51 protein-coding genes and 1 tRNA gene are annotated in these 57,498 nt (G+C 58.6%); 35 read left to right on the top strand and 17 right to left on the bottom strand.

Going from position 1 to position 57,498, the window contains the following annotated elements; genetic code table 11:
- The coding region (locus tag ACR0M2_RS20405) for a COG4223 family protein (RefSeq protein ID WP_480706856.1) at window positions 1–1,108 on the top strand (1,108 nt) is incomplete at its 5' end.
- A gap of 10 nt (window positions 1,109–1,118) precedes the next feature.
- Entirely contained in the window at window positions 1,119–2,663 is a 1,545-nt protein-coding gene (locus tag ACR0M2_RS20400; protein ID WP_480706854.1) for a heme biosynthesis HemY N-terminal domain-containing protein, read from the top strand.
- On the opposite strand, the gene ACR0M2_RS20395 is transcribed toward ACR0M2_RS20400, so the two are convergent.
- The 3 genes from ACR0M2_RS20395 to ACR0M2_RS20385 are packed head-to-tail and all read right to left on the bottom strand — an operon-like array spanning window position 2,660 to window position 5,752.
- Window positions 2,660–3,694, bottom strand: coding sequence for an ABC transporter substrate-binding protein (locus tag ACR0M2_RS20395; RefSeq protein ID WP_480706853.1), 1,035 nt, complete (start codon window positions 3,692–3,694; stop codon window positions 2,660–2,662). The genes ACR0M2_RS20400 and ACR0M2_RS20395 overlap by 4 nt on opposite strands.
- Window positions 3,691–5,088 (bottom strand): sensor histidine kinase N-terminal domain-containing protein, encoded by a 1,398-nt coding sequence (locus ACR0M2_RS20390; RefSeq protein WP_480706852.1) that lies wholly within the window; start codon window positions 5,086–5,088, stop codon window positions 3,691–3,693. The genes ACR0M2_RS20395 and ACR0M2_RS20390 overlap by 4 nt, the downstream gene beginning before the upstream one ends.
- A complete protein-coding gene (locus tag ACR0M2_RS20385) occupies window positions 5,081–5,752 on the bottom strand; it encodes a response regulator transcription factor (RefSeq protein ID WP_480706850.1) in 672 nt (223 codons plus the stop codon). Before ACR0M2_RS20385 ends, ACR0M2_RS20390 begins: the two co-directional genes overlap by 8 nt.
- 152 nt (window positions 5,753–5,904) lie before the next feature.
- On the opposite strand from ACR0M2_RS20385, the gene ACR0M2_RS20380 reads away from it, so the two are divergent.
- From ACR0M2_RS20380 to ACR0M2_RS20370, 3 genes are all read left to right on the top strand, one after another.
- Window positions 5,905–6,873: a Bug family tripartite tricarboxylate transporter substrate binding protein gene (locus tag ACR0M2_RS20380; RefSeq protein WP_170349510.1), complete on the top strand. Its 969-nt coding sequence runs from the start codon at window positions 5,905–5,907 to the stop codon at window positions 6,871–6,873.
- Window positions 6,874–6,945: 72 nt separating this feature from the next.
- Window positions 6,946–7,377 (top strand): tripartite tricarboxylate transporter TctB family protein, encoded by a 432-nt coding sequence (locus ACR0M2_RS20375; RefSeq protein WP_170550403.1) that lies wholly within the window; start codon window positions 6,946–6,948, stop codon window positions 7,375–7,377.
- A gap of 10 nt (window positions 7,378–7,387) precedes the next feature.
- Complete coding sequence (locus ACR0M2_RS20370; protein WP_170349508.1) at window positions 7,388–8,926, top strand: tripartite tricarboxylate transporter permease; 1,539 nt, start codon at window positions 7,388–7,390, stop codon at window positions 8,924–8,926.
- Between the two features lie 141 nt (window positions 8,927–9,067).
- Here ACR0M2_RS20370 and ACR0M2_RS20365 read toward each other — a convergent pair whose 3' ends face one another.
- Both ACR0M2_RS20365 and ACR0M2_RS20360 read right to left on the bottom strand, forming a co-directional pair.
- Window positions 9,068–9,931, bottom strand: coding sequence for an amidohydrolase family protein (locus ACR0M2_RS20365; protein WP_480706848.1), 864 nt, complete (start codon window positions 9,929–9,931; stop codon window positions 9,068–9,070).
- Complete coding sequence (locus tag ACR0M2_RS20360) at window positions 9,928–10,926, bottom strand: ester cyclase (RefSeq protein ID WP_425081202.1); 999 nt, start codon at window positions 10,924–10,926, stop codon at window positions 9,928–9,930. Before ACR0M2_RS20360 ends, ACR0M2_RS20365 begins: the two co-directional genes overlap by 4 nt.
- Before the next feature lie 164 nt (window positions 10,927–11,090).
- Between ACR0M2_RS20360 and ACR0M2_RS20355 the strand changes: the two genes are divergently transcribed.
- From ACR0M2_RS20355 to ACR0M2_RS20285, 15 genes are all read left to right on the top strand, one after another.
- Entirely contained in the window at window positions 11,091–12,164 is a 1,074-nt protein-coding gene (locus tag ACR0M2_RS20355) for an ABC transporter ATP-binding protein (protein WP_170349505.1), read from the top strand.
- Window positions 12,165–12,212: 48 nt separating this feature from the next.
- Window positions 12,213–13,424: an ABC transporter substrate-binding protein gene (locus ACR0M2_RS20350; protein ID WP_170349504.1), complete on the top strand. Its 1,212-nt coding sequence runs from the start codon at window positions 12,213–12,215 to the stop codon at window positions 13,422–13,424.
- A 67-nt stretch (window positions 13,425–13,491) separates the two neighbouring features.
- A complete protein-coding gene (locus ACR0M2_RS20345; RefSeq protein WP_170349503.1) occupies window positions 13,492–14,514 on the top strand; it encodes a carbohydrate ABC transporter permease in 1,023 nt (340 codons plus the stop codon).
- Between the two features lies 1 nt (window position 14,515).
- The gene (locus ACR0M2_RS20340; RefSeq protein ID WP_480706846.1) at window positions 14,516–15,670 is read left to right on the top strand and encodes a carbohydrate ABC transporter permease; all 1,155 of its coding nucleotides are present in this window, start codon (window positions 14,516–14,518) and stop codon (window positions 15,668–15,670) included.
- Between the two features lie 126 nt (window positions 15,671–15,796).
- Entirely contained in the window at window positions 15,797–16,327 is a 531-nt protein-coding gene (locus ACR0M2_RS20335) for an ester cyclase (RefSeq protein WP_170515252.1), read from the top strand.
- 11 nt (window positions 16,328–16,338) lie between these two features.
- A complete protein-coding gene (hisD, locus tag ACR0M2_RS20330) occupies window positions 16,339–17,670 on the top strand; it encodes a histidinol dehydrogenase (RefSeq protein WP_170349500.1) in 1,332 nt (443 codons plus the stop codon).
- Complete coding sequence (locus ACR0M2_RS20325) at window positions 17,667–18,719, top strand: ester cyclase (protein WP_480706844.1); 1,053 nt, start codon at window positions 17,667–17,669, stop codon at window positions 18,717–18,719. Before hisD ends, ACR0M2_RS20325 begins: the two co-directional genes overlap by 4 nt.
- Window positions 18,719–19,483, top strand: a complete 765-nt coding sequence (locus tag ACR0M2_RS20320; RefSeq protein ID WP_480706842.1) for an SDR family NAD(P)-dependent oxidoreductase — start codon at window positions 18,719–18,721, stop codon at window positions 19,481–19,483. The genes ACR0M2_RS20325 and ACR0M2_RS20320 overlap by 1 nt, the downstream gene beginning before the upstream one ends.
- Window positions 19,483–20,526 (top strand): LacI family DNA-binding transcriptional regulator, encoded by a 1,044-nt coding sequence (locus ACR0M2_RS20315; RefSeq protein WP_217355401.1) that lies wholly within the window; start codon window positions 19,483–19,485, stop codon window positions 20,524–20,526. Before ACR0M2_RS20320 ends, ACR0M2_RS20315 begins: the two co-directional genes overlap by 1 nt.
- On the top strand, window positions 20,523–21,512 hold the full coding sequence (locus ACR0M2_RS20310) for a nuclear transport factor 2 family protein (protein WP_480706840.1): 990 nt from the start codon (window positions 20,523–20,525) through the stop codon (window positions 21,510–21,512). The genes ACR0M2_RS20315 and ACR0M2_RS20310 overlap by 4 nt, the downstream gene beginning before the upstream one ends.
- Before the next feature lie 152 nt (window positions 21,513–21,664).
- Window positions 21,665–22,624 (top strand): cupin domain-containing protein, encoded by a 960-nt coding sequence (locus tag ACR0M2_RS20305; protein ID WP_170376633.1) that lies wholly within the window; start codon window positions 21,665–21,667, stop codon window positions 22,622–22,624.
- Complete coding sequence (locus tag ACR0M2_RS20300; RefSeq protein WP_170376636.1) at window positions 22,612–23,223, top strand: class I SAM-dependent DNA methyltransferase; 612 nt, start codon at window positions 22,612–22,614, stop codon at window positions 23,221–23,223. Before ACR0M2_RS20305 ends, ACR0M2_RS20300 begins: the two co-directional genes overlap by 13 nt.
- Before the next feature lie 10 nt (window positions 23,224–23,233).
- Complete coding sequence (locus tag ACR0M2_RS20295; RefSeq protein ID WP_170376640.1) at window positions 23,234–24,358, top strand: cobalamin-independent methionine synthase II family protein; 1,125 nt, start codon at window positions 23,234–23,236, stop codon at window positions 24,356–24,358.
- Window positions 24,355–25,050 carry an alpha/beta fold hydrolase gene (locus tag ACR0M2_RS20290; protein ID WP_170376642.1) on the top strand — a complete coding sequence of 232 codons (696 nt, stop codon included), beginning with the start codon at window positions 24,355–24,357 and terminating at the stop codon, window positions 25,048–25,050. The genes ACR0M2_RS20295 and ACR0M2_RS20290 overlap by 4 nt, the downstream gene beginning before the upstream one ends.
- Window positions 25,047–25,742: an RraA family protein gene (locus ACR0M2_RS20285; protein ID WP_480706838.1), complete on the top strand. Its 696-nt coding sequence runs from the start codon at window positions 25,047–25,049 to the stop codon at window positions 25,740–25,742. Before ACR0M2_RS20290 ends, ACR0M2_RS20285 begins: the two co-directional genes overlap by 4 nt.
- Before the next feature lie 55 nt (window positions 25,743–25,797).
- On the opposite strand, the gene ACR0M2_RS20280 is transcribed toward ACR0M2_RS20285, so the two are convergent.
- Together ACR0M2_RS20280 and ACR0M2_RS20275 are read right to left on the bottom strand one after the other, a co-directional pair.
- Window positions 25,798–25,983, bottom strand: a complete 186-nt coding sequence (locus ACR0M2_RS20280; RefSeq protein ID WP_480706836.1) for a hypothetical protein — start codon at window positions 25,981–25,983, stop codon at window positions 25,798–25,800.
- Between the two features lie 464 nt (window positions 25,984–26,447).
- Window positions 26,448–26,534: transfer RNA gene (locus ACR0M2_RS20275), tRNA-Leu, on the bottom strand.
- A gap of 199 nt (window positions 26,535–26,733) precedes the next feature.
- On the opposite strand from ACR0M2_RS20275, the gene ACR0M2_RS20270 reads away from it, so the two are divergent.
- Window positions 26,734–27,717, top strand: coding sequence for a complex I NDUFA9 subunit family protein (locus ACR0M2_RS20270; protein ID WP_480706834.1), 984 nt, complete (start codon window positions 26,734–26,736; stop codon window positions 27,715–27,717).
- On the opposite strand, the gene ACR0M2_RS20265 is transcribed toward ACR0M2_RS20270, so the two are convergent.
- A complete protein-coding gene (locus ACR0M2_RS20265; RefSeq protein WP_425081181.1) occupies window positions 27,718–28,521 on the bottom strand; it encodes an undecaprenyl-diphosphate phosphatase in 804 nt (267 codons plus the stop codon).
- A gap of 228 nt (window positions 28,522–28,749) precedes the next feature.
- Between ACR0M2_RS20265 and ACR0M2_RS20260 the strand changes: the two genes are divergently transcribed.
- From ACR0M2_RS20260 to ACR0M2_RS20230, 7 genes are all read left to right on the top strand, one after another.
- Complete coding sequence (locus ACR0M2_RS20260; protein ID WP_170515213.1) at window positions 28,750–30,183, top strand: NAD(P)-dependent oxidoreductase; 1,434 nt, start codon at window positions 28,750–28,752, stop codon at window positions 30,181–30,183.
- A gap of 29 nt (window positions 30,184–30,212) precedes the next feature.
- Window positions 30,213–30,647: a GFA family protein gene (locus tag ACR0M2_RS20255; RefSeq protein ID WP_170550445.1), complete on the top strand. Its 435-nt coding sequence runs from the start codon at window positions 30,213–30,215 to the stop codon at window positions 30,645–30,647.
- Window positions 30,644–35,176 (top strand): glutamate synthase large subunit, encoded by a 4,533-nt coding sequence (gltB, locus tag ACR0M2_RS20250; protein ID WP_170506479.1) that lies wholly within the window; start codon window positions 30,644–30,646, stop codon window positions 35,174–35,176. The genes ACR0M2_RS20255 and gltB overlap by 4 nt, the downstream gene beginning before the upstream one ends.
- Before the next feature lie 116 nt (window positions 35,177–35,292).
- Window positions 35,293–36,027 (top strand): monofunctional biosynthetic peptidoglycan transglycosylase, encoded by a 735-nt coding sequence (gene mtgA / locus ACR0M2_RS20245; RefSeq protein ID WP_170349483.1) that lies wholly within the window; start codon window positions 35,293–35,295, stop codon window positions 36,025–36,027.
- 58 nt (window positions 36,028–36,085) lie between these two features.
- Window positions 36,086–36,751, top strand: a complete 666-nt coding sequence (gene fzlA / locus ACR0M2_RS20240) for an FtsZ-binding protein FzlA (RefSeq protein ID WP_170349481.1) — start codon at window positions 36,086–36,088, stop codon at window positions 36,749–36,751.
- 73 nt (window positions 36,752–36,824) lie between these two features.
- Window positions 36,825–37,862, top strand: coding sequence for a tRNA epoxyqueuosine(34) reductase QueG (queG, locus tag ACR0M2_RS20235; protein ID WP_480706832.1), 1,038 nt, complete (start codon window positions 36,825–36,827; stop codon window positions 37,860–37,862).
- Window positions 37,863–37,934: 72 nt separating this feature from the next.
- The gene (locus ACR0M2_RS20230) at window positions 37,935–39,938 is read left to right on the top strand and encodes a hydantoinase/oxoprolinase family protein (RefSeq protein WP_480706830.1); all 2,004 of its coding nucleotides are present in this window, start codon (window positions 37,935–37,937) and stop codon (window positions 39,936–39,938) included.
- Window positions 39,939–39,959: 21 nt separating this feature from the next.
- On the opposite strand, the gene msrA is transcribed toward ACR0M2_RS20230, so the two are convergent.
- Together msrA and msrB are read right to left on the bottom strand one after the other, a co-directional pair.
- A complete protein-coding gene (gene msrA / locus ACR0M2_RS20225; protein WP_170349476.1) occupies window positions 39,960–40,469 on the bottom strand; it encodes a peptide-methionine (S)-S-oxide reductase MsrA in 510 nt (169 codons plus the stop codon).
- The gene (gene msrB / locus ACR0M2_RS20220; protein WP_170349474.1) at window positions 40,466–40,915 is read right to left on the bottom strand and encodes a peptide-methionine (R)-S-oxide reductase MsrB; all 450 of its coding nucleotides are present in this window, start codon (window positions 40,913–40,915) and stop codon (window positions 40,466–40,468) included. Before msrB ends, msrA begins: the two co-directional genes overlap by 4 nt.
- A gap of 118 nt (window positions 40,916–41,033) precedes the next feature.
- On the opposite strand from msrB, the gene ACR0M2_RS20215 reads away from it, so the two are divergent.
- Complete coding sequence (locus ACR0M2_RS20215) at window positions 41,034–41,579, top strand: glutathione peroxidase (RefSeq protein WP_480706858.1); 546 nt, start codon at window positions 41,034–41,036, stop codon at window positions 41,577–41,579.
- Here the strand turns inward: ACR0M2_RS20215 and ACR0M2_RS20210 are convergent.
- Window positions 41,555–42,442, bottom strand: a complete 888-nt coding sequence (locus ACR0M2_RS20210; RefSeq protein WP_170515191.1) for a DMT family transporter — start codon at window positions 42,440–42,442, stop codon at window positions 41,555–41,557. The genes ACR0M2_RS20215 and ACR0M2_RS20210 overlap by 25 nt on opposite strands.
- 182 nt (window positions 42,443–42,624) lie before the next feature.
- Between ACR0M2_RS20210 and ACR0M2_RS20205 the strand changes: the two genes are divergently transcribed.
- Window positions 42,625–43,821 (top strand): BCCT family transporter, encoded by a 1,197-nt coding sequence (locus tag ACR0M2_RS20205; RefSeq protein WP_170349838.1) that lies wholly within the window; start codon window positions 42,625–42,627, stop codon window positions 43,819–43,821.
- A 664-nt stretch (window positions 43,822–44,485) separates the two neighbouring features.
- Window positions 44,486–44,719 (top strand): hypothetical protein, encoded by a 234-nt coding sequence (locus ACR0M2_RS20200; protein ID WP_480706828.1) that lies wholly within the window; start codon window positions 44,486–44,488, stop codon window positions 44,717–44,719.
- A gap of 59 nt (window positions 44,720–44,778) precedes the next feature.
- Here the strand turns inward: ACR0M2_RS20200 and ACR0M2_RS20195 are convergent, their stop codons facing one another.
- The 4 genes from ACR0M2_RS20195 to ACR0M2_RS20180 form a co-directional block, all read right to left on the bottom strand.
- Window positions 44,779–45,066: an HU family DNA-binding protein gene (locus ACR0M2_RS20195; RefSeq protein WP_170349467.1), complete on the bottom strand. Its 288-nt coding sequence runs from the start codon at window positions 45,064–45,066 to the stop codon at window positions 44,779–44,781.
- A 130-nt stretch (window positions 45,067–45,196) separates the two neighbouring features.
- Window positions 45,197–46,660 (bottom strand): AMP nucleosidase, encoded by a 1,464-nt coding sequence (locus ACR0M2_RS20190; protein ID WP_480706826.1) that lies wholly within the window; start codon window positions 46,658–46,660, stop codon window positions 45,197–45,199.
- Complete coding sequence (ade, locus tag ACR0M2_RS20185; RefSeq protein WP_480706824.1) at window positions 46,657–48,459, bottom strand: adenine deaminase; 1,803 nt, start codon at window positions 48,457–48,459, stop codon at window positions 46,657–46,659. Before ade ends, ACR0M2_RS20190 begins: the two co-directional genes overlap by 4 nt.
- 144 nt (window positions 48,460–48,603) lie before the next feature.
- A complete protein-coding gene (locus ACR0M2_RS20180) occupies window positions 48,604–49,479 on the bottom strand; it encodes a LysR family transcriptional regulator (RefSeq protein WP_170376684.1) in 876 nt (291 codons plus the stop codon).
- A 116-nt stretch (window positions 49,480–49,595) separates the two neighbouring features.
- On the opposite strand from ACR0M2_RS20180, the gene ACR0M2_RS20175 reads away from it, so the two are divergent.
- Both ACR0M2_RS20175 and ACR0M2_RS20170 read left to right on the top strand, forming a co-directional pair.
- Window positions 49,596–50,351 carry a class II aldolase and adducin N-terminal domain-containing protein gene (locus ACR0M2_RS20175; protein WP_170376687.1) on the top strand — a complete coding sequence of 252 codons (756 nt, stop codon included), beginning with the start codon at window positions 49,596–49,598 and terminating at the stop codon, window positions 50,349–50,351.
- A gap of 11 nt (window positions 50,352–50,362) precedes the next feature.
- Window positions 50,363–51,352, top strand: coding sequence for a sterol desaturase family protein (locus tag ACR0M2_RS20170; RefSeq protein ID WP_480706822.1), 990 nt, complete (start codon window positions 50,363–50,365; stop codon window positions 51,350–51,352).
- A 4-nt stretch (window positions 51,353–51,356) separates the two neighbouring features.
- Here ACR0M2_RS20170 and ACR0M2_RS20165 read toward each other — a convergent pair whose 3' ends face one another.
- A complete protein-coding gene (locus ACR0M2_RS20165) occupies window positions 51,357–51,989 on the bottom strand; it encodes a class I SAM-dependent DNA methyltransferase (RefSeq protein ID WP_480706820.1) in 633 nt (210 codons plus the stop codon).
- 90 nt (window positions 51,990–52,079) lie between these two features.
- Between ACR0M2_RS20165 and ACR0M2_RS20160 the strand changes: the two genes are divergently transcribed.
- The gene (locus tag ACR0M2_RS20160) at window positions 52,080–52,925 is read left to right on the top strand and encodes an SDR family oxidoreductase (RefSeq protein WP_480706818.1); all 846 of its coding nucleotides are present in this window, start codon (window positions 52,080–52,082) and stop codon (window positions 52,923–52,925) included.
- 3 nt (window positions 52,926–52,928) lie between these two features.
- Here the strand turns inward: ACR0M2_RS20160 and ACR0M2_RS20155 are convergent, their stop codons facing one another.
- The gene (locus ACR0M2_RS20155) at window positions 52,929–54,545 is read right to left on the bottom strand and encodes a GMC family oxidoreductase (RefSeq protein ID WP_480706816.1); all 1,617 of its coding nucleotides are present in this window, start codon (window positions 54,543–54,545) and stop codon (window positions 52,929–52,931) included.
- A 397-nt stretch (window positions 54,546–54,942) separates the two neighbouring features.
- Here ACR0M2_RS20155 and katG point away from each other — a divergent pair, with 397 nt between their 5' ends.
- Window positions 54,943–57,144, top strand: a complete 2,202-nt coding sequence (gene katG, locus ACR0M2_RS20150) for a catalase/peroxidase HPI (protein ID WP_480706814.1) — start codon at window positions 54,943–54,945, stop codon at window positions 57,142–57,144.
- The last annotated feature ends 354 nt before the right edge of the window (window positions 57,145–57,498 follow it).

The following is a 57,498-nucleotide window of genomic DNA, read 5'->3' as shown; positions in this document are numbered from 1 at the left end:
AGCCGAAGCCGAAGCCGAAGCCGAAGCCGAAGCCGAAGCCGAAGCCGAAGCCGAAGCCGAAGCCGAAGCCGAAGCCGAAGCCGAAGCCGAAATGGCCGTGGAACCGACCCACGCTGAGCCTGCTGCGCACAAAGAAGAAAAGCGAGGCGGCTTTGTCCCGGCCCTGATCGGTGGTGCAATCGCCGCGGCGATTGGCTTTGCCGCTGGCAGCGCGGGCATGTTCAATTCGGGCCAGTCTGACGCGCTGACAGCCCTTGAATCGAAGTTGAGCGACCAGGCCAGCCAGATTGAAGCGCTGACGAAATCCCTATCCGAATCCCAGTCCGGCAGTTCGGACGTAGACAGCAAGATCGCGGCCCTGACTGATCAGGTCACGCCGCTCAGTTCGGATCTGGCGGCGTTGAAAACCAGCCTGGATGGGCTGGCTGGCAAGGTTGACCCCTTGGCCAGCCGTCTGAACGATCTGGAAAGCGGCGCCCTGACGCAAGGCGCCTCGCCCGAGGTCTCGGCCGCCTTTGAGGCCGAACTGAAGAAACTGCAGGACTCGTTGACCGCGCAGCGGGCTGAGGTCGAGAAAATGGTCTCGGATGCACAAGCGCTTGAGGCGCAGGCCGCGGTCAAGGCACAGGCCGCGACCAATGTCGCGGTTCTGTCTCAGGTGCATGGGCAGTTGGAGGCGGGCCAGCCTTATAACGACCTGGTAGACCAATTGACGGCAGGTGGCGTGAACGTGCCAGAGGCCCTGTCAACACCGTCCTCGGAAGGCGTTGCAACTCTTGCTGCCTTGCGCGAGTCCTTTGTGCCCGCAGCCCGTACTGCGCTGGCCGATGCACGTGATGCCGACAAGACAACCGGGCTGGTCGCCTTTCTGCAACGGCAGACCGGCGCGCGATCGGTGACGCCGCAAGAGGGTGACGACCCGGACGCGGTCCTGTCACGGGCACAGGCCGCTCTGTCCGAAGGGGATATCGCCACCGCGCTGAGCGAGCTTAAATCTCTGCCCAACACGGCACAGGCCGCATTGGCCGATTGGGAACAGGCGGCCCAGACACGTGTGGCTGCCGTGGACGCCGCAAATGCGCTGCAATCCAGCGTAAACTCGAACTGAAGGACCTGCCATGCTGTGGTCATTGTTAAAGATCCTTGTTTTTGTAGCGATTATCGGCCTGCTGGCCATGGGCGCCATGTTCCTGATGGAAACCAGTGGTGGCGTGCAGATCACCGTTGCGGGCACCGAATTTACATTGGGGCCATTGCAATCGGTGATCGCGCTGGGCGTGCTTGTGGTGGCCATCTGGGTGATCTTCAAGCTGCTGACCCTGCTGATCGCAACACTGCATTTCCTCAACGGCGACGAAACTGCCCTGTCGCGCTATTTCGACCGCAGCCGCGAAAAGCGCGGGTATCAGGCGCTGGCGGATGGCCTGATGGCGTTGGCCTCGGGTGAGGGGCGCGTGGCGATGAACAAGGCCGCCAAGGCCGAGAAACTGCTGAACAAGCCGGAACTGACCAATCTACTGGTGGCACAGGCTGCCGAGATGAATGGCGATACGAAAAAGGCGTCAGAGACCTACAAGAAACTAGTCACCAATAACGCCACCCGCTTTGTCGGTGTGCGCGGCATCATGAAGCAGAAACTGGCCGAGGGTGATGATGACACAGCCCGAAAGCTTGCTGAAAAGGCGTTGGCGATCAAACCGCGTCACGCTGAAACCCAAGATATTTTGCTGGGCCTGCAGACCAAATCTCAGGACTGGGCCGGTGCGCGCTCGACCCTGACCGCCAAGCTGAAGGCTGGTCACTTGCCGCGCGACGTGTTCAAGCGCCGCGATGCGGTGCTGGCTTTGTCCGAGGCCAAGGACATTCTGGATGACAGCGCCACGGTCGAACAACAGGAACACGCGATCGAGGCCAACCGCCTGTCGCCTGATCTTGTGCCGGCCGCCGCGATGGCAGCGCGCGCCTATATTGAAAAGGGCAAGCCGCGTGCTGCGACCAAAATCCTGAAAAAGGCTTGGGAGGTGCAGCCGCATCCCGATCTGGCCCATGCTTTTGCCGAGATTGCACCGGATGAAACCCCTGCGGCGCGGATTACCCGCTTTGTCGCCCTGACCCGTATCCACCCCGAGGACCTGGAGACCCGCCTGATCCTGGCTGAGTTGAACATCGTCGCCGAGGACTTCCCTGAAGCCCGCCGCGCGCTGGGCGATGTGGTGGAAAAACAGGCCGATGCGCGGGCCTATACCCTGATGGCAGCGATAGAACGGGGCGAAGGGTCCTCGGACGCTGTTGTGCAAGGCTGGCTGGCCAAGGCGCTGAACGCGCCGCGCGGGCCGCAATGGGTCTGCGACAATTGCCACGACATCCAGCCCGAATGGGGACCGGTGTGCCAGAACTGCGGCAGCTTTGACACGCTCAGTTGGCAGACCCCGCAAACGCCTGAGATCGCCACGGCCACTGGTGTGCATATGCTGCCGCTGATCGTCGGCGCGCTGGAGGACAAAGTCGAGCCGGAACCCGAGCCCGAAGCCGAGCCGGAAGAGGACGTGGTCGAAGAGGCCGAGGCCCCCGAGATCATCGAGATGGAGGCGGAACCGGTCCGGCCCGATATCGAACCGGCGGTCAATGCCGAGGGAGAGCCGGTGGTCGAGAAACAGGCCTAGCGCGCGGTTTCCACGTCAAAGGCGTCGTTCCACAGTTTGAACAGCTCTGCCCGGCGGTTCTGGTCCCGTGCGACCAGCAGCGCCGGGGACAGCGCGATAAAGCGGCGTGCGCTGGGGGTCAGGCCGGTCTCGGTCGCGTCCATAGGGGCCACAAGGCCGGAAGCCGCCAGCAGGTTCTGCGCCTCGGGTGACAGCAGGAAATCCAGAAACCCGGTTGCGGCGTCCTTGTTGCGGGCCTGCGCCGGGATCATGAGCGCGCGGGACAGGACCAGCGTGTAATCCTCGGGCAGGATCACGCCCACGCCGGGCGCATCGGCATTGGCCACATAAGATCCCAGAACGTTGTAGGCGATCAGGAACCGCCCCTCGGCCACGTCGCGGATGATCTCGGACGAACAGCAGGTGGCCACGGCGTCGATGCGGGCGAAGCCTTCGATCAGGGAACCAAAGGTCGTGGCCTCAAGACTGTCACCATAGGCGAAGAGATACCCCAGACCCGAGGCGGCAATGTCATAGGTCGCCACCCGGCCCCGCAGCAGATCGGGTTGCGTGCGCATCGCGTCCAGCAGGGCAAAGCGGTTGCGGGGGATGTGCTGATCTTCCAGCAACTCCTTGTTATAGGCGATGACGGCAGGTTCGGTGGTGATGCCCCACAGCTCATCCCGCCAGCGCCGTGCGTCCGGCAGGGCCTCGGTTCGGGACGAACGATAGCGGTGGGCACAGGCGGAATTAACCAGCCATACCATCTGCTGAATGGCCGAAGAAAACACCACATCAGCGGGGGTCTTACCGCCCTTGCAGACGGTACGGCTGTGTTGGAACAGCGCGTTCGAACCCCATTGTTCGTAGGTGATCACCAGGTCGGGGTTCTGGTCGGCAAACCGCTCAAGAACCGGGGCGATGATGGCGATATCTGTGGTCGAACGGATCAGCATAGGGTCGGCTCCGTCACCGAAGCTGGCTGTGGCCTCCTGCGCGCATGCAAGGCCGGGCAGGGCAAACAGAAGGCAGGTCATCAAAGCGCGGATCATTCCACCCCCCTTGAGGTCGTGGCAGGAAAGCTGAGTGCGGCGCGAAAGCCAATGTTGTCGCGGGTCATTTCAACCTTGCCGTCAAACGCCTCGGCTGTCGATTTCACGATGGACAGTCCCAGCCCGCTGCTGTCCTCGCCCGAGCCGGTGGTGCGATTGAACCGATCACCGATTTGTTCGGCGACAGGGGTGGCCGGGCCAGCCCCATGATCGCGCACCCACAATACGGCACGGCCACTTTCTTGCGCAGCCCCGATGCTGACCGGAGGTTGCCCGTGCCGCAGCGCGTTGCCCAACAGGTTTTTGGCAGCTTCGGCCAGAGAAAAGGCATCGGCATTTACCAGAACGGGATTTTCTCCGATCTCCAGCCGCACTTCGACCCCGGGGGCGACAAGCTCATGATCGCTTTGTTCCAGCACGTCCAATGCCACCTCGCGCAGATCAACGGGAAGGCGCGGGGCACTGTCGATGCGGTGGATCACCATGGCACGGGACAGCAGTTGGTCCAGCAAAGTGCCCAGCGATCGCGTGCGGCCCAGTAGCCGGTCTAATGCCCGTTTGCGGGCGGGGGGGTCGGGATCATCCTGCGCAATTTCCGCCTGAACCCGGATCGCCGCCACCGGCGTGCGTAGCTGATGCGCCGTGTCGGCAATCAGGTTGCGCATGGTGTCCACCTGCCGGTCCAGCCGTCCCATAAAGCGGTTCATCGCGTTCAGCATCACCTGCAGTTCGCGCGGCAGGCCGTCGCTGGCCATAGGGGTCAGATCGTGAGGATCGCGGCGGGTCAGATCCTCGGACAGGGCCTCAAGCGGGCGCAGGGCGGATCGGGTGACAATCCATGACATCGCCAGCAACAGAACGCCCGCCACCGCCATCGGCAGCAAGGCGTCGCGCATCAGGCCAACGGTCATCATCTGACGCGCGCGCAAGGTCTGCCCGACCAGTATTTCCACCTCGCCCGAAAACTCGCGTTCGGCAAACAGGCGGGCCAGGCGGACAAAGCGCGCAGGTTCTCCGTTCAGATCGGCGGCGAAATAGATCGGAGCAGCACCAGGCTGTTGCGGTATGTCGATCACCGTGTCGCGATCCAACCCGGTGATAAAAGGGCCATCTGGTACTTGAACCGCATAGAAAATCCGATCTTCAGGGGCCTGCGCCAGCAGTTGAAAGGCGGAAACCGGCAGGTCTACGACGGGTACGCCGTCCTGAATCCGCACGGACTCGGCGATGTCGCTGGCGGCGCCAAGCAAAAGCCGGTCATAAGCCTGCCGCGCCGCCAATCTGCCATTGGCCCAGATCGACAAAGCGACAAGGCAGCCGCCTAGTATCAAAATCAGCATCACCGCGCTGAGAACACGGGCAGTCAGGCTGTGGGGCAGGTGCAGCTTAGCCATCCAGACCGATCCGGTATCCGACACCACGCCGGGTGGTGATGCTGACCGTACTGCCGGTGAACTTTTTGCGCAGGCGGGCGATATACAGCTCAATCGCGTTTTCGCCGACATCGGCATCCTCGAACCCGTAAAGCGAATCGTACAGCCGGGTTTTCGACAGGAATTGCCCCTCATGCCGGATCAGTGCGTCCAGCACAGCGGCCTCGCGCGCGGTCAGGTTCAGGCGTTTGCCCTCCAGCGCGGCGCTGCGGTCCTTGGGGGCATAGATCAGCGGGCCCAGCGTGATCTGCTCGGATTTTCGGTCGGCGTCGCGACGAACCAGGGCGCGCAACCGGGCCTCAAGCTCACGCTGGTCGAAGGGCTTGCCCAGATAGTCGTCGGCCCCCTTGTCCAGCGCGGCGATCCGATCTTCGACCGAGGTCAGCGCGGTCAGCATCAGCACAGGGATACGGTCACCTGTCGCGCGGATCTTACTTAGGAAATTCAACCCGGACCCATCGGGCAGATTGATATCCAGCAACATGGCGTCATAGGTTTGGACTGCACGAAAATCACCGGCGGCTTCGACGGTTGTGGCCAGATCACATACCACACCGGACCGGGCCAGATGGGCTATCACACCTTCGGCCAGATCTTCGGCATCTTCGATCATCAATACGCGCATGACCCCTCCCCAAGGCGAACGCCTGAACCCTGACAGGTTCGTGACAGCATTATTCGGTAAACAGATTCAACCTGCAAGGACGGGCCTTGTGTCCTGCGGGGATCGGTTTCGGCTGCACGCGCAGTCCAAAAAGACCAGAGGAGGAGACACGAATGAAACTGTTTGGAACCAGTGGCGCGATTGCGGCTGCTGTCTTTGCCCTGTCCGGCGTAGCGGCTAGCGCGCAGGAATGTATCGCCCCGGCCAACCCCGGTGGCGGATGGGATTTCACCTGTCGTCAGGTGGGTAAATCGCTGCAGGATCTGGGCCTGATCGACCAGACCATGCAAGTGGTGAACCTTGCCGGTGGTGGCGGCGGCGTTGCTTTTGCCGAGGTGGTGAACAAGCGCGGCGAGGATAATGAGCTGATCGTGGCGGCCAGTGCGGCCACTGCCACCCGTCTGGCGCAGGGGGCTTACCCCGGCAATACCATGGATCAGGTGCGGTGGCTGGCGGCCATCGGCGCGGATTACGGAGTGATTGCCGTTGCGGCAGATAGCCCGGTCAACACGCTGCCTGAATTGCTGGACCAGATCAAAGCCGACCCAACCGCCGTGTCGGTTGCGGGTGGCTCGGCCGTGGGTGGTTGGGATCACCTGAAGGTTCTGATCGCAGCCAATGCATATGGCATCGACGATGTGCGCTCGGTCAAATACATCGCCTTTGACGGCGGTGGTGAGGCCGTGACCCAGCTGCTGGCCGGGTCGGTTCAGGCCTTTACCGGCGATATCTCCGAGGCCAAGGGTTTCGTAGACTCGGGCGACATCAAGGTGATCGCGGTGCTGGCACCCGAACGTCTGCCCGGCGAATTCGCCGATTTCCCGACCGCCAAGGAACAGGGCATTGACGCGATCGGCGCCAACTGGCGTGGCTTCTATGCCCCGGGTGGCATGACCGATGACGCCTATGGAGACTGGGTCGGCAAGATCGGTGATCTCTACGCTTCGGATGAATGGAAAGAGGTGATGGCCGCCAACGGTCTGGCACCGCTGGACCTGCAAGGCGCAGATTTCCAGAACTTCGTGGCTGAATCCGTGGGTCAGATCCAGACCATCTCGAAAGAGATCGGGATTATCAAATAACACCACTCACTGTGATCCGGGCACCTGGCTGTGCCCGGATCCAATCATTTACCCGAACTATAGGAGACACCGATGAGTGACCGTATCTTCGGGGTCGTCGGACTGCTACTTGCCATCGGATTTGCCTTTTCCGCACTGGCGATCGAGGAAAGCTTTCTGTCTGACGCCGTCGGGCCCAAGGCCTTCCCGCTGATCATTGCTGCCATTCTGGGCCTGTCGAGCATCGTCATCGCTCTGCGCCCTGATGTCGAACCCGAATGGCCCGCGCTGGGCCGTCTGGTTGAGATCGGCGCTGCCGTGGTCATGATGATCCTTTACGCCGAATTGCTGCCCGTTGTGGGATTTGTCATCGCCACCGCCTTTGCCGCCGCCTATCTGGCCTGGCGTCTGGGGTCCGGGCCGCTGGAAAGCGTGTTGGTTGGCGTCGGCACATCCATAGGTATCTACGTTATTTTCCATCTGGTTCTGGGCCTGTCACTGGCCCGCGGCCCGCTGGGCTTCTGAGGAGAGGGGCATGGAAACATTAGCATCCCTTGGGGACGGTTTCGCCATCGCGCTGACATGGCAGAACCTGATGCTGGCCCTGCTGGGCTGTTTTCTGGGTACAATCATGGGTGCGTTGCCTGGTCTGGGCCCGTCCAATGGTGTGGCCATTCTGATCCCGCTGGCGTTCACGCTAGGTCTGGGGGCGACACCCTCGCTGATCCTGCTGACCAGCGTCTATTACGGTGCAATGTATGGGGGACGGATTTCATCCATTCTTTTGAATATCCCCGGGGATGAGCCTGCGATGATGACCTGTCTGGACGGGCATCCGATGGCCAAAAAAGGGTTCGCAGGTGAGGCACTGTCGCTGTCCGGCATCGCGTCGTTTGTTGGGGCGTTTCTGGCCACTTGGGGCCTGATCTTTCTGGCACCGCAGCTGGTGAAGATCGCGCTGTTGTTTGGACCGGCGGAATATTTCGCCCTGTTCGCGCTGGCCTTTATGACGTTGGGCGGCGTGTCGTCGACCAATCAGGCGAAATCGGCATTTGCCGCCGCATTGGGACTTGGGCTGGCAACCATTGGTGTCGACACACAAACCGGCGTGCCCCGGTTCACCTTTGGCGAGGTGCATCTGTATGACGGGTTGGATTTTCTAGTCGCCATCGTCGGCTTGTTCGCCTTGTCCGAAGTGTTCATCTTTCTTGAACACCGCCACGGCGGATCGGATGCCGAAGGGCGCAAGCTGAATATCGGCCGGCTTTACCCGCCGATGTCGATGGTCAGGAAATGCACACCAACCATGCTGCGCACCTCTTTCCTGGGCTTTATAGCCGGGGTTTTACCGGGCGCAGGCGCTTCGTTGGGCTCGTTCATTTCCTATTCGATGGAAAAGCGGCTGGTCGACAAGGAAAACACCTTTGGCACCGGTGATCCGCGCGGTGTGGCGGCACCCGAGGCTGGGAACAACGCCGCTGCCGGGGGTGCTCTGGTACCAATGCTGGCGCTGGGCGTACCGGGTTCGGGAACCACGGCCGTGTTGTTGGCGGTCCTGCTGGCGCTGAACATCACGCCGGGGCCGCTGCTGTTCACGCAGAACCCGGATGTGGTCTGGGGTTTGATCGCGGCGCTGTTCATCGCGAACTTTATGCTGCTGGCGATGAATATCCCGATGGTGGGCCTGTTCACGCGGGTTCTGATGGTGCCGTCGCGCATCCTGATGCCCGTCGTGGCGATGGTCAGTTTTGTGGGTATCTATGGCATTTCGGGCTCCAGCTTTGATCTGCTGGTGATGATCGGGTTCGGTGTCATGGGGTGGGTTCTGCGCAAGCTGGACGTACCGCTGGTGCCGGTTATCTTGGGCACGCTTTTGGGCAACTCGATGGAAAACAACCTGCGTCGTGCGGTGACCATCGACAACGGCAACTGGTGGACCCTGATCGACAGCCCGCTGTCCATCGCGCTGTGGACCATTGCCATCATCGGCTTTGTTCTGCCCCTGATCGTGGGCGCACGGGTCAAAGCCAAGATGCACCAGCGCCGCGATGAAGAAGGCGCGATCAGCGATTGATGGATCAGGCGTCGCCGATCACGTGTAGGCGGCGCCGTCCCAGGGTCTTTCGATTTGGTGATTCGCCTGAATTGTAGTTTCGGATGCCGAGCTGAGGCGTCGTTGGAACACATATGCAGCCGGTTTTCTGACCCTGATTGCTTAGATGCGATAGAACTGGCGCGCTGTGCCTCCGAAGACAAGATCGTGGTCTTGCTCGGGAACCAGCGCGCCGTGCCTTTCAACCAAAACCGCATAGGTGGAAGACAGGCTGTCGACCGGGAAATTCGACCCGAACATGCACCGATGGGGCCCGAATTGGGTCAGGCATGTGTCCACGATGGGCCGCACGCGGTCGGCGCTCCAGTTGTGATCGAACATGCCAAGACCGGACAGTTTGCATGTCACCTGCGGCAGCGCCGAGAGGTGATGCAGCGCTTGCGCCCACCGTTGCAACCCTTGTTCCGACCGGTCATGGGGTGACCCTGCATGGCACAGCGCCACCCGCGTCGCAGGGGCCCGCGCCAGAACGGCGGCGGTCTGCTCCATCAATTCAGGAAGCAACTGCAGATCAAATGACAGTCCGAGGTCGCCCAGTTGTTTCAACCCGTCCAGAAACGTTGGATTGTCCAGCAGGTCGTTTGTGCCCGACAGTTGATCCTCGCCCGGTGCGCGGCCGATGATCTGACGCACCCCACGCACAGAGGGCAGGGATTGCAAACGATCCAGTTGCGCGGTTACGTCCTGTGCAGTCAGATCACAAAAGGCAACCTGGACCAGTGGCCAATCGGGATTTTGATCGGCAACAGACTGGACCCATTGCGCCTCGGCCCAGGGATCGGCCGCACCTACCTGGATATGGACCGAGGCGGAAAATCCTTGAGCGTCAGCTCGGAACTCGGGCAGCAGATAGTTCCGCTGAATGGGGCTGGGGTCACCGAAGAATCGCACCGCGCCCTTTTCCATCAACCACGGATAATGCACCGCGGTCAGGTCCCACAGATGGTGATGCGCATCAATCCTCATGGTGTTTCAATCCCGGTTGTGCGGGCCAATATATCGACGCCTTGTTGTTTCCAGAAATGCAATAGATCGATGAAGATCCAGTTCTCGGCCAGCTTGTCACCCGCGCGGCGATAGATGTCGATCACCCGAAACTCAGCCGCCTTTCCGGTGGCGGGCATCCCCATGAAACCGCCCGTGGGCACGGCGGTGAAATTGGGCCAGCCGAAAAAGCCGCCATAGTGCCCCTCGGCCATGCGGCAGATGTGTTGGGTCTTGGAGCGTTCGGTGAAGGCCGCGCGAAACGGGCCGGAATGCTGCTGCGCGTAACGCGCGATTGTGTAGGTGGCACCGATCCCTTCGGGCCCCCACCAGATCATGTTCTCGTGCCAGGTTTGCGCCAGCTCATCCGTCAGGGACAAGCCGCTGTCCCACTGCCCAAGGTCCGAGATCATGGCGTTGATGACCTCCAGCGTCTTGTGACCTTCGTCGGCGGGCTGATCTTCGGTCAGAATGCCGTCATGTGTCATTGGTCCGGGCTGCACCAGATGCGCTGCGGTCTGTGGCGGAAAGGGGTTCTGACCGGCCTGAACCATCAGGTGCGGAATGTCGAAATACATTGCCGTTTCGGAAATCTTGCCATCCACAACATTGTGAAATTCGCAATACCGCAGAAGGGCCATCTTGCCAGTGGGGCGGATGCCCAGCCATGGCGCGTCGAACAGACCCATGAGGTGCCCCATCGACACCACCCAGACGCCCCCTTCGGTCAAAGAATTTCGGCCCGCGAAAAAGATATCCTGTCGGCGTTGTAGATGGGTCAGACTGTGTTTCAGCGGCTGCCAGAACCTGCGCGCCACCGCGTCAGGGCCTGCGATTTCGTCGAACGGGTGAAATCCGCGCCACACCAGATTCGGTGCGCAATATTGCTTTGTGACGGTGGCCAACTCATCCCCATTAGCGCGGCTAAGCGCGTCATGGAAGGACAGGATCAGCTTTTTTTCAGTTTGAAAACTCACGGTGCTTTCCGTTCTTTATCAGTGTTTTGCGGGGTCTATTCCGCGAATTCGACTCGGTGGTTTCGCGTATTTTTGCATACGTATGCAAAAAAGTCTTGCCTGATTTGATATATGCGAATTACTGTTTTGCAAACGTATGCAAACGAATCCTTTCAGGGGGCACCATGGCGGAAATTCAATTGCGCAACGTCGGCAAGCGCTGGGGGTCATTCATTGGGGTCCACAATTTCGACCTGACCATCGCGGATCGCGAATTTCTGGTTCTGCTGGGCCCCTCGGGCTGTGGCAAGACCACCACGATGCGCATGATCGCCGGTCTTGAGGACGTCACCGAGGGCGAAATTCTGGTCGATGGCAAGGTGGTCAACGATCTGGAGCCCAAGGACCGCGATGTGGCGATGGTGTTCCAGAGCTACGCGCTCTATCCCAACATGAACGTCTACGAAAACATCCGCTTTCCTTTGAAAGTGCGCGGCATCGACCCGTCGACCCATGACGACAAGGTGCGTCGGGCGAGCGCGATGGTGGAACTGGACGATTTCTTGCACCGCAAACCCGCCGAATTGTCAGGTGGTCAGCGGCAACGTGTGGCGCTGGCCCGCGCCATCGTACGGGAACCGAACGTGTTCCTGATGGACGAGCCGTTGTCGAACCTGGATGCCAAGCTGCGTGTTTCGACCCGAGCTCAGATTAAGAACCTCAGCCACGAGCTGGCGGTGACAACCATCTACGTGACCCACGACCAGATCGAAGCGATGACGTTGGCCGACCGAGTTGTTGTGATGAAACAAGGCGTGGTGCAGCAGGTCGGCAGCCCGACCGATATTTACGACCGGCCCGCCAATACTTTTGTGGCCAGCTTTATCGGCTCACCGGCGATGAACCTGATGGATGGCGAGGTTTCGGGCGGTGTGTTCCGCGCCGAACATGTAGCGATTCCGGTCGACGCACCGGACGGTCCAATGACATTGGGCTTCCGCGCTGAAGATGCTGGCCTTGCCGAAGGGCAGGGCGAAATCACCGCACCGATCTACACGTTGGAACTGCTGGGCGATGCGACCATGATCTCGGTCCGGGTCGGCGGTGCGCTGGTATCGGTCAAAGCCGACAAGGCCTTCCGCGCCGAGATTGGAGATCCCGTCTCGTTCTCGGTGCCCAAAGAAATCTGTCACCTCTTCGAAGCTGGAAGCGGTGCGCGGATCGGGGAACAACCCCACGAACAGCCCATACGGGCTTAACACCGGTCCGGACGTCGACGACGGACCGATCCTGACAGGGAGAAACGCATGAAACTCAAGACGATCCTCATGGCAGGTGCCATGTCCATCGCGGCAAGTGGCACATGGGCTGCCTGTTCGTTTGAAAATGACGTACCGCTCAAATCGCTCTCGGCCGGTTTCGAGGCCTGGAAGGCCGTCACCGATGCGATGGCCGAATGCGGCAATTTCAATGCCTCGCTGGACCAGGAATTCCGCGAGAAACAGCCTGAGGCTTTTGCCGCCAGCCCGTCGCTCTATCAGATCGGTGGGGTGTCAAACACGACACTGATCCCGTTGCTGAATGCAGGCACGATCCGTCCGCTGGACGATCTGGTCGAGAAATACGGACAGAACCTATTGCCCAATCAGCTGATCAAGGTGGACGGCAAGACCATGGCGATTGCCATGATGGTGAACGCACAGCACATGATGTACCGCAATGACGTTCTGGCCGACCTGGGTATTGCTGAACCCGCAACCTATGATGACGTTCTGGCCGCTGCCGCCAAGATCAAAGATGCGGGTGTTATGGAATACCCGATCGGCGGCACTTTCAAGACCGGTTGGAACCTCGGTCAGGAATTCATCAACATGTATATGGGTGAAGGCGGATCTTTCTTTGGCGACGGCAACATGCCTGCGATCAATAACGAGCAGGGCGTTAAGGCGTTGGAAACCCTGAAGGCCATGACCGATTATATGGATCCGGAATATCTGGTCTCGGATTCAACTTACGTTCAGCAGCAGTTCCAGCAGGGCAAGATTGCCATGGCAAACCTGTGGGCCAGCCGCGCCGCTGCAATGAATGACGAAGCCGAAAGCCAGGTGGTGGGCAAGGTTACCATGTCGGCGGCTCCGATGGGCTCTGCTGCACCGGCCACTACAATCTGGTGGGACGGTTTCGTTCTGGCCTCGAACATGAGCGACGAAGAGGCCGACGCCGCCTTCCGCGTCATGCTTGAAGGCATGGATGAGGAAATGGTCAGTGCCAACAATGACGCTGCCGTCTGGCTGAACCCGGCCTACAAGGCAGGTGAACTGGCCGCCGGTGCGGCTGCATCCGCCCAAGCCGGGGCCAAGGCATACCCGGCTTCAGGCCCGATGGGCATCATGCACACCGCCTTGGGCAACGGTCTGGCTGATTTCATGACCGGCGCCAAGGACGCGCAAACCACACTGGCCGATATCGAGGCGGATTACATCACCGCCGCCAAAGAAGCCGGTTTGATCAACAACTGATCCTCCCGCGGGAGGGCCTCGGTCCTCCTGCACTCTTCCCTTTGAGAACCATGAGAAAGGCAGAGCCATGAATTTCCGGACATTTGCCGCCTTTGTTGGCCCCTCTGTCTTTATGATGCTTCTCTTTATCGCGTTCCCGCTGATCAGCGTGTTCAAGCAGAGTTTCTATGTCACCCAACCGATCTATGAGACGGTTGAAGTTGAAACCTGCACCCCCGGCTTTCTGACCCAGACCTGTGTGACCGAGACGGTTTCGCAACCCCAACTCGACGAAGAGGGCAAAGTCATCATGCAGACCCAGTATGTCGGGCTGGAAAGCTATCGCAACGTGCTGGAGCCTGAACGTGCATGGCGCGCGATCAGCGAGGGCAGCTGGAATGTGTTGTCCACCATCAACTTCTGGAAAGCGCTGCGGTTCACGCTGACGTTCACGCTGATCACCCTGCCGCTGGTCATCGTCTGCGGGCTGGGGATCGCCGTTTTGATCAACAATGCCGCGCAGGCGATAAAAGGGCCTGTTATCTTTATTTCGCTGTTGCCCTTCATCATTACCCCGGTGATCGGGGTGCTGTCGGTCAACTGGCTGTTTCGCGGCGACGGTATCCTGACGGCGCTGCTGGAGTGGTGGTTGAACCGCGATATCGCGCTGTTTGCGCAGGCCTGGACAATTGAGGTGCTGATGATGCTGTACCGCGTCTGGCACGTCGCCCCCTTTGCCGCCATCGTGTTTTATGCCGGTTTGCAAACGGTCAATCAGGACAGCCTGGAAAGTGCTGTGATTGACGGCGCAACCCGGTGGCAGCGGATGAAATACATCGTCATCCCGCATCTGATGCCGCTGATCATCTTTGTGTCGATGATCCACTTGATGGACAGCTATCGGGTGTTCGAAGAGATCGTCGGTTTCGCCAGCCAAGGCTATGTCATCTCGTTGCAGTGGTTGACCTATGACTTCCTGGTGCCTGATCAGGCGGGCAACCGTTCGATCAGCCGGGCCTCGGCCAGCGCCATGCTGACCATGATCGGCATTGCCATCCTTCTTATCTTCCCGCTGCGCCGGACATGGCGCGATCACAAAGGAGGTCACTGACATGTCCTCGCGCGCGCTTCGCCAACCGCTCAGCCTGCGGCTGACTTCAAACATCTTCCTGGCCTTCTGGTGCATAGTCGCCATCTTCCCGATCTTCTGGATCACGGTGATGAGTTTCAAATCCCCGGTCGATGCCTTTGACGGCAACGCGTTGAACGTGATCTTCGGACCGGCGACGCTGGCCAATGGCAAGGGGATTTCGCTGCTGGATATCATTCTGGGGATCGGGGTGATCTGGGGCACGATTGCTCTGGTGACCAAGAAGATGCCCGCGATGATCAAAGCCTATTCCAAAGAAGGTCAGGAGTGGTTTGGCTGGGTGATTGGCATTCTGGCCACCGTGGTGGCCTTTCTGATCGTATTCTTCGTGATCCTGCCTGCCATTCTGAGCATACTGAACCCGCTCTTTGGCCCTCTGGGGCGGGACATATTGGGGCTGACGACCGAACACTATAAAACCGTTTGGATCGACCGGGGTTTTTCGAACAACTTCAAGAACTCGCTGATCGTAACCACGGGGGTTGTTGTTCTTTCGCTGTCGGTCGGGACACTGGCGGGTTACGGGCTGGCGCGGTCGGGTTCGACTCTGGCGTTCTGGCTGCTGATCGTCGCGCTGATCTTCCGCGCGCTGCCGCCCTCGGCGCTGGTGGCCAGCTATCTGCCGGTCTTCATCAGCTCATCCGAATGGTTGGCGCCGATCTTGGGGGAAAACGCACCGACGCTGTACGGCAAGCCTTTCGCGGTGATTGCGGTGCTGGTGGCGATCAACCAGCCTTTTACGATCTGGATGCTGCGGTCATTCTTCCAGAATATCCCGGCCGAACTGGATGAGGCCGCGCGCGTTGATGGCTGCAATCACTTCCAGGCGTTCCGACGCGTGATCATGCCGGTGATGTGGCCGGGCGTGATCACCACCGGGCTGTTCAGCTTCCTGCTGGCGTATAACGACATCCTCGTCACGTCGCTGCTGCTGGATGCGCAGAACCAGACCATGGTTCCCGCCATTGTCGGCATGTTCAACCGCGAGACCACGACAACCGACCAGGTGGTCGCCGTGGCTGCCGCCGTATCGATCACCGCGCCGCTGATCTTTCTTGTTCTGATCTTCCAGCGCCAGATCGTCAGCGGTCTGACCGCCGGAGCGGTGAAAGGGTAATGAGCAAGAACGCACGCCATAACGCCCTGTCGCGCCACCCGGCGCTGAACAGGATGCCCAGGGATTTTCTGAGCATTGGGGTTTCTTGACCCAATCCCTCCCTCGGCAACCTGAAAGGATAGAAAGATGAAAGGTTCCCGCCCCGAACAAGCGGTTCTAACCCGCGACACGGACCTAGACAAAACCGAAGACACGCGCCGCGTGATCGAAACCATGGTCGATGGCCTGAATGACCACCGCATTGATGACATTGGCGAGTTCTTTGCTCAGGGCTTTCGCTGGATGGGCAATCAGGGCTGTGGCACCAAGACTGGTCTGAAAGAGTTTCAGGACAACTGGCAGCGCCCGTTTCAGGCCGCGTTCTCGGACAAGACCTGCATTGATGAGGCCCGCCTGTATATGGGCGAATGGGCCGCAGCGTTTGGCCGCCAAGAGGCGACCCATTCCGGTGAGTTTCTGGGCATCGCCCCCACCGGCAAACGGGTCGAGATCCGGTACATGGATTTCTGGAAAGTGGTCGATGGCAAGATCGTCGACAACTGGGTGAACGTCGATTTCGCACATGTCGCGGCGCAGCTGGGTGTCGATCTGTTCAACGGGGAAGGCTGGGAAGCTTTTGACCGGGGTGAAAAAGTAGCGCCCCGGCCGGAAAACTGAGGATTGGAAACATGACAATCGAGTATCTCAAACGCGGTAAATCTGATGCTGACCGGGCCGAAGATGACGCCAAAACCCGCGCTGTGGTCGAAGCGACCCTGAAAGACATCGAAACCCGTGGCGATGTGGCCGTGCGCGAGCTGAGCGAAAAGTTCGACAATTATTCGCCTCCGTCGTTCCGCCTGTCTCAGCAGGACATTGACGACCTCATCGGGCAACTGACCGACCGTGAACTGGCCGATATCAAATTCGCGCAGGAACAGGTGCGCAACTTTGCGCAAGCGCAGCGCGATTCCATGGTGGATATCGAGGTCGAAACCCTGCCCGGCGTCATTCTGGGCCACAAGAACATCCCCGTACAGTCGGTGGGATGCTATGTGCCCGGTGGCAAATTCCCGATGGTCGCCTCGGCGCATATGTCGGTGGCGACGGCTTCGGTGGCGGGCGTGCCGCGCATCATCGCCTGTACACCTCCGTTCAATGGCAAGCCGAACGCAGCGGTGATTGCCGCGATGCATCTCGGCGGCGCCCATGAGATCTATGTCATGGGCGGCATTCAGGCCATCGGCGCGATGGCGTTGGGCACTGAAACGATTGACCCCGTGCATATGCTGGTCGGTCCGGGCAACGCCTTTGTGGCCGAAGCCAAGCGGCAACTGTTCGGTCGTGTCGGCATTGACCTGTTCGCTGGCCCGACCGAGACCATGGTCATCGCCGACGAGACTGCCGCCGATGCGGAACTCTGCGCGACCGACCTGCTGGGTCAGGCGGAACACGGCTATAACAGTCCTTGCGTGCTGCTGACCAACTCGCGCAAATTGGCCGAGGACACGATGGCCGAGGTCGACCGTCTGCTGGGTATTCTGCCCACGGCAGGCACCGCGAAAGTATCGTGGGACGAATATGGCGAAGTGATCGTTTGCGACACATATGATGAGATGCTGCAGGTCGCCGATGATATCGCATCCGAGCATGTGCAGGTGATGACAGATAGGGATGATTGGTTCCTTGAGAACATGACCTGCTATGGCGCGTTGTTTCTTGGTCCGCGCACCAATGTTTCGAACGGGGATAAGGTGATCGGAACAAACCACACCCTGCCAACGAAGAAAGCCGGTCGCTATACTGGCGGTCTTTGGGTGGGTAAGTATCTGAAAACGCATAGCTATCAAAAGGTTCTGACCGACGAGGCGGCGACGTTGATTGGCGAATATGGGTCGCGTCTGTGCATGCTTGAAGGTTTTGTGGGCCATGCTGAACAGTGCAACGTGCGGGTGCGCCGCTATGGCGGTATCAACGTGCCTTACGGCAAGCCCGCACCGTATCGGGATGCCGCTGAATGAGTGACAAGCACACACAGCATAAGGCCCTGATCGCTTTGCTCAGGGCCGCGATGTATGACTTTTCCGAAGCCGGCGTCCGCAAGGCGCTGGCTGAGGTCACGACATCGGATGCAGTGTTCCACCTATGCCATCCCTTTGGTGACAGTATCGGCAGCGATGCATATTACGACTGCGCCTACAAGGGCCTGCTGGACGCATGGCCCGATCTGGAGCGTCGCGACTATATCGTCATGGCCGGGCCGGACGAAAACGGCGCGGATTGGGTCGGGTGCGGGGGGTATTACACCGGTACCTTCACCGGGCCTTGGCTGGATATCCCGCCGACGGGCCATCAGGTCACCATGCGGTTCCACGAATTCTATCGTTTCGTGGACGGACAGGTCGTTGAGGTTCAGGCGCTCTGGGACATCCCTGAGGTGATGATGCAGGCCAACGCCTGGCCGATGGCCCCCAGCCTTGGCCGAGAATGGCATGTGCCCGGACCAGCCACTCAGGACGGGTTCGTGCCCGGACCTTACGATGCGGCCAAGGGCAAGGCGACGTGCCAACACATTATCGACATGCTGGAACACTTGAAAAAACACCCATCACAAGGTGGCCCCGAAGTGATGGAGATGAAGCGGTTCTGGCATCCACGCATGAACTGGTACGGGCCTTCGGGCATCGGCACCGGGCGCGGTTACGCAGGGTTTCGCAACTGGCATCAGATTCCGTTCCTGAACGGCATGCCGGATCGCGGGCAGTATGTGGACGACATCACCTATCATTTCTTTGGTGATGGCGAGTATGCGGCTGTTACCGGCTGGCCGAACATGATCCAGACGGTTACCCATGACGGATGGATGGGGATTGCGCCCTCGGGCAAGAAAATCGCCATGTGCAGTCTGGATTTCTGGCGATTGGAAAACGGGCGCATACGCGAAAACTGGGTGCTGGTCGATCTTCTGGATGCCTACCGCCAGCTTGGCGTTGACGTTTTCGCCCGTCTGCGTGAATTCAACAAGGCCCGGAATCTGGGCCGCATTGAAACGCCTGATGGAATGAGCTGATGACTGACCTGCCCCGCACCCCTTCGTTTTCGCTGAACGGCAAAACCGCCCTTGTGACCGGCGCGTCCTCGGGGATTGGACAGGGCTGTGCGGTGGCCTTGGCCGAGGCCGGGGCGCATGTGGTCTGCGCCGCGCGTGGGGCAGACCGGCTGGCTGAAACCGTCGCGGCGTTGCAGGCGCAGGGCTGGTCGACCGAAGCTGTGGTTGTGGATCAGGGCGATTTGAATGCCCTGCAGCAGCTGTTTGATGGGCGCGTCTTTGACGTCGTGGTGAATTCCGCCGGAACCGCGCGCCACAGCGCGGCGATCGACACCACGCCCGAGGATTTCGATGCGGTCACGGATGTAAATCTGCGGTCGGCTTATTTCCTGTCGGCCTATGCGGCCAAGGCATTGATTGCGACGGGCAGGCCGGGCTCGATCATCCATATCTCAAGCCAGATGGGCCATGTCGGCGGGGTCGATCGGGCGCTGTATTGTGCCACCAAGCACGGGCTTGAGGGTATGGTCAAAGCCATGGCGATCGAATGGGGCAAGCAGCGCATCCGTATCAATACTGTCTGCCCGACCTTCATCCGCACGCCGCTGACGCAAGCCACTTTCGACAACCCCGAACGCGCCGCCTGGATCATGGAAAAGATCAAGCTGGACCGTGTGGGCGAGGTCGAGGATATCATGGGCGCGGTCACCTACCTGGCCTCGGACGCCTCGGCGCTGGTGACCGGAACCTCGATGTTGATTGACGGGGGGTGGACAGCGGATTGATGGCAGAAAAAGTCACATCTCTTCAGGTTGCGCAACTGGCAGGCGTCAGTCAGTCGGCGGTCAGCCGAGTGTTCACGCCGGGTGCCTCGGTCAGCAAAAAGACTGAAGAAAAGGTGCGCAAGGCGGCGGCAGAGCTGGGGTATCGACCCAATGTTCTGGCGCGCGCAATGGTGTCGGGCAAAAGCCGTATCATCGGTCTGGTGGTCGCCTATCTGGACAACTACTTCTATCCCGAAGCGCTTGAGAAACTGTCCAACGCCCTGCAAGAACAGGGGTATCACGTGCTGATCTTCATGGCTTCGCGCACAGCGGGTAACATTGATGACGTGATGGAGGAAATCCTCGACTATCAGGTGGATGGCGTTGTTTTGGCTTCGGTTGCGATGTCGTCAGATATTGCAACGCGCTGTCAGCAGGCGGGTGTACCCGTTGTGCTGTTCAACCGAAGTCAGGACCTGGACGGGATCACGTCGGTCACGTCTGACAATTATGCCGGTGGCCGCAAGGTGGCCGAGTTCCTGGTTGCCGCTGGCCACAGTCGCATTGCTTACATCGCGGGTTGGCAGGGTGCCTCGACCCAGCGTGACCGCGAGGCCGGGTTCCGGGCGGCATTGGCTGAGGCCGGTGAGACCGTGTTTGCCCATGGTGTGGGTGAGTTTCACACGGAAAATGCCCGAACGGCTGCACGTCGCATGTTTGATGTTGCACCGGATGACAGGCCTGATGCCGTGTTCGTGGCAAATGATCATATGGCGCTGGCCGTCATGGATGTCATCCGCTTTGAGCTTGGCCTGCGTGTGCCCGAAGATGTCTCGGTGATCGGATACGATGATGTCCCGCAGGCGGGGTGGCTTGCCTATAACCTCACGACGATCCGACAGCGGGCCAATCTGATGGTTTCTGAAACCGTAGACGCGCTTTTGGATCATATCGAAAACCCGGCAGCCGCCGCGGCGCGCAAGGTGGCCATAGACGGGCCGCTGATTGTACGTACCTCGGCCCGGTTGCCAAAAGGGTGGACCCCACAAAGGACAGACATATGAAAGGCTTCGATCCGAAGTTTCGGGATTTTCCCGACTATATTATCGGTATCACCAAGGAAATTTGGGAAGACCGGGGCATCGCCACGCTGCATGACTATTACAGCAAGGATATCGTCGTGCGCTCGCCTGGATCTGTGGTTCTGGGCAATCAGAACGTCATCGGCGCCACCATGGCAACACTGGCTGAGTTTCCGGATCGGCAGCTGTTGGGCGAGGATGTGATCTGGTCCGGCACGCCGGAAGAGGGGATGTTAAGCTCGCATCGGATTATCTCCACCGCGACGCATTTGGCCGAAGGGGTGTATGGCCAGCCGACCGGCACAAAGCTGCGCTATCGGATTCTGGCCGACTGTCACGCCAAAGATAATCAGATCGACGATGAATGGTTGATCCGCGATCAGGGTGCCATCATCCGGCAGATGGGCTGGGACCCCAAGGAATACGCTGCCGACCTGATCGCGCGCGAGGGTGGGCCAGAGAACTGCGTCAAACCGCTGACGCCAGAAACCGACCAGCCCGGCCCTTATAAAGGCAAGGGCAATGACAATGAATGGGGTCAGCGCTATGCCTATATCCTGACCAAGATCATGAATGCCGATATGGGCGTGATCGAGGCCGAGTATGACCGCGCCGTGCAATCGGAATATGTCGGCGGTGTCACTGGCCATGGCTGGGATGCGGTGGATCGGTTCTGGATGGGTCTGCGGGCCAGCTTCCCCAATGCGGAATTCAAGGTTGAACACCAGATTGGTCGCGATGATCCGAACATGCCGCCCCGTGCTGCCGTGCGCTGGAGCCTGTGGGGTAAACATGATGGCTGGGGTGCATTTGGCGCCCCAACCGGCGCGCAGGTCTATGTTCTGGGCATCAGCCATGCTGAGTTTGGTGCGCTGATCGGCGGTCAGCCACAGCTGCGGCGCGAGTACACGCTGTTCGACGAAACTTCGGTCTGGAAACAGATCCTGCTGCAGGGTGGAGAGGGCTAGGTGACCGCGATGGTCTCATCCCTGAACGCCAGCCAGACTGCACGGCGCTATCATACCCATCGTGCGTCGCTGCGCGCACGACGTCTGAACAATCGGCCTCCGGGGGGCGGGAATTGATCCCATCTTTCCCCCAAATCCAAGGAGACACCGTCATGAGTACTATTCAACAACGCATCGTCCGTTATGGCGAGCTGCAACCCTGTAAAACCGCCTTTATCGACGCTCACACTCCGGGCAGCGATCAGAAAGAGAACTTTACCATCATCGGTGGCGGCGTGTCGGAATCGCCCGATCAGCACGTCCACATCACCGACAAGATCGGCTTTAACATCGGCGCGGCGGGACAGCCGCCGAAATGCCGAAACTCGCTGCACAGCCACACCACGGCCGAGGTGTTCTTTGTCGCGAAAGGCCGCTGGCGGTTCTTTTGGGGACGCTATGGCACAGCCGGAGAATTCATTGCCGAAGAGGGGGATATCTTTAACATCCCCACAGGTATCTTCCGTGGGTTCGAGAATGTCGGTCAGGACTACGGCATGATCATGTCGATCCTCGGTGGCGATGATGCCGGTGGCGGTGTCACATGGGCCCCGCAGGTGATCGAGGACGCACAGGCGCATGGTCTGATGTTGGGCGACAACGGTGTGCTTTATGACAGCAAAAAGGGTCAGGAACTGCCCCACAATGTCCGGCCGATGTCCTTGTTGAACGAAGCAGAGTTGCAAGCCTATCCCGAGGTGCCGGTCGACGCGGTGATCGGCAAATACGTCGCCCGCTATTGGGACCTGATGGCGCTGGGCGCTGAAAAACCTGCGCTGGTGATTGGTGAGACCGGTCTTATCAAGGACAAGCCGGGGTTCGAGGTTGATTTCCTGACCCGTGGTTCGGCTGTGAATGATCCGGTCAAAGCTGAAAAGCCTGTGGTTCTGATGCCGGCCAGCGGCCATTGGCGTATCACCGTAGACGGATATGAGGTCACATTGTCAAACGGCGATACCGCGCTGGTTATGCCGGGTGAGGCTTACACCGTCGCGCCGTCCATGACCGGGCAGGCAGGCCTGTACCGCATCACGGCGACCGATGACCCCGCCGGGGCCACATGGGTCGGATGACCGTCGATCCGAACGATACCCACGCCGTTTATGAACGGCAGGCCAAAGCCTATGACGAGCAACGCTCGCGGGCTTTGTTCGAAGCGCGCTGGCTGGCGCGCTTCACCGCCAGTCTGAAGCCCGGCGATCACGTCCTTGATCTGGGCTGCGGCACTGGTGAGCCCATTGCCCGATGGTTCAAGGCCGAAGGTTTCACCGTCACAGGTGTCGATTTTTCCGAGGCCATGCTTGAGATCGCCCGCAGCCGCTGGCCTGATGGAGATTGGCGACAGGCCGACATGCGGGATTTCGAGCTGGACCAGAGCTTTGATGGTATTGTCGCCTGGAACAGCTTTTTCCACCTGACTGCTGACGAGCAGAAGAGCTGTATCGCCCGAATGGCCCGCCATCTGCGCAAGGGCGGAATGTTGATGCTGACCGTTGGCCCCAGCGCGGGCGAGGAACAGGGAACTGTTGGCGGCGAACCCGTGTATCACGCCTCGCTCTCACCCGCCGGTTACGCCACCTGCCTTGAAGAAAACGGGATGATCATGACAGGGTTTTTGGCCAAGGACCCGGAAACCCAAAGCCATACTGTGCTGATGGCACGCAAGAATTAACGGAGGTTCCATGACCGTAAAGACAACACATGTCGGATCCTTGCCACGAACTCAGGATGTGGTGGATTTCATTTTTGCGCGCGAGCGGGAGGAACCCTTTGACCCCGCTGCCTTTGACGCCTGCATGACCAAGGCCGTGTCCGAGACCGTGCGCAAACAGGTCGAAGCCGGTGTGCAGATCGTCAGTGACGGCGAAACCTCGAAGATCTCTTATGCCACCTATGTCAAAGACCGTTACACCGGGTTTTCGGGCGATAGCCCGCGTAATGCGCCCGCCGATCTGAAGATGTTCCCCGGTTTTCTGCAACGGCTGGCTGATGATGGCGGTACACCCCAATACGCGCGGCCTCAATGTACCGGCGAGGTGCGGTCGAAAGGGCAGGGTGAGCTTGAGAAGGACATCGCCAACCTCAAGGCTGCGATGGTGCAGCACGAGGCCGAGCGGGGCTTTATGAATGCCGCCTCGCCAGGGGTTATCTCGCTGTTTCTGCAGAACGATTTCTACCCCACGCGTGAGGCTTATCTGGCCGCGCTGGCCGATGCGATGAAGGAGGAATACGAAACCATCGTGGCCGCCGGGTTGGATTTGCAGCTGGATTGCCCTGATCTGGCCCTGTCGCGGCACATGCTGTTCACCGACCTGACTGATGAAGAGTTCGTCAAGATCGCCGACATGCATGTCGAGGCCCTGAACCACGCGCTGCAGAATGTTCCGCAGGACCGGGTGCGGGTGCATATCTGCTGGGGCAATTACGAAGGGCCACATTGTTGTGACATCGCCATGGATAAGGTGTTCAGCACTCTGATGGCGACCAAATCCCGCTACGTGCTGTTTGAAACCTCGAACCCGCGCCACGCCCATGAATGGACCGTGTTCCGCGACCGTAATTCCGAGATTCCGGACGACAAGGTTCTGGTACCCGGTGTGGTCGACACCACCACCAATTTCGTCGAACACCCTGAATTGGTGGCACAGCGGATCAAGCGGTTTACCGATATCGTCGGCGCTGACCGGGTGATCGCAGGCAGCGATTGTGGGTTTGGCACCTTTGCAGGCTTTGGCGCGGTGGATCCCGATATTGCCTATGCCAAGCTGACGGCTTTGTCCGAGGGTGCAAAACTGGCTTCGGCATGACACCGTTGGTTCTTTTGCCGGGTATGATGTGTGATGCTCGGTTGTTTCAGCCGCAGATCGCTGCGTTGTCCGGGTCACGGCCGCTGATGACCTTCCCGCTGGTGACGCAGGACAGTGTTCAGGAGATGGCAGCCGAAATCTTGTCAAACGCACCGTCGGTCTTTGCGCTAGCCGGCCTGTCGATGGGCGGCATCATTGCGATGGAGGTGGTGCGGGAAGCCCCGGATCGCGTTGAACGGTTGGCGTTGATGGACACCAATCCTTTGGCCGAAAAGTCCGATGTCAAAGCCCGGCGTGGGCCGCAGATGAAGGCCGTTCAGGAAGGTCAGTTGCGGCAGGTGATGCGCGACGAGATGAAGCCCAATTACTTGGCCGACGGTCCGCATCAGGGGGCCATTCTGGACCTATGCATGGCGATGGCCGTTGATCTGGGTCCGGACGTATTCCTTCGCCAATCCCGCGCTTTGATGGATCGCCCGGACCAGACCGAAACACTGGCCGTCTACACGGGTCCCTCACTGGTGATGTGCGGGCGCGAGGATGGCCTGTGTCCGGTCGAGCGACACCAGTTGATGCACGACCTTCTGCCCAACAGCACGTTACAAATCATCGAAGAGGCCGGGCACCTGCCCACTCTGGAACAACCCAATGACACAACAGCGGCCCTGATCCGCTGGCTGGAGGCCCCATGACACCTTCCCTTCTGACCCTGTTGCGCAAGGTTGACACCCCCACCGTCTGCAACGCCATCGAGGTGGCGCAGGGCAAGCGCGGATTTGACGGCTTCTCGCGCGGCACCATGCTGTGTTCGGCCCCGTCGGAACCTGCGATCGTGGGCTATGCCCGTACGGCAATGATCGCCGCTGTGCAGCCTCCGTCCGAGGCGCCCGAGGTCATCAGGGAACGCCGGATGGCCTATTACAAATACATGGCCGAAGGTCCCGCACCCTCGGTTGCGGTGATCGAGGATGTCGATTTCCCCAACTGTATCGGTGCCTATTGGGGTGAGATCAACACCACCGTACACAAGGGGTTCGGCATGTCCGGTGCGCTGACCAACGGTGTCATGCGCGACCTTGGCGATCTGCCCCAGGAGTTCCCGGTGGTTGCCGGATCGGTCGGGCCAAGCCATGGATTTGTCCACGTGCGCGCGGTCGATACGCCGGTCTCGATCTTTGGTCTTTCGGTCAATCCTGGTGATCTGATCCATGCCGATCAGCACGGAGCGCTGGTGATACCAGAAGATGTTGTTGACCAACTAGAGGGCGCAATCCAGAAATTGCTGTCCACCGAACGCATCGTCCTCGACGCTGCCGAACAGCCGGGGTTTGATTTCAATGCGTTTCAATCCGCTTGGGAAAAGTTCGAAAAATCCCGGGTCTGACAGGGTAAGCTTGACCCGTTCAAACGGAGGGCTCTAAACCGTCGTTGGTATGCCATCACCGGCGTCGCGATGGCAGGTCCGCCCGCTTTTCTTCCAGCACGTTTCGAAAGAGCACCTTGAGTTCAGATTTCTTCACCAGGGGCAGCCTGCGCCGATAATCCGAAGACAGGTCATCTTCTGAAACGTCCATCCGGTGCGCTTTCATTAACTTGAAGCGACTAAGAAACGAAATTTTCTTCATTGTTGCGGTCCTTCAAATTCAAAGCCTAAAATTTGCCGCTGCGGACCCGACCCGAACCCTATGGTCGAGAGCTCGAGGATCATTAATCCGTGAGTGATGATCCGCAGCGACAGGGCGCATTTAGGCAAGTCGTTTGCCACCGTAAGGGGGAAGAATCCGGGTTTTTGCGTCATTTATTAACCGACCAGTCAAAAAATGATTGGAAAGCTTACCTTTACGTAAAGATGCTCACTCACCCGGCCCGTTTTCGTGACGTAGCGTCACGAAAGATGCGGGTCTCGCTAAGGCCTGAACGGGACCATTTAGCCAGTCTGTCTCCGCAGGAATCTGGCAAAGCATAGCCCTAAGGGAGAGACGTCCAATAGATAGAAATTGGGGGAATACGTCACCCGAACACGTATTTGATACGATCAGAGACACGTATTTGATACGATCAGAGACAAGCCAAAAATCTGTCGGGGATTTGGTGCCCAGGAGAGGACTCGAACCTCCACGTCCATACGGACACTAGCACCTGAAGCTAGCGCGTCTACCAATTCCGCCACCTGGGCAGGTGTCGTGGAGCGGCGTTTAAGCCTACTGACGGGGGGCGTCAACCAGATTCGGGAAGATTTTCACAAGTTTTTTGACCCACCTCCGAAACGCTTGGGAAATTGCCGGGGTTTTCGCGGACGCGCGGCGTTATTGCGCCTTGTTTGCCGGGGCTTTGGGCGGTAGATCGGATCAAGACCAATCAGCAGGAGCCCTCGCATGTCCAAACTGGTCACGATTTATGGCGGATCGGGATTTGTCGGTCGGTATATCGCCCGGCGTATGGCAAATGAAGGATGGCGTGTGCGGGTCGCAGTGCGGCGCCCGAATGAGGCGATGTTCGTCAAGCCTTATGGCGTGGTTGGTCAGGTTGAACCCATTTTGTGCAACATCCGCGATGATGCGTCGGTTGCTGCCGTGATGCATGGGGCTGATGCGGTGGTGAACTGCGTGGGTGTGCTGAACGAACTAGGTAAGAACGAATTTGACGCGGTACAGGCCGAAGGGGCTGAGCGGATCGCGCGCATCGCTGCCGAACAGGGTGTTGCGCGGATGGTGCATATCTCGGCCATCGGCGCGGACGCCACGTCCAAAAGCGAGTATTCCCGCACCAAAGCAAAGGGCGAGGCCGGTGTGCTGGCGCATATGCCGAACGCGGTGATCCTGCGCCCGTCGGTTATTTTCGGAACCGAGGACCAGTTCTTTAACCGCTTTGCCGGGATGACCCGGATGGGGCCGTTCCTGCCCTTGGTCGGCGCAGAGACCAAGTTCCAGCCGGTCTATGTGGATGATGTCGCCAAGGCCGCCGTGCAGGGCGTTCTGGGGCAGGCCGAGGGTGGCACTTATGAGCTGGGCGGCCCAGAGGTGAAATCCTTCCGCGCGCTGATGCAGCAGATGCTGGGGGTGATTCACCGCCGCCGGGTGATTGTTGGTGTGCCGTTCTGGGCCGCCCGGATCATGGCGGGTGTGCTGGATATAGCCAAATTTGTCAGTTTTCAGCTGTTTCCCAACCACATTCTGACGCGCGATCAGCTGACGAATCTGCGCCGGGACAATGTGGTGTCGGGCGATGCCAAAGGATTTGGCGACTTGGGGATCGAACCGGCTACTTTGGAATCCATCTTGCCGGACTACCTGTGGAAGTTCCGTCCCTCGGGCCAGTATGATGAGATCCAGAAATCGGCAGACAACCTGCGTACCTGATCAGCTATAGGCAATCACCAGCAGGATTGCCCCAAGAATCACGCGATATATTACATAAGGCGTAAAGCTGACGCTGCGCAGCAGGCGCATCATCAGGGACAGCGCCAATAAGGCCGAGATAAAGGCAAAAAAAGCGGCTATGGCACCGTCCTTAGCCAGTTGGGCATCCGCCTCGCGGATCACCTGTGTCGACAGTAATACGCCCGAGGCCAGAATCGTCGGGATCGACATCAGCATCGCGATCCGCGCGCCGTCTTCGCGGCTATACCCCAGGTGCCGCGCGCCGGTGATGGTGATGCCTGACCGCGAGGTGCCGGGGATCAACGCAAGAACCTGCCACAATCCCATGATGACCGCATCGCGCGGGCCCCAATCGTTGGTTTTCTTGGTTTGGGGGCCCTTTTGGTCCATCCAATACAGTAACAATCCGAAGCCCAGCATGGTCCAGCCAATCACCGCCATCGAGCGGAGGGACTGGCTGAGCCCGGTTGTGAACAAAATGGCACCGACAATGACCGTGGGAATCGTTGCGATGATCAGGCTCATCGCCAGCCGTGCTTGCGGGGTGTCGATCTGCCCGGTCAGGGCGCGTGGCAGGCCGGCAGCGGCCTGTTTCACATCGGACCAGAAATACAGGATAACCGCGCCCAACGTGCCGACATGCACGGCGACGTCGATGGCCAGCCCCTGATCTTCCATTCCGGTCAAGCTGGGCAGCAGGATCAGGTGACCCGAGGAAGAGATCGGCAAAAACTCAGTTATCCCCTGAATAATCGCCGCGAGAATCAACTGAAAAAGACTCATTTAACCTGCCGTGCTGCCGCCGCGTATTGTTAGGGGAATGGGTATAAGTGCGGTGCCGAAAAGGAAAGCATGTAAAAAGGTCCGAATCGGAACTAAAAATGATGACATTTTCCAATTACTTTTCCTGACGCCGTGTATTTTTTCAATTTAGGTCAGCACAATTGACTTTTAATCCGGTAAGGTATCTCTTAAACAGGCGCGACCAAGCCAATTCATGGAGTCTGACCCGTGGCCAAGCAACCGATGCTGAAATTTGTGCAGATCGACCGCGTCATGCCTGAAAAGCGTGCCGCCGATGACCGCAAAGAAGACTTTGATGAAATCTATGCTGAATACGCCGCGGCCAAGGCGGAAGAACAGGCTAGTCGCTGCAGCCAATGCGGTGTGCCGTATTGCCAGTCGCATTGCCCGCTGCACAACAACATCCCCGATTGGCTGCGCCTGACCGCCACGGGCCGTCTGGAGGAGGCGTATCAGACCAGCCAGGCCACCAATACCTTCCCGGAAATCTGCGGCCGCATTTGCCCTCAGGATCGTCTTTGCGAAGGCAATTGTGTGATCGAACAATCAGGCCACGGCACGGTTACCATCGGCACGATTGAGAAGTACATCACGGACACTGCCTGGGACAAAGGCTGGGTGACCCCCGTGGCACCTGGTGCCGAGCGCAGCGAAAGCGTCGGTATCATAGGCGGCGGACCCGGTGGATTGGCGGCTGCGGACATGCTGCGCCGAGCTGGCATTCAGGTCACTGTGTATGATCGTCACGACCGTGCCGGTGGCCTGTTGATGTACGGTATTCCAGGCTTCAAGCTGGAAAAGGACATTGTTCAGCGTCGCAACGATTTGCTGGCAGATGGCGGGGTCAAGTTCGAGCTGAACTGCGACGTGGACGCCGCCAAATTCGACGACATTCGCGCCAAGCATGATGCTGTGATCATCGCAACCGGGGTCTATAAATCCCGTGATCTGTCCATGCCAGGCAGTGGCCTGAATGGTATCGAAATTGCCATTGATTTCCTGACCGCTTCGAACCGCAAAAGCTTTGGTGACGCGGTCGAGGATTTCGACAATGGCCGACTGAATGCCAACGGTAAAAAAGTTGTTGTGATTGGTGGCGGCGATACCGCGATGGACTGCGTACGCACCTCGGTCCGTCAAGGGGCGACCTCGGTCAAATGCCTGTACCGCCGTGACCGGGCAAACATGCCGGGATCGCAGCGTGAAACGCAGAATGCCGAGGAAGAAGGCGTGATCTTTGAATGGCTGAGCGCCCCCAAAGGGTTCACCGGCGATGACAAGGTTTCTGGCGTGATGGTGCAAAAGATGCGTCTGGGTCAGCCAGATGCCACTGGCCGCCAAGCCCCCGAGGTCATCGAAGGTGCGGACTATGTCGAGGAGGCCGATCTGGTCATCAAGGCTCTGGGCTTTGAGCCCGAAGACCTGCCTACGCTGTTTGGTCAGCCCGACCTGCCCGTGACCCGTTGGGGAACCGTTAAGGCCGCGTTCCAAACCGGCGAAACCGAGATGGACGGTGTCTATGCCATTGGTGACATCGTGCGTGGCGCCTCGCTGGTGGTCTGGGCGATCCGTGACGGCCGCGACTGTGCCGATGCGATCATCGACAGGTTTAACAGCAAGGCTGCCGTCGCAGCCGAGTAACACCCAGCCCAGCGACAGGAGGGTCAGGAATGCCTGAACTGCAAGGCCAATGCATGTGCGGTGCGGTCACCGTCACCGCCACCCCGGCGAAGGATGCGCTGGGTGCCTGTCATTGCGACCAGTGCCGCCGGTGGACCAGTTCAATGCTGGTGAGTTTTCAAGCTGAAGAAGGGTATGCCGCCTTGGGACCGGTCAAGACCTTTACCTCGTCCGACTGGGCCGAGCGCGCCTTTTGCGCCGAATGCGGCTCGGCCCTGTGGTACCGGGTCACCGCGCCCGGCGACATGCACGGACACACAGAAATGGCAGCGGGCCTGTTCGAAGATACTGGTCACGGACTGCAACTGGAACTTTTTATCGACAAAAAGCCCAAAGGATATGCGTTCGCAGGTGAGCGCAAGCAAATGACCAAAGCCGAGGTCGAGGCGATGTTTGCCCCCTCGGAAGAAGGAGACAGCCAATGACCAAATATGATGCCGATTGGGTACGGGCCGAAGAAGCCAAACGTGAATGGATGGCAAAAAACGGTCTCTATTCCGAGGAAGAAGAGCATTCTTCCTGTGGCGTGGGTCTTGTTGTATCCGTTGACGGCAAAGCATCACGCAAGGTTGTCGACGCCGGTATTGATGCGCTGAAAGCGATCTGGCACCGCGGCGCCGTGGATGCTGATGGCAAGACCGGCGATGGTGCGGGCATCCACGTGCAGATCCCGGTTCGTTTTTTCTATGATCAGATCCGCCGCACAGGTCATGAGCCCAATCTGGACCAGTTGATCGCTGTCGGTCAGGTGTTTCTGCCTCGTACTGATTTCGGCGCGCAGGAACAGTGCCGGACCATCGTAGAAACCGAAGTTCTGCGCATGGGCTATTACATCTACGGCTGGCGACACGTGCCAGTCGATGTAACCTGCTTGGGTGAAAAGGCCAACGCGACCCGGCCCGAGATCGAACAGATCCTGATCTCGAACTCGAAAGGTGTAGATGAAGAGACGTTCGAGCGTGAGCTGTACGTCATCCGTCGCCGTATTGAAAAAGCTGCCGCCGCTTCCGGGATTTCGGACCTGTATCTGGCGTCGCTGAGCTGCCGCTCGATCATCTATAAAGGCATGATGCTGGCTGAGCAGGTCGCGGTTTTCTACCCCGACCTGATGGATGAGCGGTTCGAATCCGCCTTTGCGATCTATCACCAGCGTTATTCAACCAACACCTTCCCGCAATGGTGGTTGGCGCAACCGTTCCGGATGCTGGCTCATAATGGTGAAATCAACACCCTGAAGGGCAACGTCAACTGGATGAAAAGTCATGAGATCCGCATGGCCAGTGGCACCTTTGGCGACTATGCCGAAGACATCAAGCCGATCATCGCAGGTGGATCGTCAGATTCGGCCGCATTAGACTCGGTTTTCGAGGTTCTGGTGCGCGCGGGCCGCTCGGCCCCGATGGCGAAAACCATGCTGGTGCCGGAAAGTTGGTCCAAGCAGGCGGTGGAACTGCCGCAGGCCTGGCGTGACATGTATTCCTACTGCAACTCGGTGATGGAGCCGTGGGACGGTCCCGCCGCGCTGGCGATGACCGATGGCCGCTGGGTCTGTGCCGGTCTGGACCGGAACGGGTTGCGCCCGATGCGCTATGTGGTGACGGGCGATGGTCTGGTGATTGCGGGCTCTGAGGCTGGTATGGTGCCGATTGATGAGGCCACTGTGACCGAAAAAGGCGCGCTGGGTCCGGGGCAGATGCTGGCCGTGGATATGAAGAAGGGCAAGCTGTTCCGTGACAAGCAAATCAAGGACAAGCTGGCGCGCGCCCTGCCGTTCGGCGACTGGGTAGGCAAAATCAACGATCTGGACACTACGCTGGGCAGTGTAACCGAACAGCCCTTGTTTAGGGGTGAGGAACTGCGCAAGCGTCAGATCGCGGCTGGATATTCGGTCGAAGAACTTGAGCAGATCCTTGCACCCATGGCCGAGGACGGCAAAGAGGCTTTGGCCTCGATGGGGGATGACACGCCTTCGGCTGTGCTGTCAAAGCAGTACCGTCCGCTGAGCCATTTCTTCCGGCAGAATTTCAGCCAGGTGACCAACCCGCCCATCGACAGCTTGCGCGAATACCGCGTGATGTCGTTGAAGACGCGGTTCGGGAACCTCAAGAACGTGCTGGACGAGGACAGTAGCCAGACCGAGATCATCGTTCTGGAAAGCCCTTTTGTCGGCAACGCTCAGTGGGAAATTCTGGCCGAAAACTTCAACGCGCCGCTGGCTGAGATCGATTGCAGCTTTGAACCCGGTGAGGGCGCGCTGGACCGCGCTTTGATCCGTATTAGAGCCGAAGCGGAAGAGGCCGTGCGTTCTGGTGCAGGGCATCTGGTGCTGACCGATCAGTATTCCGGGCCGGACAAAGTGGCGATGCCGATGATCCTGGCCACAAGCGCGGTACACAGCCATCTGACACGTCAGGGTCTGCGGACCTTCAGCTCGCTCAACGTGCGGTCGGCGGAATGTATCGACCCGCACTATTTTGCCGTGTTGATTGGCTGTGGCGCGACAGTTGTGAACGCCTACCTGGCCGAGGATTCGCTGGCCGACCGCATTGAACGTGGCCTGTTGGATGGCACGCTGACCGAAAATGTGGCCCGCTATCGCGAGGCAATCGATCAGGGTCTTCTCAAGATCATGGCCAAGATGGGTATCTCGGTTGTCTCCTCTTACCGAGGCGGTCTAAACTTTGAGGCCGTTGGTCTGAGCCGTGCCATGGTGGCCGAGTATTTCCCGGGCATGATCAGCCGTATCTCGGGCATCGGGATTCACGGCATCCGCGTCAAAGCCGAAGAAATTCACGCCAAGGGTTGGGACAGCGGTCTGGATGTGCTGCCCATCGGTGGTTTCTACAAAGCACGCAAGTCGGGTGAGACTCACGCGTGGGAAGCAACCTCGATGCATATGATGCAGATGGCCTGTAATAGGGCCTCATATGAATTGTGGAAGCAATATTCGACCAAGATGCAGTCGAACCCGCCGATCCATCTGCGCGACCTGATGGATTTCAAACCCATGGGCAAACCGGTGCCGATCGAAGAGGTGGAATCGATCACCTCGATCCGCAAACGCTTTGTCACGCCGGGTATGTCGCTGGGCGCACTCAGCCCCGAGGCGCACAAGACGCTGAACGTAGCGATGAACCGGATCGGTGCGAAATCCGACTCGGGCGAGGGTGGTGAAGATCCGGCGCATTTCGTGCCGGAACCCAATGGCGACAATCCGTCGGCCAAGATCAAACAGGTGGCGTCGGGCCGGTTCGGTGTGACTGCGGAATACCTGAATCAATGTGAAGAGCTGGAGATCAAGGTCGCCCAAGGTGCGAAACCGGGTGAGGGTGGTCAGCTGCCGGGCATGAAGGTCACCGACCTGATCGCGCGTTTACGCCATTCGACCAAGGGTGTGACGCTGATCTCGCCGCCGCCGCACCACGATATCTACTCGATCGAGGATCTGGCGCAGCTGATCTATGATCTGAAACAGATCAACCCGCGCTGCAAGGTGACGGTGAAACTGGTGGCGTCTTCGGGCGTTGGCACGATTGCCGCGGGTGTGGCCAAGGCCAAGGCGGATGTGATCCTGATCTCGGGCCACAACGGTGGTACAGGTGCGTCGCCCGCGACGTCGATCAAATATGCCGGTTTGCCGTGGGAGATGGGCCTGACCGAGGCGCATCAAGTTCTGGCAATGAATAACCTGCGCGATCGCGTCACTCTGCGGACCGATGGTGGTCTGCGGACTGGTCGCGATATCGTCATGGCCGCGATGATGGGGGCCGAGGAATACGGCATCGGCACTGCCGCCCTGATCGCGATGGGCTGTATCATGGTGCGTCAGTGCCAGTCGAACACCTGCCCGGTTGGTGTCTGTACGCAGGACGAGGACCTGCGCGCCAAATTCACCGGCAACGCAGACAAGGTGGTGAACCTGATCACCTTCTACGCGCAGGAAGTGCGTGAGCTGCTGGCCAGCCTCGGCGCGCGCTCGATTGATGAGATCATCGGCCGGGCCGACCTGTTGGCGCAGGTCAGCCGTGGATCGGCGCATCTGGACGATCTGGACCTCAACCCGCTGCTGATCACCGTCGATGGCGCGCATGATATCGTCTACAACCGCGACAAGGACCGTAACGCGGTGCCGGATACGCTGGACGCTGAAATCGTGCGGGATGCCGCGCGGTTCCTGAAAGACGGCGAGAAAATGCAGCTGTCCTATGCGGTGCAGAACACGCACCGAACTGTGGGCACCCGCGTCTCAAGCCATATCGTGCAGAACTTTGGCATGCGGAACACGTTCCAGTCCGATCACCTACACGTCAAACTGCAAGGCTCGGCCGGTCAGTCGCTGGGGGCGTTTGCAGCACCGGGGTTGAAGCTGGAAGTGTCGGGTGACGCCAATGACTATGTCGGCAAGGGTTTGTCGGGCGGCACCATCGTCGTGCGCCCACCACAGGTCAGCCCGCTGAAGGCGGATGACAACACCATCATCGGCAACACCGTCCTGTACGGCGCCACCGATGGCCACCTGTTTGCCGCAGGTCGCGCGGGCGAGCGATTCGCGGTGCGCAACTCGGGCGCGAAGGTTGTGATCGAGGGCTGCGGTTCGAACGGGTGTGAATACATGACCGGCGGAATCGCGGTGATCCTGGGTGATATTGGTGCCAACTTTGGCGCGGGCATGACCGGCGGTATGGCCTATCTGTACGACCCTGAAGGCAAGGCGCAGGCGCTGATGAACATGGAAACGCTGGTGACCTGCCCGGTGACCGTCGACCATTGGGAAGATCAGCTGAAATCGCTGATCGAAACCCATCAGGCCGAAACCTTCAGCCGCAAGGCCGCCGACATTCTGCAGCATTGGGATGTTGAAAAGGCCAACTTCTTGCAGGTTTGCCCAAAAGAGATGCTGAACAAGCTCAGCCATCCTCTGACCACCGAAGCAACGGCTGTTCCGGCTGAATAACAGGTTGCAACAGACCAGACCCAAACCCGCGCGCCAATTGGCAGCGCGGGTTTTCTTATACCTCTATTCCGACAACACCCGTTTCAAACGCGCGCCCAACGTCGTATAGCTGTGACATGGCAAAAGCAGCAGTCCGCAAAAAAAGCGGTAAGAAAAAAAAGGCATCCAAAGCCAAAACCCCACTGATGCAACGGCTTCGCCGATGGGTCAGTCGTGGCTTGTTGGCGGCCGTTGTGTTGGTCGTTGCATTGGTCGCTTTGTATTCGGTGGTAAACCCGCCCGTGACACACACGATCTGGTCGGAATGGCGTAGGCTGGGCAAGGTCGAGCGTGACTGGGTCCCGATCGAGGAAATCTCACCCGTCATGGCGCGTGCAGTTGTTGCGGCTGAGGACGCGAATTTCTGCCAACACTGGGGCTTTGACGTTGAGGCAATTCGCGATGCGCTGGAAGATGGCGGATCACGCGGGGCGTCGACCATTACCCAGCAGGTGGTGAAAAACGTATTCTTGTGGCAGGGCCGCAGCTGGGTGCGTAAAGCGCTGGAAACTTCGATCACGCCGGTTGTCGAGATCTTCTGGAGCAAACAGCGTATTCTCGAGGTCTATCTGAACGTCGCTGAAACCGGACAGGGCGTATTTGGGGTCGAAGCGGCGGCTCAAAGCAATTTCAACGTATCCGCTGCCCGGCTGAGTCCGGTTCAGGCGGCCCGGATCGCGGCGATTTTGCCCTCACCCCGCAATCGCTCAGTCACTGATCCGTCAGTGCGGACGCGCAGACGGGCCGCGTCGATCCTGGATGGAGCGGCCACCATCCGCGCAGATGGTCGCGCGGATTGTTTCGAGGATTGAAACTCAACACCCCTCAAGGCTAAAGCTGGGGGGTATACACTGGTTCGATTGGAAGCTCATGGCGCGTTTGTTTCACGTTCCCCTGTCCCCTTATTGCCGCAAGGTTCGTCTGTCTTTGGCGGAAAAGAAGATCGAGGTTGAGCTGGTCGAGGAGAAATACTGGGAGAAAGACCCGGATTTCCTGCGCCGCAACCCTGCCGGAAAGGTGCCGGTGTTGCGACTGGACGGGCAGGTGATGGCGGAAAGCGCGGCGATTTGTGAATATATCGAGGAAACGCGTCCGGAGCCTGCGTTGATGCCGAAAACACCCGAAAGCCGGTACGAAGTGCGGCGTCTGGTGGGGTGGTTCGATGATAAGTTTCACCACGAGGTGACCTCGAAACTTCTGTATGAACGGGTGAACAAGAAAGTCACCGGTGAAGGCTATCCGGACAGCAAGAACGTCAAGGAAGGCGCGCGGGCAATCAAATATCATCTGGACTACATGGCCTGGCTTTTGGATCACCGCCGTTGGCTGGCGGGGGATCAGATGACATTGGCCGATTTTGCCGCTGCTGCGCATTTGTCAGCGCTGGATTATATCTCGGACGTGGACTGGAACAGATCGCAAGCGGTGAAAGACTGGTATGCCAAGATCAAGTCACGCCCCGCGTTTCGGTCGATTCTTGCGGATCAGGTGCCTGGATTCCGACCCCCTGCGCATTACGCCGATCTGGATTTCTGATAGGGTGGAACAAGGGCTGTCTGCCCCTTTTTGGCCCTATAGGCCAATTCACCCCTGAGGATTTTTTAGCCAGATGAAGAGCGGATCGGATCTAAAGGAAAAGTTGGTGGCGCAGGCACTGAGCGAGGGCTTTGTGTCTTGCCGGATCTGTCGACCCTGGGATGTACCGCAGGTGCCGTCACGGCTGGAGGCATTTCTTCAGGCTGAATATCATGGGCAAATGGGATGGATGGCTGAGCGTACCCATTGGCGGGGTGATCCGGCGGCCCTGTGGCCCGAGGCGCGGTCGGTGATCATGCTGGCCGAAAGCTATGCGCCCGAGCATGATCCGACTGATATACTGGATCATCCAGACAGGGCAGCGATTTCCGTTTATGCGCAGAACAAGGATTATCATGATCTGGTCAAGAAACGGTTGAAGCGACTGGCGCGCTGGCTGATTGCCGAAAGCGGCGGAGAAGTTAAGGTTTTTGTTGATACCGCGCCTGTTCCAGAGAAGGCGTTAGGCCATGCCGCAGGGCTGGGTTGGCAGGGGAAACATACCAACCTTGTCAGCCGAGATTGGGGAAATTGGGCCTTTATAGGCTCTGTTTTCACGACATTGGACTTGCCGGTCGACGTGGCCGAAACCGATCATTGTGGAAAATGCCGGGCTTGTTTGGATTCATGTCCAACGGATGCGTTTCCGGCCCCGTATCAGTTGGATGCGCGGCGCTGCATTTCGTATCTGACAATCGAACATAAAGGTCCGATTGAGGAAGACCTGCGTGGCAAGCTGGGCAATCGGATTTACGGTTGCGACGATTGTCTGGCGGCCTGTCCGTGGAACAAATTCGCCGTTGCGGCCAGCGATGTCCGGTACGCCGCACGGGACGATCTGAAAGCGCCACCCCTGGCGGAGCTAGCGGTATTGGACGATGCCGCGTTTCGGGCGAAGTTTTCCGGTTCGCCCATCAAACGGATCGGGCGCGATCGGTTCGTGCGTAATGTTCTGTATGCTATCGGCAATTCGGGAATGGCATCGTTGCGACCGGTGGCGCAAGTATTGGTGGAAGACCCAGACCCAACGGTGGCGGATGCCGCGCGCTGGGCGGTCGAACAACTGGCGTAAGTGCCGCAAACAGGCTGGACGTGTCGGTCCAAACCGCTACACCCATCTGCAGCGAACAAAAAGGAGAACCCGATGGCGCTGGCTTTGGGGGTGGATACGGGTGGAACTTACACCGACGCGGTGCTGATCCGGGATGAGCGTGAGGTGATCGCCTCGGCCAAGTCCCTGACCACGCGAGCTGATCTGGCGATCGGTGTGGGTAAGGCTATTCAGGCGGTTCTGGATGCGGCGCAGGTGGCGCCGGGGCAGATTTCCATGGCGTCCTTGTCGACCACACTGGCCACGAATGCGCTGGTTGAAGGGCAGGGTGGACGGGTTGCGTTAATCTATATCGGGTTCAAGGATGGCGATCTGGATAAGCACGGATTGCGGGATGCGCTGAAGGGCGATCCGGCGCTGGTAATTTCCGGGGGTCACAGCCATGCCGGGGGAGAGACCACGCCGTTGGATGTGACCGCGTTGGTAGCATTTTTAGACTCTCATAAAGGCATATCTGGCTTTGCGGTGGCCTCGCAATTCGCCACCCGCAACCCCGCACATGAGCTGGAGGCCGCACGGATCATCATCGACAGGACCGGCGCACCGGTGACATGCTCACATCATCTGTCAGCCAAGTTGAACGGCCCGAAACGGGCGGTGACGGCGGTATTGAACGCCCGTTTGATCGGGATGATCGACCGATTAATCGGGCGCGCACAGGATCGGTTGCTGGAATTGGGCATCACCGCGCCGATGATGGTTGTGCGTGGAGATGGTGCGTTGATGAGTGCCGAACAGGCAAGAGAACGCCCGATTGAGACCATCCTCAGCGGACCTGCTGCGTCTATCGTCGGAGCCAGTTGGCTGACCGGGGCAGAGAATGCGCTGGTGTCGGATATCGGTGGAACGACCACGGATGTGGCCCTGATCCGCGATGGCAAACCTGCAATTGATCCAGCGGGCGCGCAGGTCGGCGGTTTCCGCACCATGGTTGAAGCCGTGGCGATGCGTACCCATGGTCTGGGTGGTGACAGTCAGATGCATGTGGTGACCGAAGGTTTGGGTGGCGGTGTGTTTTTGGGGCCGCGACGGGTTTTGCCGGTTTCCCTGATTGCATCTGAGGCACCAGATGTTGTCCACGCGGTTTTGGATATGCAATTGCGGTCCACAACGGTGGGCGAACATGATACCCGGTTTGCCCGCCAGGTCCCAGGCATCCACGCCGAAGGCCTGGGCGCGCGGGAAGAGGCGTTGATGGAGCGGTTGGGCAATAATGTCATGCCGCTCAGCGATCTATTGCGCACCCGGATGGAAAACGGTGCCCTGACGCGCCTGGTGGATCGCGGGATCGTTCAGGTCTCTGGCGTGACGCCTTCGGATGCCAGCCATATGTTGGGCCGGCTGGATGCGTGGGATGCGGATGCGGCGCGTAAAGCGTTGGAGATTGTCGCGCGCAAGCGTGTGGGAACCGGCGACATGTTGGCCGCATCACCGGAAAAGCTGGCGCAGATGATCGTGGACCAGTTGACCGAACAGACCGCATTGACCTTGTTAGAGAGTGCTTTTGCTGAAGAGGCCGATGACTTTGGCGTGCCCTCTGCCGATCTTGCCCGTCACGTTCTGACGCAAAAAGGGCTGGCGCGCCATCGTGGACTTTTGGCGCTGGATACAGCGTTGAATGTGGGTGTGGTGGGTCTTGGGGCCTCGGCCCCCAGCTATTACCCAGCGGTTGGGGAACGACTGCACGCCCGCATGATCCTGCCTGAACACGCGGGCGTGGCCAACGCCATCGGTGCTGTGGTCGGACGGCTGACCCTGCGCCGGTCCGGCACGGTGACATCCCCGTCCGAGGGGCGGTTCAGGGTACATCTTGAGGACGGTCCACAGGATTTCACCGAATCTGACAAAGCATTGGACTTGCTTGAGTCGGTGTTACGGGATGAGGCAGAAGGTGCCGTGCGCCAAGCCGGGGCTGCGGATATACGGGTCGTGGTTGACCGGGACATCCGCACTGCCCGTATCGAAGCGCAGGAGGTATTCGTCGAGGCTATGGTCACCGTTGAGGCCAGTGGCAGGCCCCGCGTTGCGTCGGAATAGCCCCGCAGGGGGCTACCCGTATTATTCAGCCGCGTCGCGTTTGGGCAGAACCCACCCCGCGCGCGGGAAGTGGCAAGTGTAACCGTTTGGGATACGTTCCAGGTAATCCTGATGTTCGGGCTCGGCGTCCCAGAAATCACTGACCGGCTCGACCTCGGTCACCACTTTGCCGGGCCACAGACCGCTGGCATTCACATCGGCGATCGTATCCAGCGCCACTTGTTTTTGCTCGTCATCGACAAAATAGATGGCCGAGCGATAGCTCATCCCGCGATCATTGCCCTGACGGTTCGGCGTGGTCGGGTCGTGGATCTGAAAGAAAAACTCCAGCAATTCGCGATAGGTTATCTTGGCTGGATCGAAAAAGATCTCAATTCCTTCGGCATGGGTGCCGTGATTGCGATAGGTGGCATTGGGCACGTCACCGCCAGTATAGCCAACGCGCGTGCGCGACACGCCCGGCAATTTGCGGATCAGGTCTTGCATGCCCCAGAAACAGCCCCCGGCAAGAACGGCGCGTTGTTCGGTCATTTGATGTCCTCCACATGGATCAGGTACTCGCCATAACCTTCGGCCTCCATCTCATCGCGATGAATGAATCGCAAGGCGGCAGAGTTGATACAGTAGCGCAGCCCGCCATGTTCACGCGGGCCGTCCGGGAACACATGCCCCAGATGGCTGTCGCCATGTTTCGAGCGGACTTCCGTGCGGATCATACCATGGGTGGCGTCGTGAAACTCCTCTACATGCTCATGGATGATGGGTTTTGTAAAACTGGGCCATCCGCAACCGGATTCGTATTTGTGGGTCGAGGCGAACAACGGCTCGCCCGAGACGATGTCCACGTAAATACCCGGTTCCTTGTTGCTCAGGTATTTGCCGGTTCCCGGGCGCTCAGTTCCGCTGCGCTGCGTGACGTGAAACTCTTCGGGCGACAATGCCGCGATGGCTTCGGGGGATTTAGTGAATTGGGTCATGGGTCCTCCGGTCATTAAACTTGTGGCATAATCTGGGGGCAGGGGTGCAGAATTCAAAGCCCTATTTCAGTGTCCTCGCGCAGTCGTGCAGGTGATCTGCAATCGGTTTTCGTACGTAATGAGAGCAAAGGGAGGCCATGTAATGATCAGAATGCTTATACTAACGGCTTTGATAATGCTTGGTCGCGCCGTTCAGGCCGCGCCGTTGGGCGGAGAATTCGCGTCAATCGATGGTGGCACCATGTCGATCGCAGATTGGAGGGGACAACCGGTTCTTGTCGTTAACACTGCGTCACACTGCGGATTTACCGGACAATATGAAGCTCTGCAAAAGGTGCATGAGGTTTATTCTAACCGCGGACTTGTGGTTTTGGCCGTGCCGTCAGACTCGTTCAATCAGGAGTTGGGGTCTGCTGAAGAAGTCCGGCAATTCTGCGAGTTGAATTATGGACTAACATTGCCAATGACGGATATCACGCCGGTCAGGGGTTCCGATGCCCATCCATTTTACAAGGAGGTAAAGGTGCAAACCGGGTTTGAGCCTGGTTGGAATTTTAACAAAATATTGCTCGATCCCAACGGGGAAGTCGTCGTTACATATGGTGCAAATGTGAAACCGGACTCACCCAAGCTGCTGCGTCAGGTCGAGGCTTTATTGCCCTGAGCAGGTTGGCGGGAAAGCTGCACTGCTAAAATGCCCAGTGTCGTGATCCCAACCCCGACAGCATCCAGCGGGCCTAACTTTTCGCCCAATAAAATAGCGGCGATGGTAACGCCGAAGACCGGGTTGAGGAAATGGAAGGTCGCCGCGCGGGTGGCTCCGATCCGGTCCAGCAGCAGAACCCAGATTAGCGTGGCCAACAGGCCCGGGAACAAAGTGGTATAGGTGAAAGCCAGCGCCAGGGGCACGGTTGGGTGGATAAAGATCGTCTCGAATATGGGGGCGGCAACAAACAGAACGGCTGAGCCCACAAGCATCTGCAATCCGACTACCATCATGAAATTGCCGCCCGATGTGGCGCCGCGAATGGTCAGTGTGGCAAAAGTCAGCGCCAGCGCCCCGATACAACACAAAGCCACACCAAACAGGTCGAGGCCACCGCCGATACGGGTGCTCATGATCAGGGCGACGCCAGCAAATCCGGCGATCAGACCCAGCACCGCAACCGGGCGCAGCTTTTCACCCAAAAACAACCATCCGGCCAAAGCGACCAGCAACGGCATGGTGGACGCGATTATAGCCGCCACCGAGGCTTCGACTGTCTGCATCGCATAGAAATTCAGACCCAAATAAAGGGCATTCTGGCAAATTCCGAACAGAATTGTAGCGCGCCACTGGGATCGGGTCAGGTGCCAGCTTTGCCCCATGGCTCGTGCGATTGCCACGCCTATCAATCCCGATATCAAGAACCGCAGTGCCAGCGAGAACAGAGGCGACGCATCGGCAACGATGATCCGGGCTGAGGTGAAAGCCGAGGACCAGATAAAAGCAAAAACCAGCCCCATGGCGATGGCGCGCAGATCCATTGAGCATCCCCCAGTCAGAACGCGGCGACTGTTTCCGAATTTCCATCAGGCCGCAAGCGCCCCTTGCCAAAAAACCACACCTTTGGGGCAAGCGTGAAAACTGCGACGTTTTTATTGATTGACCCGCCAATTAAAGATAAATGCGAAAAATCTGGCTGATTATGGGAGGTTTGTCAGTGCTTCTGGAATACATTCTGTCTTTTGGCGTCCTATTGGCTTTGGGCCTGGTCGCTTTCTTCGTAGTGAAATGGTGGAATCTGCGCTGCGTCGGTGTGACGCCTGTTCATCTGTTCACCTTCATCGCGATCCTGTTCACATCCGGTCTGGATGTCGGCCTGATCATGTTCCCGCTGACCGAGTTCGGCGGCTATGCCGAAGATCCAGCCTATGCCTTTGCCAATCCGCTGGCGATCGAGTTCGGCTTCTGGGGTTTTCTGATCTGGGCCTTCTATTTCCTGACCGCGTTCTACTTCTGCGTGATCGAACCGCGGGTCAAGTTCTTTGAGATCCCGCTGGTCAAGCTGATCAACAACGTGGTGATCATCGGCACCTGCGCCTTTACCGCCAGCCTGTTCCTGATCTACCTGCCCGGCTACCTGCCCGAGGTCGGAGACGGCGAATCCGTGGTCACCACCTTCTATGTCATCGTATTTGTGGTCATTCTGGCGGCGGCCTATTCGTCGACCGACCTGAAATACGTGCGTATCCTTTCGGTGGGCTCGACCTTTCTGTTTCTGGCGCTGATCCTTGGCATGTGGGTTGCTGCTGGCATGGGCTTTACCGGTTTTGCGGAAACCAGCAGCAATATCGGGGCCTATTTCGCCAACCTGCACAAATTCGTCCTGCCGCTGACCGACTATCACGCCTTCTACCTGTTCTGGTGGTTTGCGTGGTCGATCATGATTGGCCAGTTCACCTCGCGCTTTGTGGGTGGGTTGAAGACCTGGCAATTGCTGGCGGCGCTGCTGATCTTCCCGTCGATCCCGTTGGCGATCTGGTTCACCGTTCTCTACTACTACCACCTGAACGGCATCAGCACCGCAGGCATCACCAACATCGCGATGGTGATTGTGGGCGTGACCTTCGTGATCAACTCGCTGGACTCGCTTATTAGGCTCTATACCGACAACCTGAACATGACGGTCGAGCGGTTTGGCAAGGCGATTTATGTCGCAGGCAACGTCGTGCTGCTGTTCGTGCTGACCCTGTTGTTCCAGAGCCAGTGGTTGCAGATCCAGTGGATCGGAGCGGTGGTCGTCGGCCTGTATCTGGCCTGCGTGGTCTATATCCTGATCGCCAAGCGCAAAGAGGTACTGAGCATCGACTCGATGCCCGAAGACCGCGATCTGGATTTCCACAAGGTTGAGACGGTTCACTGATCAACTTTGGCGATTAACCAAACAACGGGCGCCAAGGCGCCCGTTGTTTCCATCGGAAAAGCAGGCAGTTTTCGCAGCTTTGCAGAGTAAGATTATGGCTTTGCGTCGGCTTGTGAAATCAATTGTGTATGCGTAGCTTAAGATTATGAAAAGAATAATTCTTTTACTGCTATTCTCATTGCTTGCTTTTGCTTATCAGTCTTATCGATTGGCGGCTCTTGAGAGCCTGAGCGGTCGACAAACTTCCTAAATTCGTTTGATTGATGAAACCGCGAAAGTTGGCTGTTTGAAGAAGCACGCTTTCGTCTCGGTTTTAAAATCAAAAAACTTGCACCACTGGGTTATTGACGCCGAAAGTTCTTTAGTAAGTAGTGAAAAGCTTCCAGATGAAACAGCTTTGATAGAAGTCTTATTGAGGCCAAATCCCTTCCTTGCGCCTCCAGTTTTCACGAGGTTTTATTTTGACGAGGCGGATTGCTGGTTGCCAATTTAAGTTTTTAAACAGGGTTTTGATCTTTGGGCCGAAAGAACTCATCGCAATCGAAATTGCTTCTAGTCGCTAGGAGCAAAAAAAAGCGCCCAAAATATCGGAAAGAAACAACGCGTAAGAGTTGTTGAAGAGCTATGAAGCCCTACCTCGTCTGTAAGGGTGATAGGAAACTTCATGCTGGAAGAAAAACGCAAAGATCTGGACACGGAAAAACAGAAGAAGCTGCTGTTTAGGCTTGTGGATGAACTCAGCCGGTCTTCGCCGGATTTGTACTATCGCTCGACCAGTGAAATTGCCGCGTATCTCGAGGCATACATTCGCAAAGGGGCAAAACTGTCTGCTGATGACAGGGCTTTGATGATCCGCCTCAACCGCCGCGATTTGGAAGTGCTGCTAAGCCTGCACTGAGGCAAAGAAAAAGGGCCCCCAAACGGCGGCCCTCAATCGCTTGTCCGTATAGACTGGGATCAGCCGTTCACGCTGTCTTTCAGAGCCTTCGCGATGGTCATCTTGACCACCTTGTCGGCCTCTTTCTTGAACTGCTCGCCGGTGGCGGGGTTGCGCACCATGCGCTCGGGGCGCTCGCGGCAGTAGATTTTGCCAACACCGGGCAGGGTTACCGCACCACCAGCCGACACTTCGCGGGTGATCAGGCCGGTCACGGCCTCCAGCGCTGCGTTTGCAGCTTTCTTGTCGGTTCCCATTTCCTCAGCGAGAGCAGCAACCAGCTGAGTCTTTGTCATAGGCTTTGCCATTTCTTGGTCTCCTTAACGTGCCCGATAAATAGGGCCTCACCGCGTAACTGTAACGGGATATTGTGGGCGAACACAACGAATAGTAGCGTCGAAAACCCTAAAAATAGGGGGATTTCGTTGCTTTTTTGCTTCAGAGAAAGGCCGTTTCGTCAAATGAACGCAATTTCCGGCTGTGCAGACGCTCTAACGGCATGCCGCGCAGGTGTTCCATCGCACGGATTCCGATCGCCAGATGGCGGCTGACCTGAGTGGTATAGAACGCTGACGCCATGCCGGGAAGCTTTAATTCACCATGCAGCGGTTTGTCGGACACACACAGCAATGTGCCGTATGGAACCCGGAACCGATAGCCATTGGCGGCGATGGTGGCGCTTTCCATATCCAGCGCAATCGCGCGGGATTGGCTGAGGCGTTGGACTGGGCCGGACTGATCGCGCAGTTCCCAGTTGCGGTTGTCGACCGAGGCGACGGTACCTGTCCGCATGATCCGCTTGAGTTCATAGCCTTCCAGTTCGGTGACTTCGGCCACGGCGCGTTCCAACGCGACCTGAACCTCGGCCAGGGGCGGGATCGGCACCCAGACGGGCAGGTCGTCGTCCAGTACCTTGTCTTCGCGTAGATAGGCATGGGCCAGCACGAAATCCCCCAATGCCTGGGTGTTCCGTAACCCGGCGCAATGACCCACCATCAACCAGGCATGCGGGCGCAGGACGGCAATATGGTCGGTGGCTGTTTTGGCGTTCGACGGCCCCACCCCGATATTGACCAGAGTAATCCCGGACCCATCCTCGCGTTTGAGGTGATAGGTCGGCATTTGCGGCAGTTTCAGGGGTTGGTCCAATGTGCCATCTGGCGAGGTGATCTCGACATTTCCGGTTGAAACAAAGCTGGTATAGCCGCTTTCCGGATCGGCCAGCTGTGATCGGGCATAGTTTTCGAATTCGGACACATAGAACTGGTAGTTGGTGAACAACACGTGGTTCTGGAAATGACTGGGATCGGTCGCCGTATAATGCGCCAGCCGTGCCAGCGAATAATCCACCCGTTGCGCGGTGAACAAGGCCAGCGGGCCGTGATCTCCTTCGTGATCATGAACCCCGTTAACGATGTCATCATTGGTGGTGGTCAGGTCAGGCACGTCGAACACATCGCGCAGCGTAAACCCGGCCGCACCTTGATGCGGGACGACAAGATCAGGGTTGTTGGCAACAGCGAAATGCACCGGGATCGGCGTGTCTGAGGCACCGATGGACACAGGTTGGCCGTGGTTGCGGATCAAAAGTGCGATCTGCTGCGTCAGGTAGGACCGGAACAAATCGGGCCGTGTCACCGTGGTTGCATGGGTGCCGGGTTCAGAGACATGACCAAAACTAAGCCGGCTGTCGACCTGAGCATAGGTCGCCGTTTTGATGCGAATTTCCGGGTAATAGGCTCTGAATCGTTCGGGCGGTGCCTCCCCTTCTATTGCCTTTGCAAAGCTGTCGCATAGGAATTGGGTCGCCTGATCGTAAATCTGTTCCAGACGAGCCACCGCCGCCGCGGGGTCGGTGAACTTCTCGGGTGTAGGAACGTCGGGTGTTCTGATTATTGTCATGCAAGGGGTTCCAAAAGGTCGATCTTTTCAAAGGTCCGCACATCCACCAGCCCAAGGTCTGAAATCCTCAATTCGGGAATCACGACTAGGGCCAGCAGCGAGTGCTGCATATACGCGTTGTTCAACTGGCAGCCGCAGGCCTGCATCGCCGCGACCATCTGTTCTGCTTTCGCCGCCACTTCAGTCGCTGGGCTATCCGACATCAGGCCTGCTATGGGCAGTTCCACCAGTGCCAGTTCCGCGCCATCGCGGAATATAGTGATGCCGCCCCCCACCTCGGCCAAACGGTTTGCTGCCAGTGCCATCTGGTCACGGTCGGTGCCGACAACGATCATGTGGTGACTGTCATGCGCCACAGTCGAAGCCATCGCCATTTTGCCTTGATATCCAAAGCCCGAGACAAAGGCATTTGTCACCCCCCCGGTGGCGCGGTGGCGCTCGACCAGCGCGATCTGGCAAACCTCGCCTTCGCCTTCGACCAACCCGCCGATGATTGGCAGTTCGCATTTCAGCGCCTTTGTGGGGGCCTGATTTTCCACAACGCCAATCACATTGGCCTGCACACGATTGGCACCTGCGGGGGCATTGATTTCGAAATCCGCACCGGTCAGTGCGTGCCCCAAATGTACGGTGTCGCGCGCAGTACCCGGCCAGTTCAGGTGCGGGCAATCTACTGAAATTGCGCCCTTTTCGGCGGCAATCTGACCGCGGGCAATGACCATCTCGATGGGCAGCTCCGTCAGGTCCGAGCTGAGAATAATATCCGCTCGCCGTCCTGGAGTGATCGAACCGATCTCACGCTCCAACCCGAAATGGGTGGCCGTGTTGATCGTTGCCATCTGCAAAGCCACCAGCGGATCGCAACCACAAGCAATTGCATGGCGCACAACCCGATTCATGTGTCCGTCATTGACCAGGGTGCCGGAATGACAATCATCGGTACACAGGATGAAATTGCGCGGGTCCAATCCTTTATCGGTGACCGCTGTGATCTGGCTTTCCACATCAAACCAAGCCGAGCCCAGCCGCATCATCGACCGCATGCCCTGCCGCACGCGGGCAATGGCATCGGCCTCGCAGGTGCCTTCGTGATCATCCGCTGGTCCGCCGGCCACATATGCTGCAAAATCAGGCCCTAAATCAGGCGAAGCGTAATGCCCACCGACTGTTTTCCCGGCTCGCTGAGTCGCCGCGATTTCAGCCAGCATCTTTGGATTGCCGTGAATAACACCGGGGAAATTCATCATCTCGCCCAGCCCGATGATGCCCGGCCAGTTCATGGCCTCTGCCACATCCTCAGCCGTAATCTCATAACCTGTGGTCTCAAGCCCCGGTGCCGACGGCGCACATGACGGCATCTGCGTGAAGATGTTCACCGGCTGCATCAGCGCCTCATCATGCATCATGCGCACGCCGTCCAGCCCCAGCACATTCGCAATCTCATGCGGGTCGGTGAACATCGAGGTGGTGCCATGCGGAATCACCGCACGGGCAAACTCAGCCGGGGTCAACATCCCCGATTCGATATGCATATGGGCGTCGCACAGTCCCGGCAGCATATAGCGACCATGTGCTTCGATGATCTGCGTGTCGGGGCCAATGCAATGGGACGCGTCGGGCCCAACATGCGCGATGCGCCCGGCGGCAATGGCAATGTCGTGATCGGGTAGGGTTTCGCGGCTATGTACATTCACCCAAGTGCCGCCGCGAATGACCAAATCTGCGGCCTCCCGTCCCGCGGCAACGGCAATCAGTTTAGGGGCGACATCGGGCCAGCTTGGGAAAGGTGTGTATTCCATGGCTCAACTTTCCTGAATGCAGAGAAAGGTTCAACCCCCACCGTACAGCTGTCATGAAACCGTCACGCAGCGCGTCAGCGCTGCCGGACCCAACCAGAGGAAGTGCCGCACAGCGGCAGTGACGATGGGCGGGAGTACCCCTTATCAAGGCTGCGCGTCTGCCTCCATCTCGCGGCGCAACCAATCTGCAAAAGCCAGCGCCCCCGGGGTTCCTTCGGCTTGGGGTGACAATAACAGGTAATAGGCTTCGGACATTGGAGCGCGATGGGCAAAGGGAGCCACAAGCCGCCCCTGTTCGATCAAGCCGCGTGCAATAGTGTCGTGGGCCAGGCATAGCCCCCCGCCTGCCATCGCGACGGACAGGCTGACCAAATAGGTTGTCGAGTAAGTGATGGGCGGATTTCCCCAAATTAGAGCCTGTTCTTCGGCCCAATTTGCCCAGTTTGACAGCAGATTCGAACAATCGAACAACGGCTGTAGTTGCAGCGTGTCCAGCATCACTTCATAGCCTGGCGCACAGACTGGGTAATAATGATCGGTCCGCAGCAATTCCGTTCGCACCGTATCGGATGGGCGCAGAGAAAATCGGATTTCCACGGCGGCCCCTTCGGCCATCTCCCGCGGCTCCCATAATTCGGTAAAAATGTTCAGTTGGACTTCTGGGTGTGCCTCGCGGAATCGCGGCAGGCGTGGGGCCAGCCAATTGACGGCAAACGTGATGTTGCTTTGCACCTGAACTGCGTTTTGCTGCGCGCCTGTGACGGCTTGCGTGCCGCGCACCAGCGTTCGAAACGCCTCGCGCACCACCGGCAGATAGGTGATGCCGGCCTCGGTCAGTTCCAGCGCGCGCGGGCGGCGCAGGAACAGGGGCTGGCCCAGATATCCCTCCAACGATTTGATCTGCTGGCTGACCGCGCTTTGGGTCATGTTCAGGTCGCGGGCAGCGCCGGTGAAGGATAAGTGGCGCGCAGCGGCTTCAAATGTGCGTAACCACCCCAGCGGAGGAAGCTGTTTCTGCATTCGCATAATCCTGCCATTAGCTCAACTTATGAATTAGGTCTGTTTTTTTCGTTGGTCAATTTTTTAAAGCGCAGGCAGGCTTTTCAGCAGCCCCAACCACCCTATCGGAGCCCGCAATGACCGTCACAAACCTGCGCCCCAATATCGACCACTGGGAGGACCGTGTAGATCTTGCCGCCACCTTTCGTTGGACAGAACGTCTGAACATGCATGAAGGCGTCGCCAATCATTTCAGTCTGGCAGTGAATGAAGATGGCACGCAGTTTCTGATGAATGCCAATCAGATGCATTTTGCCCGTATCAAGGCCTCGAATCTGTTGCTGCTGGATGCCAATGACCCGGACGTCATGTCCCAGCCCGGTGCGCCTGACCCAACCGCGTGGGGATTGCATGGCTCGATCCACCGCCATTGCCCGCATGCACGCTGTGTTATGCATGTGCATTCGATCTTTGCCACCGTTCTGGCCTCGCTGGCCGACAGTCGCCTGCCGCCGATCGATCAGAATACGGCCACCTTTTACAATCGCTATGTGGTGGATAACGAATTTGGTGGTCTGGCCTTTGAAAGTGAAGGTGAGCGCTGCGCGTCAATGCTGTCGGATCCGCAGAAGAAGGTCATGATCATGGGCAACCATGGCGTGTTGGTGATCGGAAGCGATCCCGCGGATGCGTTCAACCGGTTGTACTATTTCGAACGCGCGGCCGAAACGTATATCCGTGCGCTGCAAACCGGCCAGCCGTTGCGCGTGTTGTCGGATGAGATTGCCGAAAAGACGGCACAGGAACTGGACGAGTATCCCGACCAGGCCGATGCGCATCTGCGTGAAATCAAGGCTCTGCTGGATGCCGATGGCTCAGACTACGCCTCATAAAGGGTAATGCTATGACTGATTCCACTCAGGACCCCGAAGCCGCCCGCTGGAATTACCACCCCGAGGGGCCAGTGGGATTGAACCCGTTGTTCAACTGGCCCCCGCGCCCCGCTGCCGTGCTGAAATGGTACAGCGGTGCCTGGTTGCAGATCACGTCGCTGACGCTGTGCTTGGTGCTGGCGGTGACAGCCTATGCGCTCTTTTTCCCAGGGTTAGAGACGATGAAGAGCTTCGCACCCGGCTGGATGTTCCGCATTTGGCTGCTGAACATGGTGCCTCAGATTCTAATTGCGGGTGGTCTGCACTGGTGGCTGTACATGCGCAAAGGGCAGGGCATGTACAAGAAGTTTGATCGCCGCGACCTGACCCGCAGCAACGGCACGTTCACCTTTCGCAACCAGGTTTGGGACAATATCTGGTGGACGCTGGGCAGCGCGATGACAGTCGCGACAGTGTATCAGTGGATCATCTACTGGGCGATGGCGAACGGCTATGTGCCCACCGTAACTTGGGCCAGCGCGCCGGTCTGGTGCGTGGTTTGGCTGGCATTCATCCCGATGTGGTCGGGATTGCATTTTTACTGGGTGCATCGGCTGGAACATCACCCCAAGCTGTATAAACACGTGCATGCCGTGCATCACCGCAACGTAAATACGGGGCCGTGGTCAGGCATTTCAAACCATTGGTTCGAAAACATCCTGTACTTCACCACCTACTTCATCCACTTGATCGTGCCCTCGCATCCGCTGCACCTGCTGTTCCATGCCTATTTCCAACAGGTCAGCCCGGTCCTGTCGCATTCCGGATTTGAAAAGGTGCGTGCCCGGGAAACCGATGCCGCCCGCGCAGGGGACTTCTTCCACCAGCTGCATCATCGGTATTTCGAGTGCAACTACGGCACCTCTGAGATTCCGTTCGACAAGTGGTTTGGCACCTATCACGACGGCTCGGCCGAGGCGACGACGCGGACGCGCGCTTTCAAAAAGCAGATGTATACCTGAAAGGTCAGCTCCGCTCGAACAAGGCGATCAGAGCGGTATCATTCTTGTTGGGGCCTGCGGCGAGGTCCCCATAGATGCGCACCTCGGGCAGGGTCAGGTTTCGAATCTGGCCCTGCGCCATTTTATGCAAGGTTTCGGCAAAGCCCATTTTTTCATAGTGTTTTGCGTTGATCGACAGGGCGAACTGTGCGCCGGGGCGGGCGATGCGCAGCAGGGCGAGCAGGGCCTCGGGTCCCAGATGGCCGTGGGTGAAAGTGCCCGAGGATACGATGCCCGCATAGCTGTCGCGCGGGACCGGGATACCCTGGTTCAGATCGGCCTCAATCGCGTCGCGGTAGATATCCTTGCGCATGGCCTGATCCAGCATTTCGGCGCTGATGTCCGTGGCATCAATTGGCCCGACGCCCAGACCGGCCAGAACCGCACCGCACAATCCTGTGCCTGCGCCCACATCCAGAACCGGGCCTTGCCCACCCGCGCTCACAAAGGCACGGGCCGTGTGGATGTGCAGTTGATAGTCTTCAAGTGCTGCAAAGGAATCGTCATAGTCCCCGGCCCACTCGGCATAGAGCCGTTTGTGTTCTTCCGGTGAGTCCAGGGCATAGGCAGCGTGCAGATTGGGCGTTTTGTCACTCATACTCAAAAGAAAGGCGCATTGAGGGATTCGAATCAAGTATTCCGGCGCAATTGCTTGCATCCGCCGGGATTGCGGATCATCTAAGGCGCCATGACAGGAACTCTTTTTTCGTTCGGCCACGGATATTCGGCGCAAGCCTTGTCCCAGCTACTGAATCCACAAGGCTGGCGCATCTGCGGCACCACACGCGACCCGGCCCAATCCCCCGCTATTCGCGCATCCGGAGCAGACCCGCTGGTCTGGCCAGGGCAGGTGCCGAATCTGGACGGGGTGACGCATTTGCTGATTTCGACGGCGCCGAAAGCGGACGGAGACCCGGTGCTGGCTGCCCTGCAAGATGAGATTTCTGCGCGGGCTGCGCAGTTTGAATGGGTGGGATACCTGTCGACGACCGCAGTCTATGGCGATCATCAAGGCGCATGGGTGGATGAAACTACCCCGCCTGCGCCCACGGCTGAGCGTGGCAGATGGCGGGTGAAGGCTGAACAGCAGTGGATGAGCATCCCTGATCTGCCCACACATATTTTCCGGCTGGCGGGCATCTATGGTCCCGGTCGCGGTCCGTTTTCCAAGCTCAAGCGGGCGGGGATGCGGCGTATTATCAAGCCCGGTCAGGTGTTTTCGCGCATTCACGTCGCGGATATCGCACAGGTTCTGGCCGCCTCGATGGCCGCGCCCAACCCTGGTGCCATATATAACGTCTGCGATGATGAGCCGGTGCCACCGCAGGACGTGATTGCCTATGCCGCTGAACTGCAGGGCCTGCCCTTACCGCCAGAGGTGCCGTTCGACGAGGCTGATCTGACCCCCATGGCCCGCAGTTTCTATAACGAGAATAAGCGGGTCAGGAATGACCGGATCAAGGACGAACTGGGTGTACGTCTGCTTTATCCTGATTACCGCACCGGGCTTGAGGCCCTGATGAAAGACACCTGACGCTCAGCCAGCAGCCTTGATCAGTTCAGCGGCCTTTTCGGCAATCATGATGGTGGGCGCATTGGTGTTACCGGACACCAGTGTCGGCATAACCGAGGCGTCGATCACGCGCAGCGCATCGATACCGCGTACGCGCAATTCCGGGTCGACCACGGCCATGTCATCCAAACCCATTTTGCAGGTCCCGACCGGGTGATAGATCGTGTCGGCGCGATCGCGGATGTGGTTTTCCCAATCGGCATCGGTTTGCGCGGTTTCGGTTCCGAACATTTCCTTGTGCCGATACTTCTCCAGCGCCGGGGCCTGAATGATGTCACGCGTCATCCGCGCGCCCTTGATCAGCGTTTCCAGATCACGGTCGTCAGACAGGAACGCTGGATCAATGGCAGGGGCGGCGAATGGGTCGGCGCTGTGCAGCCCCACCGTGCCCCGGCTTTCGGGACGCAATTTGCAGACGTGACAAGTAAAGCCGTGACCGAAATGCAGTTTGCGGGCGTGATCGTCGACCAAGGCAATAGTGAAATGCATCTGAATATCAGGCCGATCCAGATCAGGCGATGTTTTCAGAAAAGCCGCCCCTTCGGCAAACGGCGTGGCCGCCATTGAAACGCCGGTCTTGCGCCAACGAAGCAGGTGCCGCAGCAGGTTTACCGATGCGGTCGCCCCGATCCCGAAATTGTCAGTGTCTTTTGTTTTGTAGGACAGAATGAAATCTAGGTGATCCTGCAGGTTCTGGCCAACGCCGGGCAGGTTATGGCGCACCGTGATGCCGTGTCGGGCAAGGTCCGCGCCATCCCCAATTCCTGACAGTTGCAGCAATTGCGGAGATTTGAGCGCACCGGCACAAATCAGCACTTCTCGTCTGGCCGTAACCGCGATGTCGGGCCCTTTGCCTTTTTTCTTGTAGATCACGCCGCTCGCGCGCTTGCCGTCGAATGTCAGCTCTTTTGCCACTGCATGAGTGATGACTTTCAGGTTCGGGCGGTCCATCACCGGAAAGACATAGGCCGCAGCTGCTGAACAACGCTCTCCATTTCGGGCCGGGTCGTGAAATTGGGTCACTTGGTACAGGCCGACCCCCTCATTGTCGCCACGGTTAAAGTCATGCGTGCGGCGGTGCTGCATTTGTTCAGCTGCACGGATGAAATCATGGGTGATCGGGCGCGGCTCTTTTTGGTGTGAAACCTGAACCGGACCGCTGCCACCATGCAGATCATCGGCTCCGTCCTCATTATTCTCGGACCGTTTGAAATAGGGTAGCACGCTCTCCCAATCCCAGCCGGTGCAGCCCAGATCGGACCAGCCGTCATAGTCCTGACGCTGCCCCCGTATATAAAGCATCGCATTGATGGCACTGGACCCACCCAGTGCCTTGCCGCGCGGCTGATATCCCCGGCGTCCGTTCAGACCCGGCTGCGGCACGGTCCCGAACGCCCAGTTGTTGATCTTTGGCCGCCCGGGCAGGGCAGCGACCACGGCCGAGGGCATACGGACCAGAATACTGTCGCCACGACCGCCGGCCTCAAGCAGGCAAACGCGGGTGTTTGGCTCGGCGCTGAGGCGATTGGCCAGTACCGATCCCGCGGACCCGCCGCCAACGATGACGTAGTCGAATTCCATCTTGACTCCCTCAGTGCCGGATCGGGCATGGCTATGCCTGTAACCTTCCGTGGGTCGGACTGTGGCGCAGCGGTCGAAAAAAACAATTGGCGCTATTGGGATGTGACCCAAGGTCATTTAGTGCTGCTGCCGGTGAACGGGTCGTAACGCGGTGAATTATGAAAAAACCATAATCATTTCCTATCGCATTCATCATTAAACAAAACTTTTATGCATGATTTTGATTTGCTACTTCTGGTGGTGACAAGACCAAAGAGTCGCCGATCCCCCCGAGCGAAAAACGCGTGCCCTTGGGCGCGCGTTAAGGGCGGGTAAAGGTGTCATCTGCATGAGTTCTTGATCGACCAAGTTTGAACCGTGCGAACCTGCCGGAAATTAGCCAGGAATGGAGATCGATATGGATGGAAGTGATAACCCCAAAACGGGCGGATGCCCGGTGATGCATGGCGCCGGAACCCGGTCAAACCGGGATTGGTGGCCCAACCAACTGAACCTGTCGATCCTACACCAGCATGCGCCCGCGTCGAACCCGCTTGGGGGCGATTTTAATTACGCGGAAGAGTTCAAGAAGCTGGACATGAAGGCGCTGAAGGAAGACCTGTACGCGCTGATGACGGATTCTCAGGATTGGTGGCCGGCAGATTACGGTCATTACGGTGGACTGTTCATCCGGATGGCTTGGCACAGCGCCGGAACGTACCGGACCGCAGATGGCCGTGGTGGCGCGTCGACCGGCAACCAACGCTTTGCGCCGCTGAACAGCTGGCCGGACAACGGCAACCTGGACAAGGCGCGCCGTCTGTTGTGGCCAATCAAACAGAAATACGGCAATCAGATTTCCTGGGCAGATCTGATTATTTTGGCCGGTAACTGCGCCATCGAATCCATGGGTGGCAAGACCTTTGGCTTTGCCGGTGGCCGCGAAGACATCTGGGCACCCGAAGAAGACATCTATTGGGGTACGGAAACGGAATGGCTTGCTCCGACAGACAATCCTCACAGCCGCTATTCAGGCGAGCGTGATCTGGAAAACCCGCTGGCCGCCGTGCAGATGGGCCTGATCTATGTGAACCCTGAAGGCCCCGACGGGCAGCCTGATGCGTTGGCCTCTGGTCGTGACATCCGCGACACGTTTGGTCGGATGGCAATGAATGACGAAGAGACAGTCGCATTGGTCGCGGGTGGTCACACCTTTGGCAAGGCACACGGCGCAGGTGATCCCGATCTGGTTGGTCCGGAACCCGAGGCTGCGCCGATCGAGGAAATGGGCCTTGGCTGGATAAACAAGTTCGGTTCGGGCAAAGGCGACGACACCACCACCAGCGGGATCGAAGGGGCGTGGACCGCGAACCCGATCCAATGGGACAATGGCTATTTCGACCTGCTGTTCGGCTATGACTGGAACCTGACCAAAAGCCCCTCGGGCGCCTGGATCTGGGAACCGGTCGGCGTGAAAGAAGAAGATATGGCCCCTGCGGCGCATGATCCGTCGAAAAAGGTCAAGACAATGATGACCACGGCGGACATGGCGATGCGAATGGACCCGATCTATGGCCCGATCTCAAAGCGGTTCCACGAGAACCCGGAAGAGTTCGCGGACGCCTTTGCCCGTGCCTGGTTCAAGCTGACCCACCGCGATATGGGCCCGCGCTCGAACTATATCGGTGATGAGGCCCCGACCGAAGAGTTGTTGTGGCAGGACAATGTACCGGCCGTGGATCACGATCTGATCGACGACATGGATGCGGCTGACCTGAAGAGCAAGATTCTGGCAACCGGCCTGTCGGTCTCTGAACTGGTGTCGACTGCCTGGGCTTCGGCCTCGACATTCCGCGGGTCGGACAAGCGCGGCGGAGCCAATGGCGCCCGCATCCGTCTTTCGCCGCAGAAAGACTGGGACGTGAACGAACCAATGAAGCTGTCCAAGGCGCTGGATGCGTTGGAAGGCGTTCAGAAAGCGTTTAACGATGCGCAGTCGGGCAACAAACGGGTCTCATTGGCCGATGTGATCGTTCTGGGCGGCGCAGCCGGTATTGAACAGGCCGCCAAAGCGGCGGGTCATGAGGTTCAGGTTCCGTTCGCCCCGGGCCGCACCGATGCGACGCAGGATCAGACAGATATCGAGTCGTTCTCGGTGATGGAGCCAATTGCAGACGGCTTCCGGAACTATCAAAAGTCCGACTACAGCGTATCGCCCGAAGAGCTATTGATCGACCGGGCGCAGCTACTGGCTCTGTCAGCCCCGGAAATGACGGCGCTGGTTGGCGGGCTTCGGGTAATGGGCGCAACGTTCGGCGACACAACACATGGTGTGTTCACTGACAACGTCGGCACGCTCAGCACCGATTTCTTTACCAACCTGCTGGACATGGGTACTGAGTGGGAGCCTGCGGGCAACGGCGTCTATGAAGGCCGCGACCGCGCCAGCGGGGCGGTCAAGTGGACCGGTACGCGTGTTGATCTGGTCTTTGGGTCGAACTCGCAACTGCGGGCGCTGGCCGAGATCTACGGTCAGGCTGATGCCGGGGGCAAATTCGTCTGCGACTTTGTTTCGGCCTGGAACAAGGTGATGAACGCGGATCGCTTCGATCTGTCATAAACACGCGACTAACGTAATGATTGCGCCGTCCGAAGAGACTCGGGCGGCGTTTTCTTTGGCCCAGCCCCGGGCGCATACCAAGCATTGGGTACGATTCCGCCCATAGACCAACCCTTCCCCCAATTTCAGTGGCCTGTAAGCGGGTTGTTCCCACGAATTGTTAAGTTAACTTATTGATTTCATTAAGGTGGGTAAGTTTCTGCGGGGAAAACCGAAGTTTTTTCAAAATGGGGGTTGCAGGTCCCAGACCTAATCCGTAAATACCCCTTCACCGGCGCTGCTGAGGCGGTGTTGGGACGCTGGAGACGGCGGAGACGCTCAGGAGAGACTGGGGGCATCTTGAGGGATTTGTTA

The organism is Ruegeria sp. BE10 (assembly GCF_056538905.1).
The sequence above is the reverse complement of the archived record's forward strand: the minus strand, read 5'-3'. Positions and strand labels throughout refer to the sequence as shown.

Bases quoted from the DNA above. Each gene is read 5' to 3' on its own strand.
- msrA (WP_170349476.1), bottom strand. From the start codon at position 40,469: ATGACCGAACAACGCGCCGTTCTTGCCGGGGGCTGTTTCTGGGGCATG.
- msrB (WP_170349474.1), bottom strand. From the start codon at position 40,915: ATGACCCAATTCACTAAATCCCCCGAAGCCATCGCGGCATTGTCGCCC.
- ACR0M2_RS20335 (WP_170515252.1), top strand. From the start codon at position 15,797: ATGAAAGGTTCCCGCCCCGAACAAGCGGTTCTAACCCGCGACACGGAC.
- ACR0M2_RS20325 (WP_480706844.1), top strand. From the start codon at position 17,667: ATGAGTGACAAGCACACACAGCATAAGGCCCTGATCGCTTTGCTCAGG.
- gltB (WP_170506479.1), top strand. From the start codon at position 30,644: ATGACCAAATATGATGCCGATTGGGTACGGGCCGAAGAAGCCAAACGT.
- ACR0M2_RS20160 (WP_480706818.1), top strand. From the start codon at position 52,080: ATGACAGGAACTCTTTTTTCGTTCGGCCACGGATATTCGGCGCAAGCC.
- mtgA (WP_170349483.1), top strand. From the start codon at position 35,293: ATGGCAAAAGCAGCAGTCCGCAAAAAAAGCGGTAAGAAAAAAAAGGCA.
- ACR0M2_RS20230 (WP_480706830.1), top strand. From the start codon at position 37,935: ATGGCGCTGGCTTTGGGGGTGGATACGGGTGGAACTTACACCGACGCG.
- ACR0M2_RS20380 (WP_170349510.1), top strand. From the start codon at position 5,905: ATGAAACTGTTTGGAACCAGTGGCGCGATTGCGGCTGCTGTCTTTGCC.
- ACR0M2_RS20395 (WP_480706853.1), bottom strand. From the start codon at position 3,694: ATGATCCGCGCTTTGATGACCTGCCTTCTGTTTGCCCTGCCCGGCCTT.
- queG (WP_480706832.1), top strand. From the start codon at position 36,825: ATGAAGAGCGGATCGGATCTAAAGGAAAAGTTGGTGGCGCAGGCACTG.
- ACR0M2_RS20305 (WP_170376633.1), top strand. From the start codon at position 21,665: ATGAGTACTATTCAACAACGCATCGTCCGTTATGGCGAGCTGCAACCC.
- hisD (WP_170349500.1), top strand. From the start codon at position 16,339: ATGACAATCGAGTATCTCAAACGCGGTAAATCTGATGCTGACCGGGCC.
- ACR0M2_RS20315 (WP_217355401.1), top strand. From the start codon at position 19,483: ATGGCAGAAAAAGTCACATCTCTTCAGGTTGCGCAACTGGCAGGCGTC.
- ACR0M2_RS20170 (WP_480706822.1), top strand. From the start codon at position 50,363: ATGACTGATTCCACTCAGGACCCCGAAGCCGCCCGCTGGAATTACCAC.
- ACR0M2_RS20210 (WP_170515191.1), bottom strand. From the start codon at position 42,442: ATGGATCTGCGCGCCATCGCCATGGGGCTGGTTTTTGCTTTTATCTGG.
- ACR0M2_RS20195 (WP_170349467.1), bottom strand. From the start codon at position 45,066: ATGGCAAAGCCTATGACAAAGACTCAGCTGGTTGCTGCTCTCGCTGAG.
- ACR0M2_RS20300 (WP_170376636.1), top strand. From the start codon at position 22,612: ATGGGTCGGATGACCGTCGATCCGAACGATACCCACGCCGTTTATGAA.
- ACR0M2_RS20285 (WP_480706838.1), top strand. From the start codon at position 25,047: ATGACACCTTCCCTTCTGACCCTGTTGCGCAAGGTTGACACCCCCACC.
- ACR0M2_RS20385 (WP_480706850.1), bottom strand. From the start codon at position 5,752: ATGCGCGTATTGATGATCGAAGATGCCGAAGATCTGGCCGAAGGTGTG.
- ACR0M2_RS20340 (WP_480706846.1), top strand. From the start codon at position 14,516: ATGTCCTCGCGCGCGCTTCGCCAACCGCTCAGCCTGCGGCTGACTTCA.
- ACR0M2_RS20320 (WP_480706842.1), top strand. From the start codon at position 18,719: ATGACTGACCTGCCCCGCACCCCTTCGTTTTCGCTGAACGGCAAAACC.
- ACR0M2_RS20290 (WP_170376642.1), top strand. From the start codon at position 24,355: ATGACACCGTTGGTTCTTTTGCCGGGTATGATGTGTGATGCTCGGTTG.
- ACR0M2_RS20295 (WP_170376640.1), top strand. From the start codon at position 23,234: ATGACCGTAAAGACAACACATGTCGGATCCTTGCCACGAACTCAGGAT.
- ACR0M2_RS20375 (WP_170550403.1), top strand. From the start codon at position 6,946: ATGAGTGACCGTATCTTCGGGGTCGTCGGACTGCTACTTGCCATCGGA.
- ACR0M2_RS20190 (WP_480706826.1), bottom strand. From the start codon at position 46,660: ATGACAATAATCAGAACACCCGACGTTCCTACACCCGAGAAGTTCACC.
- ACR0M2_RS20345 (WP_170349503.1), top strand. From the start codon at position 13,492: ATGAATTTCCGGACATTTGCCGCCTTTGTTGGCCCCTCTGTCTTTATG.
- ACR0M2_RS20200 (WP_480706828.1), top strand. From the start codon at position 44,486: ATGCTGGAAGAAAAACGCAAAGATCTGGACACGGAAAAACAGAAGAAG.
- ACR0M2_RS20390 (WP_480706852.1), bottom strand. From the start codon at position 5,088: ATGGCTAAGCTGCACCTGCCCCACAGCCTGACTGCCCGTGTTCTCAGC.
- ACR0M2_RS20310 (WP_480706840.1), top strand. From the start codon at position 20,523: ATGAAAGGCTTCGATCCGAAGTTTCGGGATTTTCCCGACTATATTATC.
- ade (WP_480706824.1), bottom strand. From the start codon at position 48,459: ATGGAATACACACCTTTCCCAAGCTGGCCCGATGTCGCCCCTAAACTG.
- ACR0M2_RS20265 (WP_425081181.1), bottom strand. From the start codon at position 28,521: ATGAGTCTTTTTCAGTTGATTCTCGCGGCGATTATTCAGGGGATAACT.
- ACR0M2_RS20355 (WP_170349505.1), top strand. From the start codon at position 11,091: ATGGCGGAAATTCAATTGCGCAACGTCGGCAAGCGCTGGGGGTCATTC.
- ACR0M2_RS20365 (WP_480706848.1), bottom strand. From the start codon at position 9,931: ATGAGGATTGATGCGCATCACCATCTGTGGGACCTGACCGCGGTGCAT.
- katG (WP_480706814.1), top strand. From the start codon at position 54,943: ATGGATGGAAGTGATAACCCCAAAACGGGCGGATGCCCGGTGATGCAT.
- ACR0M2_RS20165 (WP_480706820.1), bottom strand. From the start codon at position 51,989: ATGAGTGACAAAACGCCCAATCTGCACGCTGCCTATGCCCTGGACTCA.
- ACR0M2_RS20175 (WP_170376687.1), top strand. From the start codon at position 49,596: ATGACCGTCACAAACCTGCGCCCCAATATCGACCACTGGGAGGACCGT.
- ACR0M2_RS20270 (WP_480706834.1), top strand. From the start codon at position 26,734: ATGTCCAAACTGGTCACGATTTATGGCGGATCGGGATTTGTCGGTCGG.
- ACR0M2_RS20350 (WP_170349504.1), top strand. From the start codon at position 12,213: ATGAAACTCAAGACGATCCTCATGGCAGGTGCCATGTCCATCGCGGCA.
- ACR0M2_RS20280 (WP_480706836.1), bottom strand. From the start codon at position 25,983: ATGAAGAAAATTTCGTTTCTTAGTCGCTTCAAGTTAATGAAAGCGCAC.
- ACR0M2_RS20255 (WP_170550445.1), top strand. From the start codon at position 30,213: ATGCCTGAACTGCAAGGCCAATGCATGTGCGGTGCGGTCACCGTCACC.
- fzlA (WP_170349481.1), top strand. From the start codon at position 36,086: ATGGCGCGTTTGTTTCACGTTCCCCTGTCCCCTTATTGCCGCAAGGTT.
- ACR0M2_RS20180 (WP_170376684.1), bottom strand. From the start codon at position 49,479: ATGCAGAAACAGCTTCCTCCGCTGGGGTGGTTACGCACATTTGAAGCC.
- ACR0M2_RS20370 (WP_170349508.1), top strand. From the start codon at position 7,388: ATGGAAACATTAGCATCCCTTGGGGACGGTTTCGCCATCGCGCTGACA.
- ACR0M2_RS20400 (WP_480706854.1), top strand. From the start codon at position 1,119: ATGCTGTGGTCATTGTTAAAGATCCTTGTTTTTGTAGCGATTATCGGC.
- ACR0M2_RS20155 (WP_480706816.1), bottom strand. From the start codon at position 54,545: ATGGAATTCGACTACGTCATCGTTGGCGGCGGGTCCGCGGGATCGGTA.
- ACR0M2_RS20215 (WP_480706858.1), top strand. From the start codon at position 41,034: ATGAGAGCAAAGGGAGGCCATGTAATGATCAGAATGCTTATACTAACG.